Origin of the sequence: Lysinibacillus sp. NPDC056185 (assembly GCF_047737915.1) — a bacterium.
Lineage (GTDB): Bacteria > Bacillota > Bacilli > Bacillales_A > Planococcaceae > Lysinibacillus.
This window is the reverse complement of record NZ_JBLLLQ010000002.1, coordinates 1-57,671: the sequence shown is the minus strand read 5'-3', so window position 1 is coordinate 57,671 and position 57,671 is coordinate 1. Positions and strand designations below refer to the sequence as shown.

The window sequence follows — 57,671 nt, the reverse complement described above, 5'->3', positions numbered from 1 at the left end:
GAATCAGAAGAGAATCAGAAAGCTTTCGATTAGATTGAATTATATTGCATAAAAGCCACAACTCATTACGAGTGTGGCTTTATTACCTTAGTTCTTCGTAATATTTCTATTACGCTTAACTGCTTATCTAACTGTTTCTACATTTACTTCGTAATATTCAGCAGCCATTTGTAGAGTAACCTCTAAATTCTCACCAATCATTGAAACAGCTTTTACCTTCTCTAAAACTTCATCACGATAAACGTTTTCATTTCTCATGAATTCACTTTGTACAAAAACAATTCCATTTTCCATAATTAATCTTCTTCTTAGTTATGTATTTTCTATAATTGATTCCTTTTATTTAGCTCTTCTCTTACTTTTTCTAGTACTTTACCTAAAAGGTTTAATCCTTTCCACTTTGAAGGATTTGTAGCATTAGGATTATTACAATCCATTCCGATGCCCCAAATTTTATCGTAAGGACTAGCTTCAACCATAGTTTTATCTTTTGTATTAAGAATAATCGATTTGAGTTTTGGGCTAGAGAATTTATCTAACAACACTTCGTAATAAATCTTCTCCCGATTTTCCGACCAAATATTCTCATCAAACGGAATTTGACGACTTCTTCCTAACTTTTTACATTCGTCTGGAGTTTGTGCACGGATAATTTGTTGAGCAATCTTCTCTGCACCAAACAATTTAGCTTTACGATACATTACTGCTTGTTCGCTCCATTTGAATAACTGATTTTGGTGCTTGAATGGTGAATAATAAAAATTTGAAAATACATCTTGTTTACCCCAAAAGAATACGAATTCATTAGTTTCTTTCATAATAACACCTCCCATCTACCCACAATTGTAAGTTAATAGGAAGTGTTTGTCATTATAATAAAATTTAGTAAGTAATATTAAACTACATTTGGTTCAAACAACTGCCAATCAACATCCTCACGTTTACTTGGTAACCCACTTTTATCTGACATTGACCATAACTCTATTTCTTTCATGTAATCATGAATAGCATCTAATTGTTTCCCATATAGTTTCTTTGTAATAATTAATTTTATATATTCCACCATTTTATCCATATCTCTATCCTTCCACCTCAAATAATAGTTGCTTACGTTTCTCATCTAACTTAATCACTTCATACTCTTTTATAATCTTTTAAGTTTCTAACTTATCAAGAAGTTCATGCGTACAACTCATCATAAATCTGTTAGCTTGAGTTGAGTTGTCTTGTCTAAATGACTGAGTGATTCTAACCAATCCATAAATCCTTCTTTATTAATATCATCTACCGTCTCAATTTTTAAAAACTCTACAACTTTTTGCATCGTCTGGTTATAAGTCAACAAAGTCTTATGTCTTAGTCCTTGTAATTGCATTTGTCGGTTTACTATTTCAAGTGCTTGATCTATTGGGATTGAATCGGGCTTACGTTTGGTGGTATTACCTCCCGATTGCTTAGGTTGTAAGCTAGGCTTAAAAACAACATCATCCATTCTCAATTCTTTTACTTTTCTAGACATTTAGCATCTTCCTTTCAATAAAATATTAAAAGGTAATAAATTAGGGATAAATCAATTTCATTTACTTACTGTTCTTTCCCCTAGAAACGTTTAAAACCTTACTTTGTTGTCGATACGTATTTCCGAATCGCATTATCCCCCCTCCCCTATTCCACTCAAACACCTGACAACCCATAAACGTTAAACGTTGATTTAATAATGTTTATAGACTCTGGTACATATTTCATGATATACTAGTGCCATTGTGAAAAAAGGAGGAACTTGCATGATTCAAGTAAGTAATGTAGGTCTTCGCTATGGCGATCGTAAACTATTTGAAGACGTAAATATAAAATTCACACCGGGGAATTGCTACGGTTTAATCGGGGCAAATGGTGCTGGTAAATCAACATTTTTAAAAATTCTTTCTGGTGAAATTGAAGCACAGGAAGGTCACGTATCAATGGGTAAGGACGAACGTTTATCAGTCCTTAAACAAAACCACTTTGAATACGATGAATTCAATGTATTAGATACAGTTGTTATGGGGAACAAACGTCTTTGGGAAGTAAAAGCTGAAAAAGACGCTATCTACGCAAAAGAAGACTTTTCTGATGAGGATGGCATGCGCGCTGCTGAATTAGAGGGTGAATTCGCTGACCTAAATGGTTGGGAAGCGGACTCAGAAGCAGCAACATTATTAAACGGGTTAGGGATTGGCGACGAGCTTCACTATATGCTAATGGCTGACCTTGAAGGTTCTGACAAAGTCAAAGTATTATTAGCACAAGCTCTATTTGGTAAACCAGACGTTCTATTACTAGATGAGCCTACCAACCACCTTGACTTAAAAGCAATCCAATGGTTAGAAGAATTCTTAATTAACTTTGAAAATACGGTTATTGTCGTATCCCATGACCGTCACTTCTTAAACAAAGTATGTACACATATTGCTGACCTTGACTTCTCTAAAATCCAATTATATGTTGGTAACTATGACTTCTGGTATGAGTCTAGCCAATTAGCACAAAAAATGATGGCAGACCAAAACAAGAAGAAAGAAGAAAAGATTAAAGAACTACAAGCATTCGTTGCTCGTTTCTCTGCGAACGCTTCAAAATCAAGCCAAGCGACTTCTCGTAAAAAAATGCTGGATAAAATCGAGCTTGACGACATTAAACCTTCTAGCCGTAAATATCCATTCATCAACTTCCAAACTGGACGTGAAATCGGTAATGATGTGTTAACAGTGGATGGCCTTACAGCAAGCAATGAAGGCGAAACACTATTTAAAGATATTCGCTTTTCAATGAACAAAGAAGATAAAATCATTTTACTTGGTAATCCAATGGCAAAAACGGCTCTTCTTGATATCCTAATGGACGAAAGAAAAGCAGATGCTGGTACGTTCAAATGGGGCGTAACAACTTCTCAAAGCTACTTTGAAAATGATCACGATAAATACTTCGAAGGTTCAGAGAAATCATTAGTGGAATGGTTACGCCAATATTCTCCTGATGATGAAACTGAAAGCTTCTTACGCGGATTCCTAGGTCGTATGCTATTCTCTGGTGAAGAAGTGAAAAAATCTCCTTCAGTTTTATCAGGGGGCGAAAAAGTTCGTTGTATGCTGTCAAAAATGATGCTTGCAACAGCAAACGTTATTTTACTGGATGAGCCTACGAACCACCTTGACCTTGAGTCAATCCAAGCACTAAACGAAGGACTTATGCGCTTCAAAGGTGCGATGCTTTTCACATCTCATGACCATCAGTTCATCCAAACAATTGCAAACCGTGTGATCGAAATCCGTGAAGACGGCACAATTTTAGATAAACTATTAACTTATGATGAATTCCTAGAGTGGAAAGATAGCCAAGGCTTAAACTAATGAACAAAACAGGGTTCTCCTATTCAAAAAGGAGAACCCTGTTATTTTATTAATGAGTCTAGCTATTAGGCGCACTTGTAATGTTAACTATTACTTTGACGTAGTTGTCATTGCTACTTCCACTTGAGCATCTGACATGCGTTCATGTTCTTGTACCTTCTCGGCAGTTTCTTCATATTGTGAGATCATCCGTGTATCTGGTGAAAATACTGCAAGTAGCAGTGATAACAATAGCCCCGCCATCATTAATCCACCAAATAAATACGGTGATGCCCCGTATTCTGTTGCTAAAGATGTCCATAGCATTGGTCCAAATCCGACGATTGCCGCAGCGATTTGATAGCCAAAGGATAGCCCCGTATAGCGAACATTCGCTGGGAATAATTCAGAGAAAAACGTACCTTGAGTCGCGAAAATGGCTGCCCATACGACACCAAGTAAAATGACTTGCAACATAAAGAAATAAGTTGAATTGATTGGAATCAATACGAAATATGGAATCGCTAACAGTAACATTGTGATAAGGCCACCAATATAAATTTTCTTTCGACCTATAAAATCTGAAAAATATCCAACAATGGGCATTGTTACAATCATTGTTGCACAGCTTAATGTTAGTGCAAACAATGCGACATCCCTTGTGTAGCCAATATACGTAGTTGCATACACTAAAATAAATGACATTAAAAACACATTAAAGAATCCATCCCCTATTTTTAATCCTATAATGCGGAAAATATCTTTTTTGTTATATTTGAAGACTTGGACAATTGGTAATTTAGCTAATTCACCATTGTCTTTTTTACGTTTAAATTCAGGTGTTTCTTCGATTCCGCTTCGAATCCATATAGCCAGTACTATTAAAACTGCGCTAAATAGAAATGGTAAACGCCAACCCCATGCCATAAATTGAGCTTCTGTCGTTAATGAAGAAATAAGTGTAAAACTAAATGTTCCTAAAACTAAACCGATTGGTACACCAAGCTGTGGAATAGAACCAAAAAAGCCACGTACCCCTTTTGTAGCCGATTCAGTAGCTAGTAACACGGCACCTCCCCATTCACCACCAAGTGCAATCCCTTGAATAAGTCGCAAAATTACTAAAAGCGTTGGTGCGAGTAATCCAACTTGTGCATATGTAGGTAATAAACCTATCAAAAAAGAACTACCGCCCATTCCTATTAAAGTAAGCATAAGCGAGGCTTTCCTTCCGACACGATCACCCATATGTCCAAAAATTAAACTTCCAATTGGACGAGCTGCATATCCAGCTCCAAACGTAGCAAATGCAATTAAAATCGAGATTGCCGGATTAGTCGAAGGGAAAAAAAGCGTTGTAAAAACTAATCCCGTTGCAGTACCATACAAATAAAAATCGTACCATTCAATGACTGATCCTGCTAAACTTGCTAATAATATCTTCACATTTTTCATAGAATCCCTTCTCTCTACATTCAATTTTTTATGTCATTCACTTCAACTAAAAATGCGTTACGTAAAACGTGCTTTTGAATTTTTCCAACAGGAGTACGTGGAAAATCAGTCACAAATTCAATACTATCTGGCACTTTAAATTTCGCGAGGCGTTCCCGACAATGTGCAATCAATACCTCTTCACTTAGAGTAGCGCCAGCTTGTAAAATAACATACGCTTTAATAGCTTCATCACGCATGTCATCGGGTACACCAATGACGGCTGCTTCAAATACTAATGGATGCTCTGTTAATACACTCTCCACTTCATTCGCTGCCACATTTTCACCTGAGCGTTTAATCATATCCTTTATTCGATCAACGAAATAAAAATAACCATCTTCATCAATACGAGCGTTATCCCCTGTTAGTAACCAATTATCTTTAATAGTGTCGTTTGTCGCTTGCTTGTTTTTAAAGTAGCCTTTCATTAAGGTTCTTCCTGGTATCCCTTTAACGGCAATTTGACCAATCTCCCCTTGATTTACAGGAATTCCATGTTCATTTACAAGCTGAATCTCATAACCAATGCTTGGTCTACCAATGCTCATATTTTTCCGTATTCCAAATAGAGGATTTATCAGTGGAATCCCCACTGTTTCGGTCAAACCGTACAGTTGCAATAATTTCACATCAAATTGCTCCTCAAACTGGACTAATTGGTGTTCAGCAACTGTCTGTGCAAAAAGGACAAGTCGTAAAGGATTATCCTTCGCCTCTTTTTCGTAATCTTTTGCTAAAATCATACGAATAGGAGCAGCAAATAAAGAACCAACTGTTCCTCCTAATGCCTTTGCTTGTTTAAAATAACGTGAAGCACTAAATTTCTCAGTAACTGCAATGCTTGCCCCTACCACGATGGCTGACATCGTTGAATAGTATTGGGCATTCCCATGGAAAAGCGGTAAGACAATAAATGTTCGATCTTCAGGTGTTAAAGCTATTGAACGAGCCATTAACTCACCCGTGTAAATATAATTGGCATGTGTCACTTGAACGCCTTTAGGTCTTGATGTTGTTCCAGATGTATAAAGCAATGCCACAATATCTTCTGACGAAACTGTTGGGAAATGTACATTGTTATCACTTGCATTTTTAATGAGCTCTGAGAAATATAAGATACCTTCAGAGCTATTTTGTTGTCTCGTAATAATAATATTTTGTATAGTCGGTGTTTTAGACTTAATACTGACAAACTTTTCGACATAGTCCTCTTCAGTAATAATGAGGACAGCTTCAGAATGAGAAATAATATATTCCATTTCATCTGCTGGTGATAAAATGTTAGTTGGCACCATAATGCCCCCAATTTCTGCTAAAGCAAACCATGCTGTGAAAAATTCCATATTGTTTGGTAAATGTAACACAACATGATCCCCTTTTTTGATACCAAGCTTAAGAAGTGCATTACTTAAGCGAATAACCTCCTGATAAAAATCCCCATAATTTTTTTCAAAATAGTTTCCCTTACTATCCTCAAATCGAATAAAACTTTTTTCAGGTTGTTGCTCTATTCTCTCCCTTAAAACAGAGCGCAATGTTCTATTCCCAATTAAATCCATGTTATCCCCCCTCTTTAACTGTTTCATAGACTATAGTCTGTATATTAATCGGCAAAACAATTATTTGTCAATATTTTTTCAAACAATTCTGAAAATAATATAATTACATGAACGAGTATTATGCTAAAGTTAAATAGAATATCTCGTGGGAAATAGGTGATGCAGAAAATGAAAAAGACACGAAAACAGCAGGCTCAAGAAACGAAAAAACATATCTATTTAACAGCACTTAAATTGTTCGAAACGAAAGGCTTTGATCAAGTAACGGTTGATGAAATTGTGCAAAAAAGCAAAAGCTCGAAAGGTGCTTTTTATGGTCATTTCTCTTCTAAATACGATATTTTCTTAGAAAAATTTAAAGAAATTGATCACTTTTACGAGGAATTTACAGCAACACTGCCTGCCAATCTTTGCTTCAAGGAAAAGGTCATCTCATTAATTGATGCACAAATGAAATATTTAAAAGATGATTTAGGAATGGATTTAATGCGTTCTGTTTACAAAAGTGGCTTAATTGAAAACGAAGAAAATTTCTTTTCCAATTCTGAACGAGAATTGTATAAAATTTTAAACTCATTTATACAAAAGGCTATTAAAGATGGAGAATTATCTGCACAAATAAATATTCAACAAACCGTAATTTACATTAGTCGTTGTATGCGAGGTTCATTATATGACTGGTTAGTCTTTGGAAAAGATTTTGATTTATTACAAGAAAGCAAAGGCTTTATTGCAATATTTTTAGATGGTTTGTTAACTAAGGTGAAATCCAATTAAAAATAAGTAGCCTATAAAAAGCTACCTATTCTATTTCAAAGCAAAAATAGGCATTTCCTATTTAGATTGGCCTATTTTCTCTTTATATTTAATTGTTCTTCATTCTTACAACATATCTTTTTATAGAAAATTTTTCTGTCGCGAAAGTGCACCAGAGCGGAACGACAGCGACAATAATTTTTAAGGAGCTAGCTACAGTTTTAAGATATATCGAGAACTTTTGATTGTTTATTGACCAACTTTTTTAATTTATCACCCAACTTTCGAAAAATATCGATATCTACCTTCATGCGACACTATTTGCATCGCTTAAGACATAAGCATATTTTCAAGGCAAAATAAAAAAAAGCGCGAGAAAATTGATTTCTCGCGCTTAAGGTTTTGAACAGTTTTGTCCCAGCCTATTTACGTTTACTTTTGCATTTCCTTTGTTGGCCCCAATACGCCTGGTACTGGTAAACCGGCTTGACGTAGGAGCACCGTCATTTGTCCACGGTGATGTGTTTGATGATCGACCATTACACGTAATAATGCACCTCTAGCTATTGGTCCAGTGAATCCTTTTACTTCCTCCAGCAAGTCTTCATTTGATAGCTTTGCCGCTTCCTCTTTCACACTATTTGCTACATTTTCATAAGCAGCTACAATTTCAGCAGCTGTAGATGGAACTGGATCTTCTTGTCGAGTCATTGGCACTTTTAAACCTGCTAAATAACTGAAATAACCAGCAGCTCCAACTAAATGCCAACCTAACCAACCTAGTGAGCTATGACCTTCCACGATGCTTTGCTCTAGCTTGTCATCTGTTATAGCTTTTAATACTTGAAGAGTACCTTGTGCTGATGCTGACCACTCATTTAAAAAGTCATCTACATGACGATACATTTAAACGCCCCCATTTCATAAATTCATATCTATCATATTAAATTCTAAACTCTCTTACAAGTTTCTAGCATAAAGTTTACATAATATTATTATTTTCAGCTCTGTTATAACTATTCATTTCAGTTACTTTTTACATCTCTTTCGTCAAAACAAGTATACGACTCTTTAAATTGTAAAATCATGTATAATAGCTTTTAACTTAAATTGAAAGAGGTATTTTATGTTTTCCCCATTAAAAAGAGGCGATACCATTGGCATTTACTCGCCTTCCAAACCAGCTACAACTATTGCAAAGACTCGCTATGAACGAGGCAAGGAACGTCTGCAAGCACTCGGCTTTACTATACAAGAAGGCTCGTTAACTGGAAGAGAAGATTTTTATCGCTCCGGTACACCGAAAGAACGTGCAGCAGAGCTAAATGCCCTACTTCGTGATCCCCACATCAAAATGATCTTACCAACTATGGGTGGTACTAACGCCAATAGTCTGCTGCCCTATCTAGACTACGAAGCATTTAAGCAGAATCCAAAAATACTTATAGGATTGTCTGATGTGACCGCTATACTCCTTGCAATGTATGCAAAGACTGGAGTTCCTGTCTTTTATGGACCTTCTGTTGTTTCTACATTTGGTGAATTTCCACCTTTTGTCCATTATACGGAGCAATATTTTAAAGATTTGTTTTTACATTCATTATCAATTCCCTATACCATGCCAATCCCACCTATTTGGACAGATGACCGGCTAAACTGGTTAGAAAAAACAACTGAAAAAACTCAACATCATAATTCATGGATTACCGTACAACCTGGCATTGCTGAAGGTCGTTTAATAGGTGGAAATATAAATACGATGTACGGCTTCATTGGAACACCTTACTTCCCTCACGTTAATGAAGGAGATATCTTACTTCTTGAAGATACTTCTAAAACAATTGCGGTTGTTGAGAAAAACTTTGCTATGTTAAAACTACACGGCATTTTCGACAAAGCTTCTGCAATTATTTTAGGTAAACATGAACAATATGATGATTTAGGAACCGGAAGAAAGCCTTATGATGTGTTGCTAGAGCAGCTAGATGGACGTACTATACCTATTATCGCTGATGTTGATTGCTGTCACACTCATCCCCTGCATGCTATGCCCATCGGTTTACGTGTAAGTGTCAATGCAACTAGCAAAGAGATTACCTTTCTAGAAACCTGGTTTTCATAACATTCGTATAACCTATATACTTCGCGTATAATGAAGACAAATAGTTGAAGTAGTCTAAGTATGAACCATAATTAAACTACGACATCAATCACTACTGGAGTAACTGTCTATTATGATGTTATTCAGCTAACACACTCAGAGGATAATGGCGTCAACGCAATATTTTGTTAAAATATTGACCTTATCGTATAAATCATACAACGATGACAACTGATTAGGACCTTTCGTCATTTCCTCGACCCTAAAAAATTGAATAAGAATTACTTTACAGGTGTCCTACTTGGGCGCTTTTCATTTTGGGTAAGGAGGGTTTTTATGAATGATATACATAGATCAACAACAGATGAAGAATTGACAGAAGAAGAATTGATTGAGCTTGTCCTCGCTGAACAACAAAAGGCATTGGCACAAGAACAAGAGGAACAACTGCAAGGTAAAAAGCCTAAAAAACGAAAACCAATTGTCAAATGGATTGTCTGGAGTATGGCATTTGTGTTGTTTTTGAATACATTTGCACTTATCTTTCAAATATACTCCATTCCAGCTCTTGAATTTTTGAAGGTGTCTGCTCGGCTATCAGCGCAAGAAGATATAAAAACCTATAAAAAAGCTGTTGTAGAGATATCTACAGGTTCTAGTAAAGGCACTGGTTTTTCAATTTCTTCAGATGGACTTATCGTAACCAATGCACACGTAGTAGAAGATGCTCAATCATTATTCGTCATTTTCCCTGAGGAAGGTTTAATGGGTGCCAAGTTACTGCAAAGCTTCCCGGACGTAGATTTAGCATTATTACAAGTAACGGGTGATGAGTTACCTTCCCTCTCACTCGCTGAAAATCCTACCTATAGCAAAAATGAGCATGTCTATTTCATTGGTAATCCACTAGCGTTTACGGGCATCGCAAATGAAGGTACTTTACTGGAATCAACACACCTTGAGGATTGGCAGGAGCCTGTTATGATGATGAAAGCCCCTGTTTATCGGGGAAATAGTGGCAGTCCTGTCATTAATGCTGCTGGTGAAGTTATCGGAATCGTCTTTGCAACGGCGAAAAATGATCCATATGGTCGTGTCGGTTTGTTTATACCTGTTGAAGTGCTTCAACGCATATTAAGTAAATAATTCCCCTAAAAGATGCTTGTCCTCATGAATGAGACGAGCTCTTACTTTTGTTTACATAATAAAATTATTTTTTTATTTGTACAGAATTGAGAAACTTGATTTTTGATCTGCATGAATGGTAGGATCTACACTCTTTCATATACCAAGTCACTAATAATCATATGTTGTAACTCTCAAATGTTCGAAGCATAAAAAAAAGGCATCCTATATCAATAGGATGCCTTAATTTAACGAAAGTAATTTTAATTACTGAGAATTAAAGTTTAGTTACGTTAGCAGCTTGTGGTCCGCGGTTGCCATCTACAACTTCGAATTCCACTTTTTGACCTTCGTCAAGAGTTTTGAAACCTTCGCCACCGATAGCTGAGAAGTGTACGAATACGTCGTTTTCGCCTTCTACTTCGATGAATCCAAAACCTTTTTCTGAGTTAAACCATTTTACTGTACCTTGTTTCATTTAAGAAAACCTCCAAAAAATAAAAGTGAACAATATGTAATTTCTTCAGCGAATGAAAAAAATTCACATATTACAAAGAGTACCGAACTAACGCGATCACTTTTTGTAATATGTGAATTCATGTTACCGGTGAAGCAATTAAATTGTTAACCTAAGTATAACCGCCATTCATAATTTTGTCAAATAAAGAAAAAATATTTTTTTTTAAAATGTCAAAATTTTATTTCTATGACTCAGATCTCAAAGCGATAATACCGTGATAAATTTGTACATCATCATCACAGGCTTCGCAAAAAACACTTTCATCCTCTGACCAGAATGCCCAAAACCCCTCTTCTTTCGTTGCCTCATTGTCATATGTTAAACGGAAGTGCTTTAGTTTTCTTTGTAAGGCTTCCTCAAATTGCTCCTCCGATTCAAATGTTTCATTTGTTTGAATAAAAGCCTCCCAGCCTTCAAACTTCCACCAAGGCTCATAATCAGCTTTCATGTAAATGATTGTATACATATTTGCCACATTCCCTGCTGTAATAAGATATTTTCATTTTAGCAAACACATTTGAAATGTCTATTAAAACACTCTGTCTTATGGTACTATTACCTTATTATTCATAATTTTTGGAGGTATTTTTTTTATGTTTTCAAGTATTCGACCTAAGGCCGAACTCGATGAATTATTAAAGCGTGGTACAAATTTAAATGCTACAGGTCGTTTTAATAAAACACTTGCATTTAACCATTTCAATACTCAAGATGAAGAGAATTTAAAAACTCTCTACAATAAATTAAAAGATATCACGCCGTCGATGAATGCAATTTTTAATAACTATTTAAGAGAAATCTCTCTTTCCTCTCAGCTAACGATTAGTGAAGAAAATATTAATCGATACTTAACTCAATTTTTCCTAGCTACTCGTGATGATGAATATGTGGATGAAACCGTTAAATTTTTCAATTTGTTCAGAAAGAATCAATATGAGCCGGGTAAGTTAATCGTCGTCTTCAATCAATTTGCATTTTATATTACTACATACATTTTACATAATTTTGGTTTAAAACCTAATAAGGCATTTGAATATATGAAATCTTTCCAATCAGCTGTTAACGTTGACCAGGAATTACTCATCGAAGTATTAACAGAACGTACTATTGAAAATGTTGTCGCTGAAATTTCCTCTTTAATGGATGTCAACGCAAAAATCATGTATATGAAAGATTTAGTATTTAGCTTAGATAAACAAAACGAAGAAATCCAGTCTTCTACCGCAGCAACTGAAGAAATTGCCGCTTCTATTAACGAGGTTGCTCGAATGTCTTCTCGTATTTCTGAAAAAACAACTGAATCTGTTGATCATGCTGTACAAGGAAAAAATGCAATTGAGCATGCCCTTTCTGAAATCTTTAAAACAGAAGAAACATTTACATCAATTGTTGAATCCTTTTCAGAATTACAAAAGCGGGTAAATGATATTGAAAATGTTGTAACGTTAATAAACCAAATTGCCGATCAAACGAATTTACTTGCTTTGAACGCTTCTATTGAGGCTGCACGAGCAGGTGAACATGGTAAAGGCTTCGCCGTAGTTGCGCAGGAAGTTCGAAAGCTTGCTGAAGGAACGGTATCAGCGCTAAGTGAAGTAACTGCAAATGTACATCATTTAAAGAGCTATTCAAACGATGTGTCAAACTCAATAACAGAAACGACTGAAATTATTAAAGATGCAACTGTAGAGGCTAAAGAATCGTTACCATTATTAAATGCGATAGTTAGTGCCATTGAAGATATTAATCTGGATGTCACAAATACAGCTGCGATATCACAGGAACAGGCTGCAGCTATTGATGAAGTATCAGCAAGAATGATTGAGATTTCTAACCTTCAAGATGACATTCGCGAATATAGTCATAACACATCTAGTGATATTCATTCATTAGGGAAAGAAATTAATCGTTTCCGCAATGATATTATTGAGAATAATAATGTTCAGCTTTCGTCCATAGCACTTTTACAATTATCAAAGGCCGATCATATTTTATGGAAATGGCGAATTTATAATATGTTCCTCGGTCTTGAAAATGTCGAACCAAGTGATGTTTCTTCACATACAGACTGCCGTCTTGGTAAATGGTATACATCTGCTCGCACCGTAGAACGTTTCGGACACTTACAGGAGTACCGTGAATTAGACGCCTATCATTTACGTGTTCATGAATCGGCGAAGTTAGCAGCGGTGGCTTATAAGGCTGGGAATATTCAGCAGGCAGAAGTTCATTTAAAAGAAGTAGATCAAGCTTCTAAGCAAGTTCTCTATTTTATCAATAATCTAATTGCATATTTAGAAAAAGAACGTGTAATGCACTAAGCACCAAGGGGGTTCTCCCCTCTTAACTAGTAGGAGGTGTTAGCTTGAACAAGCGAGCGCTAATTAAATTTTTCGGTGATGTTTACGGGACTGGCTATCGTTTTTTCATTAAACAGAAAGCGATTGAGCTAGGATTAAAAGGATACTGTCAACTAAATAATCAAGATCAAATTGAGGTTGAAGTAGAAGGATCAAAAAAAGCGATAGATGAATTCTTAGTATTCGTTCAAAAGGGTGTTAGCCCTCAAGCAGATTCCAATTCATTTACTTTAGAGCTTTTTGATGATTTAAAAGGTTATACACGCATGGAGTCAGACATTGTTTAGTCTGGCTCCTCTTTTTTTGTATTGTTGTAATACTAAAGTTTATCAAGCTTTTCGTCTATTTTTAACATTGAATGAATACGGTTTATCTAAAATGACGTTGCTGGGGGCAAAATTATATTTTATTAATTTGGATTGGGAATACCCTTCCGTAGCAAATGCAAATAATTTTAATGTATCTTGAATTTCTAAAGTGGCTGCTCACACCATTCCACTGTTCTTATGCCAACTTTTATGAGTGATTTCATTATTTTTATCTATTAAATGAATGAGTCGTTGCCTATTGGACAACTATTCATTGAACTATTTGTGCAGATAAACTATCAACATTGTTATTACTTTCTAGCACTACTTTTTCTAAGTACGTGTTGTGTTTGTTGCAGCATGTTCTCATTCCTCTTTTCATCTATGTTTTATTTAGTTGCTACCGCATTTAAAAGTAATTGTTTGTTGTGATCAGACATTACACGCCATTCTTTAACCGTTACTTTCATTTGCCCTCACATCCTTTCAAATGTAGACTTCCAAACACTGTATGCAATCATTGGCGCATGTAGGACACTTCCGTATTGATTAATAACAGGTGGTATTTCATAATGCGCTATTTTTATTAAAAAAGGTGTTCACCCATCATGGCGAGCATGGATTGCTTTGACCGGTTAACCAGCCCTTAATATAGATGAGTTCAGTCAATCGAATCATGCGAGTACACTCTCCGTGCGAAGTTGCAATTATTCACACACTTAAATAGAAAAGTAATCGAAAACGTACATGCTTGGATGAGCAAAAATGTATATTGTTATTTTGACATTTACAGTAATAATTAATTTTGTCCGACTTCTTTCACATAGGTTTTCTTATACTCGGGAGAAATGAAAACAGATTCCATATTATAATTATTATTTCTATTTTAGTCACATTCGCCATTCTAGCAAATTATCTATTTTAGATCTACTAATTTAACCGTTATAAAACGACCAGTCGTTCCCTATGCTTTTGTTCCCTACTACTCATAATTCTACTCGCAAAATCCACTCAATATATCCTCCGTTGGACTTTGTCTGCACAATAAAAAGCCACACCTTGTTAGATGTGACTAAGGATGTTATTCGTTTGGATCCGCGGGTATTTGCTCTGCTTCCGCGAGTATTCGCCTTGCTTCCGCGAGTATTTCCCTTGCTTCGTGGGTATTCGCTCTGCTTCTGCGAGTATTACTTTGCTCCGCGAGTATTCGCTCTGCTTCCGCGAGTATTCACCTTGCTTCCGCGAGTATTCGCCTTGCTTTCGTGGGTTTTCGCTCTGCTTCCGCGAGTATTCGCCTTGCTTTCGCGGGTTTTCGCTCTGCTTCTGCGAGTATTCGCCTTGCTTCCGCGAGTTTTTACCTTACTTCCGCGAGTATTCGCCTTGCTTCCGCGGGTATTTGCTTTGCTTCCGCGAGTATTTGCTTTGCTCCGCGGATATTGCTTTGCTCCGCGGGATTTGCTTTGCTTCCGCGAGTATTCGCCTTGCTTCCGCGAGTATTTACCTTACTTCCGCGGGTATTCGCCTTGCTTCCGCGGGTATTTGCTTTGCTTCCGCGAGTATTCGCCTTGCTCCGCGGGTATTTGCTTTGCTTCCGCGAGTATTTACCTTACTTCCGCGAGTATTCGCTCTGCTTCCGGGGATATTTGCCTTGCTTCCGCGAGTATTCGCTCTGCTTCCGCGGGTATTTGCCTTGCTTCCGCGAGTATTTGCCTTGCTTCCGCGGGTATTTGCTTTGCTTCCGCGAGTTTTTACCTTACTTCCGCGAGTATTCGCTCTGCTTTCGCGGGTATTCGCTCTACTTCCGCGGGTATTGCTTTGCTCCGCGGATATTGCCTTGCTTCCGCGAGTATTTACCTTGCTTCCGCGAGTATTCACCTTGCTTTCGCGGGTTTTCGCTCTGCTTCCGCGAGTATTGCTTTGCTCCGCGAGTATTCGCTCTGCTTCCGCGAGTATTGCTTTGCTCCGCGAGTATTCGCTCTGCTTCCGCGAGTATTCGCCTTGCTTCCGCGAGTATTTACCTTACTTCCGCGAGTATTCGCCTTGCTTCCGCGAGTATTCGCCTTGCTTTCGCGGGTTTTCGCTCTGCTTCCGCGAGTATTGCTTTGCTCCGCGAGTATTCGCTCTGCTTCCGCGGATATTGCTTTGCTTCCGCGAGTATTCGCCTTGCTTCGCTCCGCGGGTATTTACCTTGCTTTCGCAGGTATTGCTTCGCTCCGCCAGTAATTTATAGTTACCTGCATAAAAAAAGCCACAACCATAATGAGTGTGACCTTGAAGTCCTGATTATAATTCTTCTAAATAGATTGTAACTGTAATACTTCTTGGACTGTAAGTAAAAGCTCTTTCACTTACTGCCCTGTAATTATCATCAATACTAACTACATCACCAACGTTCGGAATCAGAGCTGATAGAGAGTTGTTGATGTCATACGTCATAATTACATCTCCGTTTTGTTCACAAAAACTGATTGTAATCTGTTCTAAATTTCCTCTCATTTTTGGAACCACCTTCCACACTAATCATAGAATACATGGAACGAAATGTCATCACCAGAAATATAAAGCCAATAAAAAGCCACAACAAATTAAATGTGACTTGATATCAATATTCTATTTAGTCGTTAATGTCTCTATAGTTTTACTGTTATTACAGGTAAGACATTTAGCTTTAAATTTTATACTCGTTGAAAGTAACTGCAACTTACTTAAGTCGTTTGTCAACTTTTCTATTTCAACTAAACCTTCACTTTGCAAATTACTAATTTCCAACTCAAGTTGTTTTAATGATTTTTGAATTAATTCTATTTCTTCCTTGTATTTCTCTAACATTATTTTAGTATCAATGAGCTCAATCTTATTGTTTGTGTTTTTTTGCATATGGTAGACTCTCCCTTTTTACCTATGAAGTCATCTTTATGGCGCAATCTTTGTTACGTGAGAAATTGAAAAACACCTTAGGACATGAAAAAATTTTAACAATTGGATTTAATTAACACTATTATAAAGTTGTTTAACATATTTAACAATGTTATTTTTCATTCAAATGAAAATCAATTATACCTAGGCAAAATTGCCGCTGACGCTTCGCTTTCGCACAGAAAACATTTGCCACTGACCCTTAGCTTTCGCGCAGATAAACAATATTGTCCGGGATTGGCTTTATGCTTAGGCCAACACGATGCAGGTCAGTTTGCCGTTATCGCATGGATGTGATGATTTAGGCTAACATCCTTTATTAGCTCCTTTCCGATTGCCGTGATTTTCTTTCGCTACATAAAACACTGTTAAAAAGCCACACCTTGTTAGATGTGACTTCCTGAAATATTTTAATCTATATATATTGTAAATACTCTAAGACATTCCCGAAAGGATCTCTGAAGCTAATAACTTTTCCAGGAGGACAATCCACCGGCTCATCTGTAATGAACTCAACATTATGATATTTTAACTTATTGACTGTTTGATGAATGTCCTCTGTCTTTAAAGCTAAAACCACACCTAAAGTATCTTTTGGAATGGATTTAGAGTTTTTCGCTTCTTCTAAAACTAAAGGTAAATCTCCGTGAACAAGTGTCACGATTTTGGGTCCGTATTGTTTGTTTACCTCAAAACCTAAAACAGTCGTATAGAAATCAATTGCTTTTTCAATGTTAGGTACATAGATGCTGATCACACAAACTTGACTCATAATTCATCCCCCTATTATTCCGGTAATTACCTTTTGGGTATATAAAAAATAATAGAATATATGGTAATATTTTTAACTCTTAAGACAAATTCATCGGTTTCGACCATGTCCAAACCATCCAATTCATATGCACCATAAGTTAATTCTAATAACGTGCTTTTATTTTCCCATTACATTTCTTCCTTCATTGAATAAAAAAGCCTTCCACAATTAATGCAGAAGGCAATGGAAAAATTTTATTTACGAAAAGCTCGTCTCTCAGCATATTCAGCACATAAATAACACACCTTAATTTTTTTGTACTTCTCATTTCTGTAATTTCGTAAATCTGGTGCTTTGCGTTTACAAAAATAACATGCATTATTAGGGATTTTTGGTGAACTAGTTTTGAATTGTTCTTTAATTTTAATTAATATCGATTTCATAAAGCTATTCCCCTTTCACTTCTATTTTTCGACAAAAGGAAAGGATTTCCTCTTATTGTTGACATATGTTTTACTAATTGCATAACCTTAGCTCATTAAATTTTTTAACCGCCCCACTATAATTCACGTTACTATTTTGAAACGGTGTCTTTTTTATTTTGACTGATACGGGTATGGAACATTTTTTTATGAACAAACGACTAAATATATGAAGGGGTGTATAGCCATGAAAAAGCTAACCGTTTTATTTTTTATACTTTTAATTGCTGGTTGCGATCGTGTAAATAGCTCGACTGATATTGATATGAATGTTAATGATGAACCTTCACCTTACATTTCAACTCCAGAAGATATTGTAGACACGCATGGTGAAATAAAAAATCTAGAAAGATTTGAAGATTTTTTCCGTAATGTACAACTAGGGAAAGAAGATAGTATTAGAGTGGCTAAATATACTATAGAAGGTGACCCAATACTTCATGAACTTAAGTACGATGGGAAAATAATAAAATCAACGTATGACAGCCGCAGAGATCAATTTGGTCAAGGAAGTATCATTCATTCAGCATGCTCTTTAATTGATACCGCTGAAACGAATGAAAGTACAAATTATCTTCTTAGAGACTGTGAGCCTCCAATAGAAAATAGCTCTATTTTAGTAATTGAAAAATAGGTGTGTTTTTTAACGAATTTACCGAAAGAATTCTACTTCCTCAAGCAGGTGGATGGGACGACTCTTTCGACAGAACAATTAAAACATTTTCAATCTAATGAATGACTTAAAATTAACGTGTCTCACTACTCAGCGTATTTTGAGAATAAAATCTCGAATACGCTTTTTAATTTTATAAAATAATTTTAACGCTCATGTCGAGGAATCAACAACAGACGAAAAAACAATACTAATGTTTAACCTATTAAGAGAGAAAAAATTGACGAACAACGTGTGAAGCAATTCGCGAATTACTATAATTTTGAATACAATATATATAATGAAATCGATTAATCCAAATAAGCCTTTTATTACTTACCCGAGTAATAGATGAAACAGCAATGCCGGAAACTTAGTTCGATTTCTTATTCGTCTGTCCCCTTTTCTTTCTAATAAGCAAAGGATTTTCTTGTTCTTAAGTAATATCATTGAGAAACTTTACAAATAGCAGTAAAATTTATGTAAGGATTATTATTTCATTGAAACTTTATGTCGATTATTTCGTATAAGAATATAGACATATTTAAATGCTAGGAGGAAGAAACATGCTCAGTGTCGGACAGTTTTTCTCTAGACATACCGCTAGCTTCTTAATTTCTCTCACAACTGTTTCTATCACAGCAATTGCGGCAAGTCCAGGATACTTCCTTGGTGGTTTATTATTTGCTGGAACATACGCGTCGAGTACGGCGTTGTTGAAATATAGACAGAAAAAGAAGTTCATGCAAATAGCAGGTATAACAAAAGAAGAATACAAACATATTGATACACAACTTACAGCAGCCAATAAAAATATTCAAACATTAAGTCAAAACTACTTACGTGTACGTTCTGTTTCTGCATTTAAGCAATTACTTGAAATGACACGTATTTCAAAAAATATCGTGAAAGTAGTTAAAACAGATCCACGAAAATTTTATAATGTTGAACAATTTTTTTATGCACATCTCCCTTCCGCTGTCGAATTAACGGATAAATATACGATGTTATCGAGACAGCCTGTGAAGGACAAGGAAATCCAAATTACATTATCGAAAACAAGAGAAACACTTACAGATTTAAATGATACGATTCAAATTGATTTAAAGGATGCGCTTTCCAACGATATTGACCATCTTCAAATGGAGATCGAATTTGCGAATCGTTCCAATTTAAGACGAAAAGAACAATTGGAGTGGCGAGGCGATGATAAATGACAGCAAATGATCACGCATTTCAACTAAATACAATACAAGGTCTTTCCCCACTTGTGCAAACTTATTTCGAAACAACTCCAAATAATGAGGCGATGGCGACGTATGATACGCTATCGCCTCTTGCACAAAGTCGTGCACTTCTATACGCTAGTCAGCTTGATCTAACAAACTTCGAGTCAGTCCTGTCTTTAGGGCAGGATTCACAGCGATCGCTTTCTCAATTTGCTGATCGAATGCTTGCACAAGTAAAACAAAAAGACGTCACAAAAATTGGCCAAATGTTAGACTCATTAATGCAAACGTTAGACCGTGTGGACCCTAACGCATTAGAACCAAAAAAGCAGTCCTTTTTTAAAAAAATGTTTGGTAAAATTGAGCCAACTGTTAAGCAAACATTAACGGAGTTTGAACGTATTAGTATCCAAGTAGAACGCATTGGTGTTCAGCTCGAACGTGCACAGCTTCAAATGATAAAAGATGTGGAAATGCTGGATGGACTTTATTCACATAATAGAGGATTCTTTGAGGAGTTAGCGACTGCTATTGCAGCAGGACAAATGAAGAAGCAGCAAGCCATTGAAGTTGAGCTTCCTGAAAAAGTGACTAGTGTACAAGCAACGAAACAGCCACTAGCTATTCAACAGCTTAATGATTTTGCCGCTCAAATCGAACGTCTAGATCAACGTATTTATGACTTACAAGTATCGCAGCAAGTCGCCTTACAAACTGCACCACAAATACGGATGATTCAGCAGTCTAATCAATCGTTAGCGGAAAAAATTGAATTTTCAATTGTTACCCTTATTCCGCTTTGGAAAAATCAGTTGGCCATGATGTTATCTATGCATATGGATCATCACTACGCGCAGCTAGAAGAAAGATTATCTCGTACAAATGATCGATTTACGAGCCCTTCCTTTGAACAGCAAGTATCGAAATTCAAAGAAACACAACATGAGCTGAAGACAGCTATCAAAGACGTCTTCGCCCTTCATACAGCTACAGAACAGGAAAAACAGCAATTACAGGATGTAGCTGACTTGAAGACCTTTAAGAAGGAATGATTCCTTTTTCCCAACAAAGAAGGGTGGCTCAGAAAAATCTGAACCACCCTTTGATTTTTATTCGAAATAATCTTTATAGTAGCCACCGATATTACCAGTGTTATCGATAATAAAAATGAATTCTTCTGTTTCATTTTTCACATCATATTGTTTCCCTACTGTTAATACGTTTGAAACTAAATATTTTGATGCATTAGTATGCTTACAAGTAACTGTGCGTACTGTTGGAGCATCTTTCCATTTTAAATGTAACATAATCTCTCTACCTCTCTTTACTAGCACGAAGCTAATGTCTACTGCTTATTTTATAATATTTTTGAACTTTTGTGGAGAAAAAAACCATAGAAGATCATATTTTCTCCATAACTATCGTTTTTTTTTACCATATCCATAATAAAAATTTTTACTTCGAGGTGTTACTATGAGCTTTGGTAGTGTACCGCAATGGTTTTTTATCCTAGCCGTTGCATTTGCAATTTGCTTTATTTTATACGCAGAATGGAATTCTAGAAAATAAGTGAGCCCATTAATTTGGACTCACTTTTTTTGTTATTGTAATCGAACGTTATTTTAATGTTCGTTTTAAAAACTCTTTTGTCCGTTCATTCTGAGGATTTACTAATACCTGTGATGGTGGTCCTTCCTCTACAATTACACCTTTATCCATAAATACGACGCGATCCGCTACTTCTTTGGCAAATTCCATTTCATGTGTAACAATTAACATCGTATTCCCAGCATCCGCAAGCTGGCGCATTACCTTCAACACTTCACCGACCATCTCTGGATCCAGTGCTGACGTCGGTTCATCAAACAGCATTACATCTGGGCTCATTGACAATGCTCGTGCAATCGCTACACGCTGTTTTTGACCGCCAGATAGTTGTCGTGGCTTGGCATTGACGTATTGATCCATACCAACAATCTGCAAATATTTTAAAGCAACTTCGTCGGCTTCTGCCTTTGAACGCTTTAATACTTTCATTTGACCAACTGTACAGTTTTTTAGCACATTATGATTGTTGAATAAGTTAAATTGCTGGAATACCATACCTAAATGTGTACGGTATTCTTGGATATTATGCTTTTCATCTAAAATGTTTTCACCTTTGTAAATAATTTGACCACCACTTGGTGTTTCCAGTAAATTAATGCAGCGTAGTAATGTTGATTTACCTGATCCAGAAGAACCGATTAAGCAGACAACCTCACCTTTTTCTACTTGGAAATTTACATCCTTTAACACTTGGTTACGACCAAATGATTTACTTAAATGCTCTATTTTAATAATTGTCACTTGTTCGTCCCCCTATACTGCTTCTTTCTGTTCTTTTTGGTAGGCATCTGGTCCGTCCAGTCGTTTTTCAATATACAGTAAGATTCTCGATGCTGTGAATGTCATGATGAAATAAAGGACACAAGCTATAAAGAAGGATTCAAAATAGCGGAAGTTATTACCCGCGATCGATTTTGTTTGGAAGAACAATTCCGTAACCCCGATAACATTTAATACTGCTGTATCTTTAATATTCATAATTAATTGGTTACCTGTTGCAGGCAATATATTTCGCGCAACTTGTGGTAATACAACATGTAGCATAATTTGAAAATGGTTCATACCAATTGCCGATGCAGCCTCGTACTGCCCTTTATCAATGGATACAATACCACCGCGAACAATTTCAGTCATATAAGCACCTGTGTTTAATGAAACAACTAAAATACCTGCCGTAATAAAGTGCATATCAATGCCAAATGCAATATCTAATCCGAAAAATACAACCATTGCTTGTACAATCATTGGTGTACCACGGAAAAATTCGACATAGCATGTTAGTATAAAATTAATGAGCTTTAAGCTATAGAACTTTACACCTTTTTTACGAACCTTAATGGTATGCATAATTCCGATGAAAAATCCGATAAGTGCACCAATAATTGTACTACTAATAGAAATAAGTAATGTATAATACGCACCTCGTAAAAACATTTGCCAGTTGTTCTCAACAATAGAAATAATCCAATCAAAACTCATGATGTTCCTCCTAACAACGTCGTGTTGCTTGTTCGTTACAGTATCCTGTCTTGGATGGAGCCTTTGTTTCTTTTATTTTATGAAACTTTTAGCTCAGACATTATTATTATTTAGAAAGATTATAAATTGTAATGAGATGGCACGGACTAGCAGATAGCCCGTGCCATCATGTTATTGTGCTGCTGGTTGTTGGTGAATGGCTTCTTCCATAATTTTTTGGCGATCATCTTCAGAAATACCTTTTAAGATCTCATTGATTTTTTCAAGATTTGCATCGCCTTTACGTAAACCAACTGCAATGGATGTATTTGAAATATCTGTTTTGAAGCCTTTTTCAAACTTCACATACGCGAACTTATCATTTGCAGCAGCAGCGGAAATACCTTCTGGACGTTCAGCTACATAGCCGTCAATTTTTCCAGCTTCTAATGCAACGCGCATTGCTGGGAAGTTATCCATTGCAGTTTGTTTTTTTACATCTTTGATTTGATCGATGACATTGTAGTTAGATGTATTTAATTGTGATGTAATTTTAGCACCAGAGAAATCTTGGATAGAAGTTGCTTTTTCATATTTGCTGCCTTTTTTAATGACCATAACAAAATCAGATGTATAGTAGTTTTCAGTGAAGTCAACTGTTTGCTTACGCTCTTTAGTAGGTGACATACCAGCAATGATTGCATCGATTTTATTGGACTGTAGTGCTGGTACTAAGCCATCCCATTCCAATTTTACGATAACTAATTCTTTTCCTAAGCCTTCAGCGATTTTTTTCGCCATTTGCACATCATAACCACCCGCATATTCTGCATTATCCGCAATTTTTACTGCGCCATTTGCATCACCCTGCTGTGTCCAGTTAAACGGAGCATAACCTGCTTCCATCCCAATACGGAATTGGCCGCCGCCTTCTTCCGTACTCGTCTTGTTACCGTCATTACTAGATGACGTCGTAGCCTTTTTGTCACCAGCACCACAAGCTGCTAGCAAAATTGCAGTCATGACGGTCAACATTAATACCAACCATTTTCTTTTCATGTAAATCTCCCCTTTTCTGTAAAAAATAAGACAACTGTACCAAAAAAGACCTAAGTACTGAACTTAGGTCTTACTTTTTTAACAGTTGCCCAAATCCTCACTATAATTCCATCATTCCGAGATAGCACAACCTAATAAACCTGGAAAATAATTTACTAGGACAGTCCTGCACTTATTCACTGCAGACCCAGCATAAAAGTACGAGCTCCTTCTATACTTCGGCGATAGTTCCTTCTCCATTGCGTCTTCGTTTGCTTGTACTCAACAATGAACTAATAAATACCGCGCCTCTACCTCACAATAGGATAAATGTGAGGTTTGTATATTTAATTGATATTAAGATACTACTATAAAGCTAATGTGTTCGTCAAGATAATTTTATTACTTTTCTGACTAATTACAATATTAGGGTTTTTTATCCTTTTAATGCCTTATATACACTTTTGCAAAGTTGAAAATAATTAAGACTGCCGCTTTGCCGAAAGAATCCGTAAAGTCGCCTATGCTTCTTTATACGAACTTTACCCAATTTATATACTTGGATGCAGTTATAATAATGTAAATGAAAAGCCGATTCTTTGGAAAATCCGTATTGCTACGAATACTTTTTCCGTCACTTTAGCTCTTCTATCCGTCGATTCGTTCCCTTTCCATCGCTCTGGCTTTTCTTTCCGTCGATTCAGCTTTTCTATCCGTCGCTACGAGTACTTTATCCGTCACTTTTGCTCTTTTATCCGTCGCTTCGTTTTCTTTCCGTCGCTCTGGCTTTTCTTTCTGTCGATTCAGCTTTTCTATCCGTCGCTACGAGTACTTTATCCGTCACTTTAGCTCTTCTATCCATCGCTTCGTTTTCTTACCGTCGCTCTGGCTTTTCTTTCCGTCGATTCAGCTCTTCTATCCGTCGCTATGAATACTTTATCTGTCATTTTGGCTCTTCTTTCCGTCGCTTGGTTTTCTTTCCGTCGCTCTGGCTCTTCTTTCCGTCGATTCTGCACTTCTATCCGTCGCTACGAATGCTTTTTCCGTCACTTTAGCTCTTCTATCCATCGATTCGTTCTCTTACCGTCGCTTTGGCTATTCTTTCCGTCGATTCAGCTTTTCTTTCCGTCGATACGAGTACTTTTTCCGTCACTTTAGCTCTTCTATCCATCGCTTCGTTCTCTTTCCGTCGCTTTCTTAAGAGTTGCTCCATAAAAAGAAAAAACCCTGCAAAACAATGTTTGCAAGGTTTTAATAAACTCAGGAATTAAGAATTTAATAATAAATCTTCTGGGTTTTCAAGTAGTTCTTTAACAGTTTTAAGGAAGCCTACAGAATCTTTACCATCGATAATACGGTGGTCATAAGAAAGAGCTAAGTACATCATTGGGCGAATTTCTACTTCACCATTCACTTCAACTGGACGTTTTTTGATAGTATGCATACCAAGGATACCAGCTTGTGTACCATTCATGATAGGTGTAGACATTAATGAACCGAATACACCACCATTTGTAATTGTGAATGAGCCACCTTGAAGATCAGATAAACCTAATTTTTTGTCGCGTGCTTTTTTAGCTAGGTCTGCAATTGAATCTTCAATTTCAGCAAAGTTTTTGCGGTCAGCGTCACGTACAACCGGTACTACTAAACCTTCTTCTGTTGATACAGCTACACCGATATCAAAGAAGTTGTTTAAGTGAATTTCATCACCATTGATTTGTGCGTTCACATATGGGTATTTTTTAAGCGCTGCAACTACAGCTTTTGTGAAGAATGACATGAAACCAAGTTTAGAGCCAGTTGACTCGAAGAATTGGTCTTTTTTACGAGAGCGTAAAGCCATAACGTTTGTCATATCTACTTCGTTGAATGTAGTTAACATTGCTGTAGATTGTTTTACTTCAAGTAAGCGTTTTGCAATTGTTTGGCGACGACGGCTCATTTTTTCAATTGTTACACGTGAATCATCTACAGCTACAACTGCTTTAGGTGCTGCTGCTACTGGTGCTGCTACTGGTGCTGTACCATGAGCTGCTACGTCTTGTACACGTACACGGCCTTGTGGATCTACTGGAGATACAGCAGCAAGGTCAATACCTTTTTCACGAGCAAGTTTACGAGCTGCTGGAGATGCGATTACACGCTCACCAGTAGTTTCTTCTACAACTGGAGCTGCTGCAACTGGAGCAGGTGCCGCTTGTGGTGCTGCTGCTGGTGCTACTGCTGCTGCAACTGGTGCCGCTGGAGCAGGTGCTGCACCTTCGCCAGCTTCTACTACTGCGATTACTTGACCAACAAGTACAGTATCGCCTTCTTCAGCTAAAATTTGAGTTAAAACTCCCGCTTCTTCAGAAATGATTTCAGCGTTTACTTTGTCTGTTTCAAGTTCAACGATGAATTCACCTTTTTCAACGCGATCGCCCACTTTTTTTACCCATTGTGCGATACTACCTTCTGTAATCGATTCTGCTAATTCAGGGACTTTAATTTCAGCCACTTTCATTTCCTCCTTTAATTAACGTGCATTATGCACATAAAAGGGCTACTGCCTCAGCAAGTAGCCCGGCTCTCAAAAATTTAATATGTGATTATTTAACCTTTACAGGCTCAGCAACTGCTTCTTCTACAAGTGCGGCTTGAGCTGCTTTATGAGAATCTGCATCACCTTCAGAAGTCGAGCTCATTGCAGGACGGCCTACATAACGTAGCTTTTTACCTTCTGAAAGGTCGTGTAATGTTTCTAATGCATAATTCCAAGAACCTTGGTTTTTAGGTTCTTCTTGTACCCAAACGATTTCTTTAACATTAGGATACTTTGCAATAATACCAGCAACTTGCTCTTTTGGGAATGGGTAAAGTTGTTCTACACGAGCAATGTGTAGGTGATCGAAGCCTTCACCATCTTTAATACGGTCTGCAATGTCGATCATTACTTTACCTGAACCTAATACAATGCGTTCTACAGCTTCAGTTTTTGAACCTAGACCTGGTTGTTCAATTACTTCTTGGAATGAGCCATTTGCTAATTGATCAGCATTTGCTGCAGCTAATGGGTGACGAAGTAAGTACTTAGGTGATACAACTACAAGTGGGCGAACGCCTTCTGTACCTAATAATGCTGCTTGACGACGTAATAAGTGGTAGTAGTTACCTGCGTTTGAGCAGTTTGCTACGAACCAGTTATTTTCAGCTGACATTTGTAAGTAACGTTCCATACGGCTTGAAGAGTGTTCTGGACCTTGACCTTCATAACCATGTGGTAAAAGAATAACTAGACCAGATTTTTGACCCCATTTAGCACGTGCACCTGAAATAAAGTTATCAAACATAACTTGTGCCATGTTAGCAAAGTCACCAAATTGAGCTTCCCAAACTGATAATACATGGCCATTTTCTAAATTGTAACCATATTCAAAGCCCACTACCCCAGCTTCTGTAAGTGGAGAGTTGTGTACTGAAAATGATGCATTTGCACCTGAAATATGGTGAAGTGGCGTGAATAAATTACCATTGTTTTTGTCATGTAACACTAAGTGACGTTGAGAGAACGTACCACGTTGTGCATCTTGACCTGTAAAACGTACTGGTGTGCCATCTTGAATAATTGTTGCATAAGCTAAAGTTTCTGCATGACCCCAGTCGATTTTTGCAGAAGCAAATGCATCACGGCGTTTTTCTAAAATTTTGCCAAGTTTTTTCTGTGGTTCAAAGTTTTCTTCAAACACTAAAAGCTCTTCATTAATTTTTCCTAGACGTTCCGCACCAACTGCTGTATCAATTTGTGGGAATTCTACTTTTAATTCTTCTGGCATTTCTAAATGTTTGTGTTCATCTTTATCTGCCATTTCTTTTACATGATCATAAGCTGCTTGCATTTCTGCATAGATAGCTTTATCTAATGCTGCAACTTCATCAGCAGAAACTACACCCTCAGCTGCTAATTGAGCGCCGTATAAACCACGAACTGGCTCATGTATAGAAACTAATTTATATGTTTCAGGGTTTGTTACAGTTGGATCATCCGTTTCATTGTGACCATGACGACGGTAACCGATAAGGTCAACGATGATATCTTTACCGAATTTTTGACGGTAGCTAGCTGCGAAACGACCTACTAAAGTTACAGACTCAGGGCTATCTGCATTTACATGCACAACTGGTACTTCATAACCTTTTGCAGGGTCAGAAGAGTAAACAGATGAACGAGAGTCTTGTAGTTCAGTTGTAAATCCAATCATGTTATTAGCAATGATGTGAACTGTACCACCAGTAGTGAACCCTTCAGTTTTTGCAAAGTTTAATACTTCTGTTACGATCCCTTGACCTGGGAACGCAGCGTCACCATGCACAAGAATACCTAATCCTTTTGTACGGTTATGGACAGCTTGCCCTGGTTTAGAAGTGTCATCTTGTGCTGCACGTGCAGTACCTAAAACAACAGGATTTCCAACTTCTAAGTGAGATGGGTTGTAAGCAAGTTTAACATTCATACCAGATTCACGCATATATGAAGCACCCATGTGATACTTAACATCACCAGTCCAGCCTTTAGTAATTTCAAGGCGACCGTTTTCTGGGATAAATAATTCATTAGAAACATGTGCAAAGTCAGAGAACATCATATCGTATGGTTTATTTAAAATGTGTGTTAACACATTTAAGCGTCCACGGTGGGCCATACCAATACGTACATTTTCAACGCTATTTGTTTCAGCTGTTTTCAAAATTTCATCGAATAGGACGATTTGAGTATCTAAACCTTCACCAGAGAAACGCTTTTGACCTACAAAAGTTTTATGAATAAACTTCTCGAAGTTCTCAACACGAGTTAAACGATCTAATAAAGCTTTTTTCTCATTAGAAGATAATGATTGTTTAAATGAACCTGTTTCAATTTGTGCTTGAATCCAATCACGTTCTTCTGTTGCTACTACGTGATTATATTCAAATGCTACTTTATCTGTATAAACAGATTTTAAGTAATCGATTGCATCTTTACCATTTTTCACGTTTGCTGGCACATCTTTGAAGAAGACAGCTGCAGGAATTTCAGCTAAATCTGCAGCGCTTAAGTTGAACGCGCTTTCTTCAATTTGAGCTGTTTGTAGTTCACGGTTTTTCAAAGGATAAATATCTGCCGCTAAATGACCGTTTGTACGGATTGCATCTGCTAATTTCACAGCTGCTAACACTTTCTTGTAATCGCCAGCAGGAGCTGCTGCTGCATTACTAGCTACAGCTACTTCACCTTCTACTACTACTGGTGCACCAAATTGTTGGAATAATAATACTAACTCCGGTTCTACTTCTTCAGGAGACTGTAAGAATAAGTCGTATTGCTCCATCACATATCCTAGGTTAGGACCAGAGAAAGCTGACCATGGAGAACTTACAGTTGTAACGTTGTTCGACATGAAAAATGACCTCCAAATTTTGCCTTTCGGCAGTTCCATTAATTAAATTACAATTAATTATATAATATTTTTCCGTTCTTTTAAAGGATGTTTGACATCTTATCCATTATTTAAAGAACGTTTTTTCCATCTCAATCTTACTACTCTTCACAAAAAATACAACTCTTTTTAGCAAATTAAGCAATTTCTTTCCCAAAGGATGAAATAATTAAATAAAGCATGTATTTTTCTCAATATTTCAGCGGGAATTTCAGCAAGAAAACGGTTCCAATATTTTTATCACTCTTGACTTCCACAGAACTATTGTACTTTTCAAGTAACATTTTTGTAATACTAAGCCCTAAGCCTGTACCGCCTATTTGACGATTTCTTGCCTCATCAACTCGATAAAAGCGATCGAAAATGTATGGAATGTTTTCTTCCTCTATACCAATACCATTATCTTCTATTTTTACTGACACTTCCTGTTCTAAGACAGATAGTGAAATTTGAATCTCAGGAATTTTTTCACAATAACGAATTGCATTTTCTATTATATTACGAACAATTTGGCTAAGTGCATTTTCTGTTATATATAATCGCCCTATTTCTTCATCTTTCGACAGCGATATTCGAGCATCCGGATGAAGGAGTCTTGTGTCCTCTATAACCGTTTCTATAACAGATACTGCATCAGCCTCACTTTTGATGTCCTTTTCTTCACGACGTGCAAGTTCTAGTAATTCTTCGATCATTTTACGCATTCGTACAATTTCAGTTAATGAAGTTTCAATAGATTCCTCTAAAATTTCTGGATCATCCTTCCCCCATCTTTTCAAAAGGGATAGATGTCCTTCAATTGCCTGGATAGGCGTCCGCAACTCATGAGAAGCATCCGCAACAAACTGTTGCTGCTTTGTAAATGAAATTTGCAATTCATTCATCATCGCATTGTACATTTTCAATAGATCGCCAATCTCATCATGAGACGTGTAAGTTAATTGAATTGGTTCATTAAATCCTTTATCCATTACTGTTTTCATGGATGCACGTAATGCATGCAATGGCTTCATCAAATAATTGGCTAGATAATAGCCAATTGAAGCTGATAACACCAATCCTCCCACCCCCGCTATGAGCATGGCAGTTAATAAATAATGCATTAACGACTGAAACTTAGATAATGGATGAACAACTTGAATATACCCTTTGAAGAAACCGAGCTGAATCGGTTCATTAATAACAAAGGCATCCTTTTTATCAATTGTCATTTCTACCACTTCATTCAACGCAGTTAAGGGCGCAGCCTGCGAAGTATTATTAATGCTTAAAATCTCAATACCATCTACATTAAACATTCTGACGGTTTGATCTCGATCCACAATGGTTTTTAATAGACCCGTGTTTTCTTGAATTTGCTGCACAGTAAGATTGGGTCCTTGTGACTCTAAAAAGGAAATCAAATCAGCCCTAGTTAGTTTAATCTTACTTTGTTCATCATTTATTAGCCATGTATGCAATGAAATATAAACGACAATACAAATAATCGTATAGCTAAAAAATATAACAGCACTAGATGTGAGCATCCATTTTCTTTGTAACGATTGATTGACTAAATAATCTCTTAATTTTTTCATTCGCGCATCACATACCCCACACCACGAACGGTTTCAATATAGGCATTCATATCACCCGGTAGTTTATTTCGCAAATGCCGAATATATACATCTACGACATTTGTCTCTATATCCGTATCATACCCCCAAACAGAGGTTAAAATTAGCTCTCGTGTACAAACTTTATTTTTATGCTCTATCAATAATTTAAGTAAATCATATTCTGTTTTCGTTAAATCAAGCTTTTTCCCTTGAACAAATACTTCATAGGCCGCTATATCCATTTCGATATCACGAAAATGTAATGAACCCCCAATTTTTTCATCAGGTGTCACCCGACGTATTATTGTACGAATTCTAGCTAATAGTTCCTCAATAGCGAACGGTTTTACTATGTAGTCATCTGCGCCAGCATCTAAGCCAGCTACACGATCCATTACAGCATCTCGAGCCGTTAACAATATAATGGGTACCTTTGACTGCGTGCGTATTCGACGACAAATTTCAATTCCATTTATTCCTGGAAGCATAACATCTAATAGCAACACATCAAAATTTTCAGTTGAAGCTAGCTCAAGTCCTTCTCGTCCTTCAAAAGCGACGATTACATCGTAACCCTCATGCTTTAATTCTAGCTCCACAAAACGAGCAATATGCTTCTCATCTTCCACTAAAAGTATTTTTTTAAGCATTTCTTCACCTTCTATTCTAAAATAACTATGAGGGGTTTCCTCTTTAATACTGTTATAGCATAACATCAAACAAAAAGTCTGTACCACAAGTAACTACTTGTTTGTACAGACTTTTTTAACTTCTTTCAGCAGATGTTTTGGTAGCGAAAGCGAAGCGTCAGCGGCAATTATGCCGAGGCATAATTGCTTAGGAGTCAGTAATATAAAGATTATTTTTTCCTATTTCCTTCGCTTTATATAAAGCTTGATCTGCTAATTCTAGCAATTCATTTAATGTGCGACCGTGGTCCGGATAATAAGCGATGCCAATGGAAGCAGTTGGAGCAAAGTGATGACTTTCGATGGTCCAACCTTTTTTAAGTTCATTACGAATACGATTAATAATATCCATCATTTGTGTTTGTCTCGTCTGATCATTACGAGTTAAACCTGTTAGGACGACAATAAATTCATCGCCACCCATTCGTATAACTAAATCATGGTTACGTACAGCCGTAATTAAAACTTGGCCAAATTTTCGGATAAAGTCGTCTCCCGTGTCATGGCCATACTGATCATTAACATGCTTAAAGTCATCCCCATCGATATAGAACATAGCTAAACACTCATGACGTTCTTGCGCTTCTACCAATAGTTTCGGAAACTCCTTTTGTAAAAAACGACGATTTGGTAGTTGTGTTAACGTATCGTGATAAGCTAAATATAATAAATCATTCTCTCGTTCCTTACGATGAGTTATTTCTCGAGATACCATCATTATTTGTGAAACTTTTTCGCGCTCTGGATCATGAACAACTGTTACGTTTCCTTCAGTCCAAACAGGTGTACCGTCCTTTGCCCTTAGCAATAGCTCAAACTGCGTTTCAGTTTGGCCCGAATAATTATTTAGAAATGTTTGCCAAGACTTCTTACTATGTTCATCGACTATGTTACTGTAAAACTGACCTTGTAAATCTACATTTTCGTAGCCTAAGAAAATCTCATAGGAAGGTGAGGCATAAATAATGATGCCATCTTCGTTTGTAATGACAATCAAATCATTTGTATTTTCTGTAATAAGACGGAATGTGCGTTCAATATTTTTTAATTCCGTTAACATTCTTTTCTTGTCCGTAATATCATAGTTAATGGATAAATATTGTTCTGTCTCCCCGAATTCATTTTTTAATGGAACTATAGATGCTTCTACCCAAAAATCAGCATGGAATTTTGTACGGTAGCATAGCTCGCCTCGCCAATTATCCCCCGCTTTAAGTGTTTTACTAATTAATTGAAATAAGTCCTCTGTATTGTTATGAGGCTCTAATAATTTAGAAGGTTGACCTATTAGCTCTTCAGCATTGAAACCAGTCGCATTTAAAAACAAATCATTAACTTCTAGAATTTTTGCATTACTATCCAAAACAGCAATGGCAGCTGCTGAATTTAGAGCAGCTTTAAAAACCTCTAAACCATGAGATTTTGAGCGTAACTCTGCTTTTTGTTCAGTGAATTGTGTGCAATCCTGCATGAGAAGAAAAATAGCAAAAGAATTATCCCGTTGCATAACCGGAGATAGTGAAACTAAATACATGCGCTCTTTTTTATCCAGTGTATGAAGCTTAATGAGTTTTTCGCCAATATTTTCGCCCATAGTTGCTCTTTGTAAATAGCTCTGGATGTTCCCTACTTCATCTTTAGGAACAATTGGTAAATCGACGAATAATTGTTGTTTGACTGTTTCAGTATCTAATTTAAAGTCTTCCGTGAAGCTTGAGTTCACCTCATAAATAGCTCCTTCAGCTGATAAGATGACCGTAGAAAAAAAAGCATGATCAAACATTGAGCGCAGAAATAAAAACTTATCTTCGATAATACGATCATAGAGAATTTCTTTTGTTATGGCTAAAATATAGTCTTCATTATTATGTTTAAACGGTCGAACAGATGTCTCATATTTACGAACTTCAGATTTATAATAGGCATAATCCACATAATCAACTTGACTATGCTTCGTAATTGCTTGATTGTAGTTTTCTTGAATTATAGAAAAATTTTTTCGACTTGAGGTAACGGTAGAAAGCATTTTCCCAATCGCCTCATGTGATAACAAAGTTCGAGCTGATTTATTTAAGCGAATATATTGATAATCGTCTCCCATTTTTTTCATTAAAAAGACAAAATCTTTGCCAATAAACAAATCATTAAATAAATCTTCGCTTAAAAGATATTCCATGCTGTCCCCCCATAAGTCGTTAATATTAATATAGAATTTTTATATAGCTTTTGTATATACAAAAAAAATCAATACTACTATTATAACATAATTTAAAAGAGTCACCCTTCTCGAATTGGAAAAATTTTATCCTTTTAAGGCTATTTTTTGATATTTTACCTCTTTAGATGAAATAACGTAATCCAAAAGAAACACTTTTTAAATATACCTACTCATAAAATTAATATTTTAGACTTAATGCTTCCCAAAATTTTTAAATAAACAATTTTTACCTATCTATACAAATATTTATTTTTCAGAATTTACTGACCGAAAAACTTATTTTATGTTCCAGCGAGGAAAATGATTGCATAAAGCAGTATGATTGTTATATTATATTAAAAAAACTAGCCTTTTTTCGGTATGGTCGAAAAATCAGTAAGACAGCGGGAGATTATGGTTATCATAGTTTTAACGTCTAGTTCTTTGGGTTTTAATTCCAGTACGAATTTTAGTTTTCTTCTTTATGTTTTAAAGGAATTGTTTTAACTACCCTAGTAAAGGAGGCGTTTCGTATGCTTAAACATCGAGACCTACATGAATGTACAGAGCTTTATGAGCTATTATCACACCCTTCTGTTTTCCCTTTTGTCCGTCAAAAAGCCACATCAGCTGATGAGTATTGGTTTATGACAAAACAACTGATTGAAGAAGAATCAATGGGACTCGCTATTTCAAGGACAATTACTGATGATTGGGGTCAACCAATCGGCACCATTAGCATTCATGATGTGGAGGATGGTGCAGGCTTTTTAGGAACGTGGATTGGACTCCCTTATCAAGGGCAAGGTTATAACCAAAAAGCGAAAATGCTTTTTTTGAATGAACTTTTTTTTGACTATAACTTCCATACGGTATTTCTCCGTATTCGTGTTGAAAATATAAAATCACAGCGTGCAGCTTTAAAGCTACCCTATGTTATGAGTGCGAATGAAAGTCACCCAACATTATTAACACAGGTTAACAGCGGCGAGGCGCAATTTAATTTATATAAAATTCCAAAAGACTTGTTCTATCTTACAACAGCCAATCAAATGGCAGAAGGCGAAGAACAAGCGATGTAATCTACTTTGAATTTTCATAAAAAAAGCTATGTGTTCTGTCTTAATGACAGGCACATAGCTTTTTTTATGTTTTTGCTCCATATAATTGCAGTATTGCAATAGGCACTGACTACTAAACCTACTTTTTATATTGTAAAATCAATTTCGCCATTTCTTCTGGCGTCTTCGGTCTTTGTGTTTTCTCCATAATTGCAACCATTTCTGCTTTTCGCTCTGTTAACACATGAACCGATTTTTTAAAGGATTCCTTTGTTAACTCTTCCTCTTGTAATACTTCCGCGTAACCCTGTCTTTTAAATAGGTTGGCATTTAATATTTGGTCACCACGACTTTTTTGTGCAGATAATGGTACTAATAACATCGGCTTGTGAAGTGCTAAAAATTCAAAAATCGAATTAGAACCAGCACGTGAGACGATAAAGTTTGCCGCATGTAATAAATCCGGTAATTCTGTTGTTACATATTCAAACTGCTTGTAACCTGGCGTAGATTCTAATGATTCGTCGTAATTTCCTTTACCACATAAATGAATGATCTGAAACTGTTTTACAAGATCCGGTAAATTTTGACGAAGCGCGTCGTTCAAGACAACTGAGCCTAGACTTCCTCCCATCACAAGAAGAACAGGTTTTAATGTTGTAAAGCCACATAATGATAACCCTTTTGCTCGATCTCCCATGAATAACTCTTGGCGAATAATGGAGCCTGTGCATGTTGCCTTTTCTTTCGGTAAGTGCTGTAATGTTTCTTCAAAAATCGTAAAGATGTGTGATGCAAATGGTAGCGCAATTTTATTGGCCAAGCCAGGTGTAACATCTGATTCATGAATGACTACAGGAACACCAGCAAGTTTGGCAGCCATGACAACGGGTACAGAAACAAAGCCACCCTTTGAAAAAATTACTTGGGGCTTCACTTTTTTGATAATACGAAAAGCCTGCATAATTCCAGCAAGCACTTTAAAAGGATCTGTAAAATTTTTCATTGAAAAATAACGACGCAATTTTCCACTTGAAATACCGTAAAACGGAACACTTGGAAACGCCTCGCCTATTAATTCTTTTTCAATGCCCTCGTCTGAGCCAATATAGTGGACATCATAACCTAGCTCTTGTAAAGATGGGAGTATCGCTTGATTGAGCGATACATGACCAGCTGTCCCTCCACCGGTTAAAATGATTGTTTGTTGTTTCACATTAATTCTCCTATTCCATCAATTCGGCCTCGGCATAATTGCGTCCGGGATCGGCTTTGTACTTAGGCAGTTAGCCGTTGTCGCATGGATGCGATGATTTTTTTAGGCTAACATCCTTATTAACTACTTTCCGATTCTGTGACATCCGCTTGTAGCCATACTACTTTTTGTATACAGTCTTTTATTTTACTATATGCGAACGAAAAGATATAGATGAAGCTTTTAATTTCTTTCATCAAATGTCTTATGACCGAAAGCGTAGCGACAGGCACAAATTTCTTATGTAACGAAAGCGAAGCGGCAGGTAGAGGTATCCAAGCATCTGTTGAAAGAAATAAAATTTTCAGCCTTCTCCTATTTTTTTATGCTATACTCATTAATTAAATATATTAATGAAGGAAGATATACACTATGAATCAAACAACTACGTTAAAAGAAAAATATGCGCTAATATTAAAAATTATCGTACCCATTTTAGTCACACAAGTAGCTATTTATCTTATTTCTTTCTTCGATATTTTAATGTCGAGTCGGTATGGTACCACTGACTTAGCTGGAGTGTCAATTGGCTCCTCTATTTGGATGCCTATTTACACAGGTTTATCTGGCATTCTCCTTGCGATTACACCTATTGTCTCACAGCTTGTTGGAGCTAAAAAAGAACTTGCCGCAAAGAAGGCTGTTCAGCAAGGAATCTATATAGCCATCGTACTATCGGTACTTATTTTCATTGGATTATTAGTCGGCATTGATTGGATTCTCGGCAATATGAATTTAGAAGCCTCTGTACATACTATTGCTAAATCTTATATTCATGCGATGTGCGCAGGTCTTATACCACTCTTTTTATTTTTTGTCATGCGTTGCTTTATCGATGCGCTTGGACAAACTCGCGTCACAATGATTATTACATTACTTGCAACGCCGATTAATATTGCGTTGAATTATATTTTTATTTTTGGCAAGTTTGGAGCTCCCGAACTTGGCGGAATCGGTGCAGGCGTTGCAACGGCGATTACATACTGGCTAATTTTCTTAATCACAGTTTGGATTATTGCAAAACGCGTGCCCTTTGAACGCTTCCGCCTATTCCATGACTGGCCAAAATTAGAATGGCTTCGTTGGAAGGAAATTTTAATCATTGGTGTCCCGATTGGAATATCTTTATTTGCAGAAACGAGTATTTTTTCTGCTGTCACGATGATGATGAGTAGCTTTAGTACAGCAATTATCGCAGCTCATCAAATAGCTTTAAATTTCACTTCCCTACTCTATATGGTGCCACTTAGTATTTCGATGGGCGTTACGATATTAGTAGGGTTCGAAATAGGCGCTAACCGAATGCATGATGCTAAACTCTACAGCTATTTATGTGTTGGCACCGCGATTTTATTTAGCTTTATTTCAGCTTGTATCCTTTTTATCCTTCGTGAGCCAGTTGCCAATATGTATACAACTGATGGAAAAGTGCTAGAATACGCCGGTCATTTTTTAATTTATGCGGCCATTTTCCAGCTATCTGATGCTATCCAAGCGCCCGTACAAGGAGCTTTGAGAGGTTACAAGGATGTTACAATGACCTTTATCATGGCGATCATTTCGTATTGGATTATCGGCTTGCCTGTTGGATATGTACTGGCCACTCACACAGACTTCGGACCGTTTGGCTACTGGATTGGGCTAGTTGCAGGTTTGACTACAGGAGCAATTACTTTATTAATACGTTTAATACTTGTTCAAAAAAGATTTAAAAGTACGGCCAAAGCAACAATAGCAAACTAGACATGTTCTAGTTTGCTTTTTTTCATTGAAAGAAGTAGCTATCCTCCTAAAGAACGCGGAAGAAATATTAAAAATAGCGGCTAATCAGACGCCCCCAAAAAAGCGCCCAGTTGGAACGAAAATCAACCTCTCGTTTTGCCGAAGATATAAAAGAAAAAAACTCTATTTCCACCAAAGTCTAATTTCGAGCTTCTACTATGAAAATAAAAAAAGATGTTCACTAAGCCGTTTTTGACTTAGTGGACATCCTATTATTCAATAAAGCTATTATTATTTTTGGATAAACTGTTGTGTCCAGTAGTTACCTGACTTCACATAACCAACACCAATATGTGTGAATTTCTCATTTAAAATATTCGCACGGTGACCCGGTGAATCCATCCAAGCTTGTACTACTTCTTGAGGTGTACGTTGACCTTGTGCAATATTTTCACCTGCACTCTTATACGTAATACCTAAAGCTTTCATACGATCAAATGGAGAACCGAATGTTGGGCTTGTATGTGAAAAATAGTTTTTAGATTGCATATCTTGTGATTTTTCACGAGCAGCTGCCATCAGTTGATCATCCGTTTTAAATGGTGCTAAACCAGCTTTTGTACGTTCAGCATTCGTTAATTTTACTACTTCTTGTTCAAATGCATTCACATCTGAAGTAGTTGTTGATGGTGTAGACTGAGCTGGTGTAGTAGCTGTATTTTCTTTTTGAGCTGTTTGTGTATTGTTAGTTGTTGCTTGTGTATTGTTAGTTGGTGTTTGATTTTTTTCTGGTGCTTGTGTTTCTTTTGATGGTGCTTGTGTTTCTTTTGATGGTGCTTGTGTTTGTGGTACATTTACATACCACTTATGATTTGACCATTGATTATTTGACCATTTATGATAAGAAACTTTATTACAGTCTGATGTTGTGTTCCCCTCTGTAGTATTTGCTGCAGCGGATGCCATTTGAATTGGAGCTGCTAATAAAAATGTTGCACAAATTGCAGTTAGTGTTTTTTTCATTTTTGCAATTCCTCCTTCTCTGCAAACAATCGTAAAGTACGAATTTAATAAATTTCTTGCCAGCATCTGCTAACAACACCATCAGAGACATAAATTCGCATCAAACAGAGGGTTTTTGGCAATAATTTTTAGCAAGTTCCACCAGTCTATGAAATACTTACGTTTCAAATAGGGTTGACACCTCTAAAAAACTATTAATTATTTTCAATATTCAAATAGAGCGGCAGCAAAATAGAGTCTTAAAATAGCGATACACACTTCCTTCATTTTACTAATCCACAAAAAAATCTGCCATGATTACTACTTACATAAGACAACATGAACAGAGCTTTCATGTCTTATTAGTAGTAATTAGCAGATTTTATATGTCTATATATTAATACCTATAACGTTTAAACTACTTACATCTTCACCAATAATAACGAGTTTTGCGGGCATTTTTACGTATTCTGGAAGCCATTGGACCATGCCATACGCATATTGAAACAGCATAGGATTTTTTACACCTTCAATTGGCACATAGCCCTTCATTCGATATACGGTTTCAGGCAATGTACGTACCCAATCCTCAAATTGCTCCTGTGTAAAGTCAACATCCTTAAATTCAACTAATCGTGAACCAAGATGCATTGATGCTATTGGGGCTTTCACAACATCTTGCTTATCCACCTGAGCTGTTGCCTTTAAATCTTCTAATAAACGTAACGGTACTCGACCATTTGTAGTTTGCAAAATAAAGGCATGAGGATTAAAGCCTTGTAGCTCATAAACAACCTGTGCCTGCTCTGCCTCTGTTAATAAATCTGTTTTGTTGGCCAGCAATAAATGTGCGTGACGGATTTGTTCCATAAATAAGGAGCGTACTTGCGGAGTTAATGTTTCCCGATTTAGCCACAGCTTCGAATCAGCAACCGTGACAATTCCTTTGACATTTAACTGTTCCGCAAATAACGGTGAATAAACAGCGTCTAACGCTTCAACAGGATGTGCAGCACCTGTTGTTTCTATAATTAAGACATCAAAGTCACTATCTAATAGAAGAGATTGAATTTGTGCCTCTGTTTTTTCAGCGCCAGAGCAGCAAATACAGCCCTCTAGCATTTCCTTTAGTGGAATATCCTTTTCCACAGCCTGTGAGTCAAATGGTAGCTTTCCAAGCTCATTCATAATGACAGCAGGCTTTAAACCTTTTTCCTTTAGTTGTCGAATAACATCTGTAAGCATAGATGTTTTTCCGCTACCTAAAAAGCCACTAAATAAGTATACATCCTTCACAATTATTACCTCCCATTAAAAAAGCTGTCGCAAAAGGCCACTAGAGACGCCTGCTGCGACAGCTACTTTGTTAGTTTGTAGTTTACTCAGTTTTTGCTGGTGTACCAGTAAGCAGTTCTTTTGCTTTTAACAATTGAGGATCATCTGCTTTTATTTTAGCACGCAATGCATCCATTAAAGCAAATGTTGTATCGCCAGTTAAAACGCCTGTTTGTTCAAGACCACTTGCAGCTTGGAGTTTTTTCACTGCACGTTCTGTATATTGATCAAAAATACCGTTTGCTTTACCAGGCTCATATCCTAAAACTTCTAGCATCTCTTGTGCCGCTTTTACAGAGTTAGACTGCACATCCTTTTTCATTTCCACAGATGGATCTAAGAATGGTAATGATGCATAAGATGGGTATGACACTTTGACATCTGGAGCAATACCTTTTTCGTGAATCCAGTTACCATTTGGCGTTAGCCATTTAGCTGTTGTGAATTTAAGGTTAGAGCCATCTTTTAATGGTGTGACATTTTGTACTGTGCCTTTACCAAACGATGTTTCTCCAACAATTTTAGCACCGACAGACTCTTTTAATGCTCCAGCTAATATTTCAGAAGCAGAAGCACTGCCGCTATCAACAAGGACTGTCACTGGAACATTATATTTTTTACCAGCAATAGCATTTGTAATTTTCGGCTCTTCATCTTTTTGTTGTACTTGTACAATCGGTTTACCTTCCGGAACAAATAAATTCGAAATTTCAATTGCATCATCTAGGTAACCACCTGGATTTTGACGTACATCTAAGACGATACCTTTCAAGCCTTTACCTTCGTAATCTGCAAGAATCTTCTCAAATTCTTTTGCTGTATTTTCACTAAATGACGTGATATGAATATGGGCAATATCCCCTTCAAGCATTTCACCGTAAACCGTTTCCACTGGAATTTCATCACGGACAATTGTCATATTAATTGGATCAGCGTTTCCTTCTCTTTTCACGGTTAATTTTACTGGTGTTCCTTTTTCACCCCGAATACGAGCTACCGCTTCAGATGCACTTAACCCATGAATGCTTTTTCCATCAACAGTTAAGATAATATCTTTCGGTAATAGCCCTGCCTTTTCAGCAGGTGAATTTTTAATAGGTGACACAACTGTAATAGAGCCGTTACGCTCTTGAATTTCGGCACCAATTCCTTGGAAACTAGAAGACAAACCAGACTTAAATTGATCTGCTTCTTCCTTCACCATAAAATCAGAATACGGATCACCTAAAGCGTCAAACATGCCACTAATAGCGCCATCGACCACTTTCGCATTGTCGATATCTTTGTAATAGTTGTTTTTAAGCAAATCATAGGCTTCGTACAATTTCGAAAATTCCGTACGTCCATTCGGTACTTTCACTTCAACTGCTTTCTTATCTCCGAATGTTAACGCAAATATCGTTAAGCCTGCAGTAATTAGGATTGTAAAGAACATCAGCATAATAAATTTAAACGGTTTCATTTGTATAAATTGTCCTGCAAGTTTTACTTCAGTAGGAGGTGTTTGTTCTGGCTGCTGTTCTATACTATCTTTTTTCTGTTCATCCATCTTGATTGTCACCACTCTCATATACACTAACTTGTTGTCACACTATTACCATCTTAACAGGTTATAGAGAAGACGAAAAGAAAAAGACTGTCAAAATTTCTCGACAAATCTTGTCCTCCAACTATCTTCAGAAAATCCAGCATTTATTAATCACTATATTGTTAAACACATTATTCTATGTAGATGTTATTGCTTTAGATTTTGTAAAAGTAAAGGTGCCCTTGAAGCGCTTTCTAAAGGCACCTCTATTATCTGCTAAGTTGAAGGTATATAATGGTACTGCTTTTCTATTTTACCCGTTTCCTCGAAGCAGTCAACTAAAATCCTCATGAATATTAGAAATTACATATCCTCTTATGCATCTTTAATATACGTAACTTGCGCCAATTTAGCATTTTTTATTTTCATCTCTGCATTTTTCGCTGCATTGATCCCTGTAAAAGTTCCTGTTTTAATACGATAATTTGCACCGTCCTGCTCAATGTAAACAAGCCAGCCGAATGTTGTTTTCATCACCTGTGTTGCGCTTTCTGCTGCTTTAAGAGTACTATACGTTCCCGTGAAAATACGATATTTTTGCGTTTCTACTGGAGGCACTAGAATATCTCCAGCGTTTTTTACCATGTCGATAAATTGTGACCAAGGAACTTTTCCGGCACGAATATTACGAGGGCAATTTTTCCCACTAAAATAATTGTGTTGAACAATATTTTGAATTGTTATATTTTCATCTTTTATAATTTTTGCGATAAGACTCACCGCATTTTCCACAGCTTTTAAATAATCTCCATCACTATTTACGCAGATTTCCACTTGAATCCCTTGGCTATTACCAACATACGTTCCTGTTCCCCAGCACTCCCAAAAATGCTCAAACGATTGTACAGCTTCTTTATCGTCTACTTGCCAATGCCAGCTAGCTTCCCTACTGTTCCCATTTATCTGTAGACGAGCATGGGCGTCAGCATCAGCCCCAACGTTCGTATTGTCGGTTTCATGAACGACAAGATACTTTTTTGCATTATTTTTACCATTTGTTATATTGATTGCTTGTGCAGTTGATACTAGTTTTTGGCGAATTGTTACCATAGGTTTCCCCCCCTTCTTTTTTTCCTAATGTAAAAAGCGGGATGATTGAACTTTAATCATACTATCTTAACTTTTGTAGTTTAAAGATAGATAATAAGTTCACTCTATATTATGAACCTTTTGTAACTTCTACTATGTTTTTATAAGCATTAATAACCACATATTTACACCCAAAATTCACTAATGCTTATTTTGGTTTGCGCTGAGCTGTTTTTAACTCAGTTCTCTTAATTTTTTTACAACAGAATGTACGGTTAGCCTATGAAAAGTAAGAAGCTGTCCCTTATAAATGACAGAAAAAATACCGTACGGAGTTGGTGACAGTTCCATCAACTCTTCTCTATCTTTAAGATCTATAAGCTCAACCGGTATATTCAATTTATTTGCACCAGCTATAATATTTTCCGTTGCAATTTCGACATATGGACATTGGAACGAGCGTAAAATCGTTAAGTTGTTATATTTTTTTAATCTGTCCTCCCAATCATTCGGAAAATACGGATGTTCTGCTTCGTCGCTCAATTTGTAGACAAGTAATTCAAAATCATATGGGGCAGTGTCAATAAGTAAAAATCCGTTTTTCAAAAAAATCTCTTTACTTGGCGCCCAGGACGTTTTTGAATTAGAAATAACAACGACACCTTTTTTGGCTTGCTTTTTGGCATCTTCTATACATTTATTGATTAATCGAGTTCCGTAACCTTTTCCAATTTCACTTACCCATAAACAATGAATCACTAAATAACCATCAGCATGAACCACTCTTGAGGAATTTTCTGCTTCTGTATATTCAATAAACCCTACTTGTTTTTTATTGTCGATTACTTGTACGTATTTCAAGCCTTCTTCAAATCTATTGTTCAGCCATTTGTTCTTATTTAAATATCCGCTTGATTTCTTCTTACTTCTAAGACAATAACTCCCAATTCCCTCTAAAAGTTCATTATTACATTCAACTAATTCAACCTTACACAATGCCAATCCCCCCCTATTCATTAGTGTAATTATATCTTTTTTGTTTAAACGTTTGTTTAAGCATACTCTGTAAAATTAAATAAATTGAATGTAACAGATTATTATGTAAGTTAAACGGAAAAGTCATTTATAGAAATAAAAAAATCAGACTAAATCATTTTAGTCTGATCTTCTAAATGGAAAATAATACATTAATTTTTGCACACTCAAAACAGGGCTAAATTAGTATTAACTAAAAAGTATTTTGCTCATTATCAAGAGATGACATTTGATAGACTGTGTATAAGTTGATTGGAGTGGAGGCTGGGCGACTCCTCGGGGATCAGCGTCACAGATGAGACCCTGGAGCGAGCACATAGGGAACGAAGGCTAAAACCATCACGTCCTGTGATAACGCCTTCGTGACCAACATCGGTGCTGTTGCTGTCGCTACGTTAGCACTACGCTTTCGCGCAAAAAACATCTGTTGGCCCAAGCGGCTCATCGGACGCCCCCAGGAAGCTCTGCTCTGTGCGAAAGCGAAGCGTCAGCAACAAATGTTTTCTGTAGCGAAAGCAAAGCGTCAGCTACAATTGTTTTCTGTGCGAAAGCGAAGCGTCAGCAACAAAGCGCCCAGCCGGAACGGAAATCAACCTCACGTTATGGAACAACAAATTTAATGAGTGACACATTTACATTACGGAAACTTATTTGTTTTTGTTTTTTTTACTCTGCACTTCGAGTAATTCAGAAACTGTGACAAATTTATATCCTTGCCTTTCAAGTTCCGGTATTATTTTTTCCATCGCTTGCACAGTTTGATGACGATTTCCGCCTCCATCATGAAAAAGAACGATATTTCCTTCTTTGACACCGTTTAACACAGTGTTAACAATTCTATTAGTACCTGGACTTTTCCAATCTAAAGTATCTAAGTGCCATGACCACATAACAACTTTATATCCTTCTTTAGCAATTGCTTGAATCATTGCATCTGAATACTGTCCTTCTACAGGGCGGAATAAAGTAGGCTTAAATCCTGTGATGTTTTGAATGACGTCATTCGTTTGATTTATTTCCTTTAGTAAATTTTCAACATTCGTTCTTAGAGGATGCGTAAATGTATGGTTGGCTAGTTCATGACCTTCCTTATACATTCTTGATATTACCTCGGGATTTTTTTGCGCATTTTGACCAACAATAAAAAAAGTAGCTTTCGCATGATATTTGGCTAATAAATCTAAAATCTGAGATGTGTACTTCCGATGTGGTCCATCATCGAAAGTAATGGCAACAATTTTTTCATCCGTATTGATCTCCCAGACAATTTGTCCTGCTTCTTCATAATACTTTCTTCCTTTATTTTCATATCGCTCTGCGCCGACATTCGCATAAAAAAAGGAGACAGTTAAAAGGCAAATAGGCAATAAAAACAGGAATTTTTTCAAATCTTCACTTCCTCAAATAAAATATTTAGTACCTTATTATTTGAGGAATGTTAAAAAAAATGCTCTTTTTTGATTTTTTGTTGCAGTGTATACTTCAGAGTCAGCTGCTAGAGGTTGTCCTTACAGTGATTTCGGGATTAAAACGTAGGATACTTTTTATCATTGATTAATTTGCTATTCATGTTACTATCTATTCAAAATCTGCTCATTTATTTTAAAAATCTGTTTCAAATGATGTTCCATATGTTCAAGGTAGTCTTGGATAAGCCACTGTAGCGTTATTAGTTGATTATTTTCAAAGCCACATTGAAGAGCAAGCTTTTCATCGGGAATATTTTTAATAACATAGATAATTTTTTTATTTAAGCTCACCCATAGATTCATTACTTCATCAAAAGGTAACTCTTGATACCCTTGAATTTTCACCCAATGAACTTGGTCATACGGAGTTAATACTAAAGGTTCCTTTTCGTATTGTATTTTAATGAACCTTTCCAGATTATTAATGGCGGAGTCGCATAAATGGCCTAATATCTCTTTTTTTGACCACTTTTGAGGCGCTGGTCGTTGTGAAATCTCTATTTCAGACATTTGACGAAATTCCCCAGGCACCTTATCTATCCAAAAATGTAATTGATCTATAATACTTTGCACATTTTTCACACCCCTATTTAGCTATTTATAAAAACTTAAATAATAGTCAATTAATTTAATGACTTCGTATATTTTTTTATATTCTTTTTCTATTTTAAAGGAAATAAACAATACAGCTACATTAAAACTTAATACTGCAAGGGCAACTAATTGAACAAGTGAGATCCCAATCATCAGCTTAGTATTGATGGCAGAGGCAATTATTGTAATCAATGATAATATAACACCACATAATGTAATATAAATTGGCTTAGATCTAATAATTTCATTTGCTTGTAATTTTAATACATCTAATAAATATCGAATTTCTGTCAATTTATATTGTTGATCAAAAATCACGAAATATGACATATAAACATCGTTTGCTATATTTTCATTGAGTATATTTTTATGAATTTTTTTCACTAATCGATCACAGAAATCTTTATCTAATGCTTCTTCAGGTATGAATAGTTCCTCTTTATTTTCAAATACATTCGTGCCGGGATGCTTCAAACCCCTCATCCTCTCATACTGGTTTACCTGATTTAATGACCTTATTAAGAATAGAAAACTCATTTATAGTCAAAACATAGTCACCTAAATTTTTCAGATATTTAAATTATATGAAGGGATGGAAAGATAGTATGTTATTTTTGGATAAAATTTTATTGTAAGTTTAGGAACTGCGGGAAACATACATAAAGTTCCTTAGTCAAGTTGTTGATATACAGCTAATGCATCCGTAATATTGAACTGCTCTGTTCGTGAGTCACCTTTAGCACCTACTGTTACTAGAATATACTCCTCGCCTTTAATTGTCGCTAGACTTGCTAAGCATAAGCCTGCTTGCTCTGTGTAGCCCGTTTTGCCGCCAATTATTTCACCTCTCGTTTTTTCATTTGCATTCAAATTTTTAAACATTCGGCTCGTCACCGTCATGCCCTCTGGGTGAAGATTCGTTGACTTAATTGAAAATCTTTCCGCCGTATAGATATCTCTAAAGGTGTTATTGGTTAAAGCATATTGTAAAAGTATCGAAATATCTTTCACACTCGTATAATGATCAGGATGATGGAGTCCTGTTGCATTCATAAAATGTGTGTTTTTCATCCCTAGCTGTTTAGCTTTTTCGTTCATTAACTTTACAAATTTACTCTCCGACCCAGTTATGTAATCGGCTAAACCAATAGAAGCATCCGCACCTGAAGGTAGCATTGAACCATAAAGTAAATCCTCTGCTGTTACCTCCTCATTAGGAAGAAAGCCTGCCATAGAAGCATTTTCTTCATATAAATTCTTAAATATACTTTTAGGAAGCACAATCTTTTCCTGTAAATTCGGGATATTTTCAATTGCAACTAAAACCGTCATGATCTTCGTCAATGAAGCAGGATAAATGATTTCGTCACTATCTTTGTCCAATAAAATCTTATTTGTGTCTAAGTTCACTAATATAGCATTTGAGCTATGTAAATTCACATCAAGATTTATTTCACTTTTCTTTGGCATTTCCAGCTGAGGGGTATCAACTATTTCTAGCTTTGAATCTTGATATTCATTTACAATCATGACCACCAGAAAAATAAAAATCAGTAATATTAAGCTATAAAATCCTTTTCTTTTAAACATAAAAACAACTCCTTCTCTCTATGCCTCTATTGAAACATAAAAGAAGGAGTTCTTTTTTAATAATCTATTATTAAATTCTTAAGGTTTCTTAAGAAAGTGTTGGAATCATAACAGTGAACACTGTTTTTTCATCATCACTTGAAGCTGATATCGTTCCTCCATGAGCATGGACTATTTCATTGGCAATTGCAAGACCAAGCCCCGCCCCACCTGATTGAGTCGATCTGGCAGAATCTAAACGATAGAATTTTTCAAAAATCATCTTTAATTTTTGTGGTGGAATTGCTTTTCCCTTATTTGTAAATGAAATAAATGTCTGGTCATTTTGATGGTGTGCGCTAATATGAATAATACTGTTATCATCGCTATATGCTATGGCATTTTTTAAAATATTATTAAATACCCTCGCTAATTTATTGGCGTCCGCAAAAACTTTCATTTCTCCCTCGATATTAACAATTGCTTGTTGTCCTTTAGGGGCTAATAAGGGATAAAATTCATCTGCCAATTGCATTAACATGTAATTTAAATTGATGGATTCTTTATCTAATATAATGGACTGTAAGTTAAATCTAGTGATTTCAAAAAATTCATTAATCAACTGTTCTAGCCTATATGATTTTTCTAGTGAAATCATCACATACTTTTCTTTTTGCTCTACAGGCATGTCCTTAGCCTCATCCAACAGACTTAAGTAACCAATCATAGATGTCAGCGGTGTTTTAATATCATGGGCTAAGTAAACAACGAGATCATTTTTGCGCTGCTCAGCCTCCTGTGCATCCTTTGCCCGTTTTTCTAATTTATTTTTTGCATCATTTAATTTTTTCTCCATAAAATCTAGCTCAGAAGGAAGATTTATTTCCTGATTTGATTCCTCTGAAAGCATATTAACACCTATGGCAATTTGGTTAAAATACTTCGTAAACCGAGAAAGTGCAAAATAAAAAATTACTAATAGCAAAATAATTAAGCCTATCGCTAACCAAAGTGACTTATTTTGTTGAAATAATATTCCATAGGCTCTCTGTGCCGAATAATAATCAAGCTGTAGCACATTTTCACAAAATCGAATAAACCAATCAGCGAATGGGGCTTGTAAGACACCATCAATAAACACATATCTTATGAAATAGCCGACCAACAATGCTATTACTAAAATCAGCAAAATTTGAAGCATTATTGTTCTTTTTAGTTTTCCAAAATCATTTTTCAATGGTATACCCCACTCCCCAGACAGTTTTTATGAATTTTGGGTTCTCTGCGGAATCATTCATCTTTTCTCGTAAATGCCTAATGTGAACCATTACCGTATTGTTACTGCTATAATATTTCTCACCCCATACTTCTTGAAATAATTCTTCTGATGAAACGACACGCCCTCGATTTACACATAAAAACCACAAAATGGAAAACTCTGTAGGTGTAAGAGACAGTTGTTTTTCATTTAACATACATTTTCGAGTTTTTTGCTCTAAAATTAAGCCTGAAAAATCAATAATCGGATCATTTTGTAATATCCCCTGATGATTGTACTTTGTAGATCTGCGAATTTGAGCCTTAACCCTTGCAATAACCTCCAATGGGCGAAATGGCTTTGTTATGTAATCATCAGCCCCTAATGTAAGTCCCGTTATTTTATCTATTTCCTCTTCTTTCGCTGTTAACATAATCACCGGAAAATGATATTGTTCCCGAATTCTTCGGCAAATTTCAAAGCCATCGATTTCAGGCATCATTACATCAAGAATAGCAAGATCCAATTTGATCGAGTGTATACACGCTAACGCTTCCTGAGCATCATAAAATTTATAAACATTAAAATTTTCATTTTTTAAATAAAGCTCAATTAAATCCGCAATCTCCTTTTCGTCATCAACTACAAGAATATTTATACCCATGCTCATAACCACCTTTATTCAAAAGCTTCATCTTTGTTCAAAACCTTGATTTAACAATATTCCCAGAGGTTCTACTAATCATCCAACATCATATCACTCCGTTAAACTTACTGTCATGCAAAGTCTTATTATTTAAGAAAATCTAAAGAATTACACATAAAAAAACCACTCGTTTGACAACGAAGTGGTCTAAACAATTATTATACTGAAATATAAGCCATTAAGGTGGTTTTATTATCTTGCTTGATCATCATAATAGGCTTCATTAGCAGCCTTTTCATTATTGCCCTTTATATAAGCTAAAATCATATCAGGTCGTTTCAGTAACAACCAGTCTCCATAATGGTCAAATCGTCTGCACGAAGTAATCATTCCATTTTTAATCGTTCCGTATTTTTTACCGTTCTTCTTGCCCCATTGTTTTAAACGCTTAGCAAAATCAGCATCTTCAGCCATTAGCATATTCTCGTTAAAGCCTCTTATTGCCTGGAAGTCTTTTTTATAGCACCAAAAGATCCCTACAGAAATAAAACCATACTTGATTAGTAAAGGAAAGATTAGCAGCATGGTAGATACTACTATACCTAAAGACATTCTTTCAAAACTTCCGTTCACGCCGCCTCCAATGAACTGATTGGAAGCTAAGTGCTTTTCAACCTCAGATAGCATGTGTTCTGTCATTCGAGTATCAGCATCAATTGTAATGAGAATCTCGCCTTTTGCTAACGCAGCTCCAGCATTTCTAATTTTGGATAAATTTTTATCGTTATTTTCCAATGTCACGCAATTGTAGGATTGTGCAATTTCTTTCGTTTTATCGGTACAACGATTTAACACAACAATAACTTCTACTTGATTCTTATAGGGTTGTGCAGCCTTTGCAATTGACTCTAGACACCCACCAATATAATTTTCTTCGTTATGAGCAGGTATTAGAATAGAAAATTTCACATTTCCATCAGAAACATCTTTTATAAATGGTGTGCTTTCCGACATATAAAATCTCCCCTTAATAAGTAGTTCTCGTTATTTTAATTTAAGTATACATGTAAACGCTTCCCTCAATATTTTTATTTTTGGGTTTTTATGTCTATTCTGTAACAACATTTACACTGTAGTAAAATGAATTAAGTCCCACTTTAGAAATCACGTTCACATTTAAATTTTTGGGCAAAAAAATAGAGCTGATTTTGTGATTATCAACTCTTCGTCTTATTTTATTTAGGATGTTTATTCATTAGAACTTCTTTTATTTAACCGTTTATAAATGAGTTGCCTCGTTTTACCCCTTCAGATATTATTGATTTAAAGGGATGTTTTTTATTTCCAAAAGAAAAGTGCATCTGAATGTAGAATTAAAGAAAGTTGCCCCGTTTTGCCCCTTTGGATATGGTTATCTAAAGGGTGTTTTTAAATGGCAAAGAAAAGAACATTTGAATAAAAAGATCGATTAATTGTTGAATGACAATTAGTTGTTAAAGTGCCTTTTAATAGAACAAGTCTTATTGACTAACCCTAAAGCAAGGTAGGAGGAAATGAAAATGGAAAAGATTAAAAAAATTGTAGCAGAACGAAGAACCTACACACCTAACCAAAACACTCATTCCCATAATTATGCTCAATTAATTTTGCCTCTCCAAGGAGAGCTTTATATTAATACAGGGGCACAGGATCTTCAACTAGACCACCAAACATTATTTTTTATTCCACCCGAGTGTAATCATACTTTTCATTCAATTGTACGTAACGAGTTTTTGGTTTTAGATATTCCTCATTTTATGTTAACTAAGAAAAAGTTATATAATAAAGGAATTTCATTTAAATTAGATAATCAATGGAAAGGGATTCGATATCTTATCCTGAATGAAATCGATAAACAATCTTTAAATGGCTCTGCTCTTAAAGACCTATACCCCTATATTTCACATTATTTACTCCAAGAACAACAACCTAAATCTATTAGGTATATCAATGAACATTACAATGAGAATATTACGGTTAATAAACTGGCTTCACTTGAACATTACAATCGTTCATATTATTCGGATTGGTTTCTAAAAGAAACTGGGAAATCACCTTCAGCATATATACAGGAACTTCGTTTGAATAAAGCAAAAGAATTGCTTCTGAATACTGATTTACCCATTTTACACATCGCGATTCAAGTAGGTTTTGAACATCAATCTTCCTTAACACGTTTATTCCAAAAATATGGGGAAATAACACCAAGCCAATTTCGAATAAAAAATAGAACTTTTGAAAATTAACCCTTATAAATTAGTATAAACTAATCAAATAACGAAATTCGGATAAAAAAATTCTGAATTTTAGTAAAAAAACTGTTATCCGTTGTTTGTAAAATTTTAATATGGACTTGGTTAAGGGCCGAGTTACTTCTTGATATTGTGGTTCTTTCTGTAATCACGTTTTTTTGAGAAGTCACTTAACTTAAAAGGAGCAAAACGATGGAAACAGTTTTAGGTTTATTTTTTACACTCTTATGGTCATCTGCAGCGATAGCTACAAAGTTTGGCTTAAACTCTACCACCCCGTTGGTATTGGCTACCACTCGCTTTCTGATCGCTGGAAGTTTGCTATTTCTTTATGTTTATTTGTTAAATAAAAAATATCCTTGGCCACGGTCACAGGAATGGGGCTCATTAATTGTTTTAGGGTTATTGAATACAACAATTTATCTGGGTGCAACCTTTTGGGCATTGAATTATGTATCGGCAGGCTTATTTAATTTATTTGTTACAACAAATCCTTTTGTGGTTGCTTTACTGTCCTCTATATGGTTAAAACGAAAAGTTTATTTACAAGAATGGATAGGAATGGTCATAGCAGCATTTGGACTATTAATTGCCTTATGGCCATCTATCACAACCAGTGAGGCTAGTGTAAATGGATTGATTATTTTGGGGATAGGAATGGTATCAATGGCAATTGGAAGCGTTTATTTTAAAAAAGTCAATTTAAATCTACCGAGTATTGTCATTAATACTTGGCAAGTGTCTATTGGTGGAGTTGCTTTAATCCCTATAGCTTATATTCTCGAAAAAGAAAATTATTTTTTGAAATTGGATTATTATTTCCTTGGTTCGTTATTTTGGCTGGTGTTTATTATTTCAATCGGCACAATGTTGCTTTGGTTTTACCTGTTGAAACAGGATACGGTAAGGGCTAACAATTGGTTATTTATGACTCCTATTTTTGGATACATATTAGCTACTATTTTTTTAAATGAATCTATTACTATGTTTGATATTACAGCAACAGTATTTGTAGTAATGGGATTATTACTTTCTGGGAATATTGCCGTCCTCCCTATCAAAAAACTCCAAAACAGAATCCGAAAAGTTAATTATGATTCAAGAAGTAAAAATATAAAATAAGTTCTGACTAGTGCTTTATTCAATTAAAGGGCACTTTAATTGAATAAGGTTCACAGAAATGATTAAACTTTTTTAGAAATAAATGATTCAATTGAAATTATTAAAAGCGTGTTTTGATCAATCTTTTTTCAAATCACGCTTTTTTTTGTTTATTTATCAGGTTTATTAATATTAATTTGATTAAACTTTATTTTAAAGCAACATCCGGAGTCGGCTTTGTGCTTAGGCCTGCAAATGTTTTTTGTGGTAAAGCGCAGTGCTAACGTAGCGGCAGTCGCAGATTTTTATTGCGCGAAAGCGAAGCGGCAGCGAGAAGATTTTGGTCACTCAGTCGTGTGTTGTTGTTGTTGCTGTCGCTTTCGTTACAAAAAACATTTGCTTAAAGAAGTTAAATCAGATGGACTTAACTTCCAAATGCGAAAATAAGCTCTGTCTCACAAGCTATTTCTCCGTCAACTGTTGCTATTCCACGTCCTTTACCAATGGCACCCTTTAAGCGTGTAATTTCCACTTCAAGACGCAATTGATCTCCTGGTTTAACTTGTTTTTTAAAGCGACATTTATCAATACCTGCCAGTAATCCTAGTCGCCCTTGATTCCCTTCTTTTGTGAGCATAATAATAGCACTTACTTGAGCTAATGCTTCGACAATTAACACACCTGGCATCACTGGATAATTAGGAAAATGTCCATTAAAAAATTCTTCATTGATTGTTACATTTTTAATGGCTACCGCTCTCTTCCCCTCTTCTAATTCCAATACTCTATCAACTAATAGAAAAGGATAACGATGTCTAATAACTTCTTGTATTTGTTGAATATCTAGCATCAAAAAAACCTCCAAAAATATTATCACCTAATTCTATCATTAATTATTAGTAGTTGGTACTATTTTTATGTTTGAATTACGAAATAAAAGCCACATTCCCATGGATGTGACTAATATATTTTGTATTAGTAGTCTTGCTTATTAAGTGGCCAAATAGAAGTAGGTACATTTTTATATGGGAAGTTTCTCAAATAATTCGAGGCTGCTCCTGGTGCATCAACATAAATAATATCTCCCACTATTGGTTCGAATGCTGCTCTAAAATGATTTTTCGCTTTCAGTACAAGTAATTTTTTATCTGATGGCTCTATTCCGATATGGCGGAACATCTCAGGATCATTAGCAGACATTGGTGTGCCTATTAATAAGATTTCAACATCTTCACATTTTATATGCACGGCATTCTTTAAGTCCATACGATAGTTTTTCTGATAAGGTCCCGAATTATAAAATACACCATCTGAAATAGCAATAACATCTGCTATTACGTCAATAGGAAGTCCGTATTGAGGATTAACCTTACCCCCTAATTGTAACTGGACTTTAGATCCAATTCCCGCTTCCTTACATTTTTCAATACTTTCAACATCGTAAATTCCACCTATTAAACAATCCTTAATGTTTAGCGCTAAAACTTCTCTCATGAGTTCAGTTGTATCAGCGCTACCACAGCTTAGTGGGTTATCTGAGATATCAACTAGCGCCACTGGCTGATCTCCAAAAAGTTGAAAGGTCTGTGAAACCGCTTCTTTAATTGTTGGTAGAGTTACTAAGAACTCTTCTTTAATGTCCATATATAAGTTTGTCAAATTTTCAAGTGCTTGCTTGACCTCTATCACGATTAATTTGTCTACAAAGCTCTAGGGCAGATTCATTCGCCTCAGACCCCACACATACTGTACTACGATTGGTGTTGTTTAGATTGACACAAAGAAAAATATTTGTTATAAATTTGACCATAAAACTAACAGAAAATCTCGTTTTAAAACTCGAAACGAAATCGTAACACAAAATCCTTTAACTATAATCCAATAATATACAATATTATACGAATATCACAGAATTATTTTCTGATTTTTATAAATAGTTAATTTCAATTCTTTACAGCATTTCATTATCGACAGGCATATAGAAGATAGCATATAATATTTTTTGCATTCATTAAGTTAATTTTATTATCCTCTTAACTTAATGTTTATTTTATTAGAATAGGATGGGTAAATATGTTATCTTTTATTGCAATAGTTCTTCTTTTATTTTTAATTCCTGGTCCCGCTGTTATCATTACCATTACGCAAACGCTAAAAGGTGGTAAAAAGAACGGTATTTTCACTGCTCTAGGAATTGGGCTTGGTGACTTAGTCCATACGTCAGCAGCTGTATTAGGGTTATCAGCAATTTTAATGAAATCAGCTACTGCGTTTGAAGTAGTGAAATATATCGGTGTTGCATACCTTGTTTATTTAGGTATTCAAATGCTACTAACGAAGCCACAAAAATTAGAAAAACCAACTGTTGAACAAAGTCCAGCAAGTACTTCTTTCCGCCAAGGTTTTTTAGCGGAAATTTTAAATCCAAAAACTGCTTTATTTTTCTTAGCGTTTTTACCACAGTTTGTTCAGCATAATGGCCAATCTATCACTGTACAATTATTGATATTAGGCATTACTTTTGTTGTAATGAGTGTTTTATATACTATTTTGTTAGCTATTATAACAAGCTTTATTGGCGAAAAAATCTTTACGAAGACATCAAACAATGGTTCACGTTGGATTGAAAAAGCTGTTGGTTTCGTTTATATAGGTCTAGGGGTTAAATTAGCACTTCAAACTCAAAGTAAATAATATATAGTTTCTTAGGGAGAACACGATAAAAACGTGCTCTCCTTTTATGTTTCAATAACAAGTCCCATTTCAACTCTTACTTCCTTTTTTTCAATATCTTCATTGGAATAACTTAATAGGTCACATCCAATAAGTTGAAATCCATGCTTTCTGTAAAATTGAATGGCAGGATAATTAGAAGTTTGCGTTTCTAGAACGATCGCTCTCACCCCTATTTCTGTTGCTCGCTTTTTCACCAAAGCCATGAATTTACTCCCAATTCCTTTATGTTGATGAAATGGATCAATATGAATATCATTAATTCTTAACACATTATGCCACTTCTCTTGGCTGATGCTAACAATTCCTACTTCTTCTTCATTTAATTCAGCAATATAGCATTCAATATCTTCTATATGATCTTCAAAAATTTCTCCTTCCAAATACTTGTGAAACGGGGTTTCAAAATGTTTTAACGTAAAATCAATTGCCCAGCCATTTTCTCGTTCTTTATAGACAACATCATAATAGTTGTTGGAGACGTATTGATAGATAATTTTTTTACCATTAGGAAAGTGTTCTTTATATATCCTTTTTATCTGAAACAACTTTAATCACCCTTTTCATAGTTCTTTAGATAATCTTAATGAACATGGGTATAACTGTAAACAAGTTAGAAGATTTACAACTTGAATTAGCTGATTACATTGATAACCACATTCGGATTCATGGATCCCTTGAATACATGAGTCCCGTTCTGTATAAAAATGTACACTATAAAAATTGTTTAGTTTTGTGTAGACAATCCACTTGTTATAAAATACTCTTATTACTCATTAATTAAAGAAGGTGTAAATAGATGTATGATATTACAATTATCGGTTCAGGTGTAAGTAGTGTTTTTTTAGCATATACCTTATCTCAAAGTAATCAAAAGATATTAATTCTTGAAAAAGGAAAATCTATAGAGGAGAGAAATTGCCCTTTAGATCGAGGCGAAACGTGCAATTGTAATTTATGTGAGAAATATTTTGGTTTTGCTGGTTTGGGTAAATCAGAAGGAAAGTTTAATTATTCAACTGAATTTGGCGGCGAATTGGAGCAAAAAGTAGGTAGAGAGAATCTACAACACTTAATGGATGAAGTTGACGAAATTTTATGCCGTTTCGGTGGAGACTCTGTTTTTAAATATTCCACAGCTAATACAGAACTCTCAAAAAGAGCCCAATTATGTAACCTACAGATGTTAACTACTGAGGTGAGACACCTAGGTACGTCACTTTCAACGGAAATTTTCCAACAAATTTATAATGTTTTATCAAACAAGATAGATATTCAATTTGAGGTGGATGTGCAAGATATAAAAAAAGATAATAATTCTTTTTCTTTAATCACAAATAAAGGTAATATCCAATCTCAGCAAATAGTGTTTGCAACAGGTCGATCCGGGACAGATTGGTTAAAAAAACAATGTTCTAGTCTTGGAGTTAAGCAAGGTAAGACTCGTTTAGATTTAGGTATTAGAGTTGAAATGGCAGAACAACAGCTACGTTCAATTTTGGAAGATACCTTTGAAACAAAACTTGCTTATGCACATGAAAATATCATTTCAAGTACTTATTGCATGAATCCTAAAGGAAGAATTATTCGTAAATATCAAGAAGGTTTAGTCATGCCAGATGGTCAAAATTTTCGAGAGCAAAAGAATGGAACTTCTAACTTGAATTTTACTTTGTTCACTCCAACATATTTCCCTACTCTTGAAGATGCAAATACATATGCACATAAGGTGATCGGCGAAATAAATAAAGGGACAGATCGTATTGTAGTACAACGTTATGGAGATTTAAGGAAGGGACACTCTACAACAAAAGAAAATATGAATTATAATCGAATTCAGCCTTCGTTAAAAGCTGAATTTGGGGACTTAACTAAAGAAATTCCTTTACTATTTATTCAAATCATGCAGGGATTTTTAAACCATTTGGAAAAATTTATTGGTGAAGCCATTGATGAGGATACATTGCTTTATGGTATGGACGGAAAATTTTATTCACCAACAATAGAAACTGACGGAAATTTCCAAACAAATATTCAAGGATTATATGTAATTGGAGATTGTTCAGGAGTTACACATTCATTATCACAGGCAGCAGCTAGTGGTATTTTCGTAGGTAAACATTTAGCTATTGAGACTCCCACCCCTAAAGGGACAAGCTGACTAATGTCAGTGGGATTCCTGAGTAACTAAGCGTTCGCAGTCCATTTCTGTTTTGAACAGCTCTCAAGATTGGGGTATCCCATTACCCCTCCCTATCCAGTGCATATAGCAGATAGGGCTACGCTACTTTTACCATAGCGTATAGTTGCTG

55 protein-coding genes and 1 riboswitch are annotated in these 57,671 nt (G+C 35.8%); of the genes, 17 read left to right on the top strand and 38 right to left on the bottom strand.

The genetic code is table 11. The annotated features are described in order from the left end of the window. Nucleotides 1–123: 123 nt before the first annotated feature. From ACMZ42_RS02745 to ACMZ42_RS02730, 4 genes are all read right to left on the bottom strand, one after another. A complete protein-coding gene (locus tag ACMZ42_RS02745) occupies nt 124–294 on the bottom strand; it encodes a hypothetical protein (RefSeq protein WP_370081463.1) in 171 nt (56 codons plus the stop codon). A gap of 29 nt (nt 295–323) precedes the next feature. Further along, on the bottom strand, nt 324–818 hold the full coding sequence (locus ACMZ42_RS02740) for an NADAR family protein (protein WP_370081465.1): 495 nt from the start codon (nt 816–818) through the stop codon (nt 324–326). Nucleotides 819–895: 77 nt separating this feature from the next. Next, complete coding sequence (locus ACMZ42_RS02735) at nt 896–1,120, bottom strand: hypothetical protein (RefSeq protein WP_415730466.1); 225 nt, start codon at nt 1,118–1,120, stop codon at nt 896–898. A gap of 75 nt (nt 1,121–1,195) precedes the next feature. After that, nucleotides 1,196–1,519: a hypothetical protein gene (locus ACMZ42_RS02730; RefSeq protein ID WP_415730465.1), complete on the bottom strand. Its 324-nt coding sequence runs from the start codon at nt 1,517–1,519 to the stop codon at nt 1,196–1,198. A 265-nt stretch (nt 1,520–1,784) separates the two neighbouring features. Here ACMZ42_RS02730 and ACMZ42_RS02725 point away from each other — a divergent pair, with 265 nt between their 5' ends. Beyond that, nucleotides 1,785–3,389 (top strand): ABC-F family ATP-binding cassette domain-containing protein, encoded by a 1,605-nt coding sequence (locus ACMZ42_RS02725; protein WP_370081471.1) that lies wholly within the window; start codon nt 1,785–1,787, stop codon nt 3,387–3,389. Between the two features lie 90 nt (nt 3,390–3,479). Here ACMZ42_RS02725 and ACMZ42_RS02720 read toward each other — a convergent pair whose 3' ends face one another. After that, nucleotides 3,480–4,823, bottom strand: a complete 1,344-nt coding sequence (locus ACMZ42_RS02720; RefSeq protein ID WP_402871511.1) for an MFS transporter — start codon at nt 4,821–4,823, stop codon at nt 3,480–3,482. 20 nt (nt 4,824–4,843) lie between these two features. Continuing rightward, nucleotides 4,844–6,424, bottom strand: coding sequence for an AMP-binding protein (locus ACMZ42_RS02715; protein WP_415730464.1), 1,581 nt, complete (start codon nt 6,422–6,424; stop codon nt 4,844–4,846). Between the two features lie 168 nt (nt 6,425–6,592). On the opposite strand from ACMZ42_RS02715, the gene ACMZ42_RS02710 reads away from it, so the two are divergent. Beyond that, a complete protein-coding gene (locus tag ACMZ42_RS02710; protein ID WP_370081477.1) occupies nt 6,593–7,201 on the top strand; it encodes a TetR/AcrR family transcriptional regulator in 609 nt (202 codons plus the stop codon). 411 nt (nt 7,202–7,612) lie between these two features. On the opposite strand, the gene ACMZ42_RS02705 is transcribed toward ACMZ42_RS02710, so the two are convergent. Continuing rightward, nucleotides 7,613–8,086 carry a DinB family protein gene (locus ACMZ42_RS02705; RefSeq protein ID WP_402871505.1) on the bottom strand — a complete coding sequence of 158 codons (474 nt, stop codon included), beginning with the start codon at nt 8,084–8,086 and terminating at the stop codon, nt 7,613–7,615. A 220-nt stretch (nt 8,087–8,306) separates the two neighbouring features. Here ACMZ42_RS02705 and ACMZ42_RS02700 point away from each other — a divergent pair, with 220 nt between their 5' ends. Both ACMZ42_RS02700 and ACMZ42_RS02695 read left to right on the top strand, forming a co-directional pair. Further along, a complete protein-coding gene (locus ACMZ42_RS02700; protein ID WP_415730463.1) occupies nt 8,307–9,302 on the top strand; it encodes a S66 family peptidase in 996 nt (331 codons plus the stop codon). A 315-nt stretch (nt 9,303–9,617) separates the two neighbouring features. Beyond that, entirely contained in the window at nt 9,618–10,427 is an 810-nt protein-coding gene (locus ACMZ42_RS02695) for a S1C family serine protease (RefSeq protein WP_415730462.1), read from the top strand. A gap of 256 nt (nt 10,428–10,683) precedes the next feature. Here the strand turns inward: ACMZ42_RS02695 and ACMZ42_RS02690 are convergent, their stop codons facing one another. Together ACMZ42_RS02690 and ACMZ42_RS02685 are read right to left on the bottom strand one after the other, a co-directional pair. After that, nucleotides 10,684–10,884: a cold-shock protein gene (locus ACMZ42_RS02690; RefSeq protein WP_049665398.1), complete on the bottom strand. Its 201-nt coding sequence runs from the start codon at nt 10,882–10,884 to the stop codon at nt 10,684–10,686. 226 nt (nt 10,885–11,110) lie between these two features. Next, nucleotides 11,111–11,392: a DUF1033 family protein gene (locus ACMZ42_RS02685; RefSeq protein WP_402871496.1), complete on the bottom strand. Its 282-nt coding sequence runs from the start codon at nt 11,390–11,392 to the stop codon at nt 11,111–11,113. 127 nt (nt 11,393–11,519) lie between these two features. On the opposite strand from ACMZ42_RS02685, the gene ACMZ42_RS02680 reads away from it, so the two are divergent. Both ACMZ42_RS02680 and ACMZ42_RS02675 read left to right on the top strand, forming a co-directional pair. Next, a complete protein-coding gene (locus ACMZ42_RS02680) occupies nt 11,520–13,247 on the top strand; it encodes a methyl-accepting chemotaxis protein (protein WP_415730461.1) in 1,728 nt (575 codons plus the stop codon). A 44-nt stretch (nt 13,248–13,291) separates the two neighbouring features. Then, nucleotides 13,292–13,573, top strand: coding sequence for an acylphosphatase (locus tag ACMZ42_RS02675; protein WP_370081489.1), 282 nt, complete (start codon nt 13,292–13,294; stop codon nt 13,571–13,573). A 2,304-nt stretch (nt 13,574–15,877) separates the two neighbouring features. Here ACMZ42_RS02675 and ACMZ42_RS02670 read toward each other — a convergent pair. The 4 genes from ACMZ42_RS02670 to ACMZ42_RS02655 form a co-directional block, all read right to left on the bottom strand. Next, nucleotides 15,878–16,030, bottom strand: a complete 153-nt coding sequence (locus ACMZ42_RS02670) for a hypothetical protein (RefSeq protein ID WP_415730459.1) — start codon at nt 16,028–16,030, stop codon at nt 15,878–15,880. A 174-nt stretch (nt 16,031–16,204) separates the two neighbouring features. Then, nucleotides 16,205–16,471, bottom strand: coding sequence for a hypothetical protein (locus ACMZ42_RS02665; protein ID WP_370081493.1), 267 nt, complete (start codon nt 16,469–16,471; stop codon nt 16,205–16,207). A 454-nt stretch (nt 16,472–16,925) separates the two neighbouring features. Beyond that, nucleotides 16,926–17,282, bottom strand: a complete 357-nt coding sequence (locus ACMZ42_RS02660; RefSeq protein ID WP_415730458.1) for a VOC family protein — start codon at nt 17,280–17,282, stop codon at nt 16,926–16,928. A 236-nt stretch (nt 17,283–17,518) separates the two neighbouring features. Beyond that, entirely contained in the window at nt 17,519–17,707 is a 189-nt protein-coding gene (locus ACMZ42_RS02655; protein ID WP_415730457.1) for a hypothetical protein, read from the bottom strand. Nucleotides 17,708–17,933: 226 nt separating this feature from the next. Here ACMZ42_RS02655 and ACMZ42_RS02650 point away from each other — a divergent pair, with 226 nt between their 5' ends. The 3 genes from ACMZ42_RS02650 to ACMZ42_RS02640 all read left to right on the top strand — a co-directional run bounded on the left by ACMZ42_RS02650 (nt 17,934) and on the right by ACMZ42_RS02640 (nt 20,679). Then, entirely contained in the window at nt 17,934–18,380 is a 447-nt protein-coding gene (locus ACMZ42_RS02650; RefSeq protein WP_415730456.1) for a DUF4362 domain-containing protein, read from the top strand. 584 nt (nt 18,381–18,964) lie between these two features. Beyond that, on the top strand, nt 18,965–19,615 hold the full coding sequence (locus ACMZ42_RS02645; protein ID WP_370081499.1) for a 5-bromo-4-chloroindolyl phosphate hydrolysis family protein: 651 nt from the start codon (nt 18,965–18,967) through the stop codon (nt 19,613–19,615). Beyond that, a complete protein-coding gene (locus ACMZ42_RS02640; protein ID WP_415730455.1) occupies nt 19,612–20,679 on the top strand; it encodes a toxic anion resistance protein in 1,068 nt (355 codons plus the stop codon). Before ACMZ42_RS02645 ends, ACMZ42_RS02640 begins: the two co-directional genes overlap by 4 nt. A 57-nt stretch (nt 20,680–20,736) precedes the next feature. On the opposite strand, the gene ACMZ42_RS02635 is transcribed toward ACMZ42_RS02640, so the two are convergent. From ACMZ42_RS02635 to ACMZ42_RS02620, 4 genes are all read right to left on the bottom strand, one after another. Beyond that, complete coding sequence (locus tag ACMZ42_RS02635) at nt 20,737–20,934, bottom strand: DUF6501 family protein (RefSeq protein ID WP_053485867.1); 198 nt, start codon at nt 20,932–20,934, stop codon at nt 20,737–20,739. Nucleotides 20,935–21,244: 310 nt separating this feature from the next. Next, a complete protein-coding gene (locus tag ACMZ42_RS02630; protein WP_415730454.1) occupies nt 21,245–21,976 on the bottom strand; it encodes an amino acid ABC transporter ATP-binding protein in 732 nt (243 codons plus the stop codon). A gap of 12 nt (nt 21,977–21,988) precedes the next feature. Further along, complete coding sequence (locus tag ACMZ42_RS02625) at nt 21,989–22,714, bottom strand: amino acid ABC transporter permease (RefSeq protein ID WP_402871482.1); 726 nt, start codon at nt 22,712–22,714, stop codon at nt 21,989–21,991. A 171-nt stretch (nt 22,715–22,885) separates the two neighbouring features. After that, entirely contained in the window at nt 22,886–23,752 is an 867-nt protein-coding gene (locus ACMZ42_RS02620) for a transporter substrate-binding domain-containing protein (RefSeq protein WP_402871479.1), read from the bottom strand. A 114-nt stretch (nt 23,753–23,866) separates the two neighbouring features. After that, nucleotides 23,867–24,053, bottom strand: a riboswitch (Lysine riboswitch). Between the two features lie 277 nt (nt 24,054–24,330). On the opposite strand from ACMZ42_RS02620, the gene ACMZ42_RS02615 reads away from it, so the two are divergent. After that, nucleotides 24,331–24,786 carry a hypothetical protein gene (locus tag ACMZ42_RS02615; protein WP_415730453.1) on the top strand — a complete coding sequence of 152 codons (456 nt, stop codon included), beginning with the start codon at nt 24,331–24,333 and terminating at the stop codon, nt 24,784–24,786. A gap of 212 nt (nt 24,787–24,998) precedes the next feature. On the opposite strand, the gene odhB is transcribed toward ACMZ42_RS02615, so the two are convergent. The 5 genes from odhB to ACMZ42_RS02590 all read right to left on the bottom strand — a co-directional run bounded on the left by odhB (nt 24,999) and on the right by ACMZ42_RS02590 (nt 33,650). After that, nucleotides 24,999–26,231, bottom strand: a complete 1,233-nt coding sequence (gene odhB, locus ACMZ42_RS02610; RefSeq protein WP_370082043.1) for a 2-oxoglutarate dehydrogenase complex dihydrolipoyllysine-residue succinyltransferase — start codon at nt 26,229–26,231, stop codon at nt 24,999–25,001. Nucleotides 26,232–26,322: 91 nt separating this feature from the next. Further along, a complete protein-coding gene (locus ACMZ42_RS02605) occupies nt 26,323–29,148 on the bottom strand; it encodes a 2-oxoglutarate dehydrogenase E1 component (protein ID WP_415730452.1) in 2,826 nt (941 codons plus the stop codon). A gap of 230 nt (nt 29,149–29,378) precedes the next feature. Then, on the bottom strand, nt 29,379–30,764 hold the full coding sequence (locus ACMZ42_RS02600; RefSeq protein WP_415730451.1) for a sensor histidine kinase: 1,386 nt from the start codon (nt 30,762–30,764) through the stop codon (nt 29,379–29,381). Then, the gene (locus tag ACMZ42_RS02595) at nt 30,761–31,435 is read right to left on the bottom strand and encodes a response regulator transcription factor (RefSeq protein ID WP_370082049.1); all 675 of its coding nucleotides are present in this window, start codon (nt 31,433–31,435) and stop codon (nt 30,761–30,763) included. The genes ACMZ42_RS02600 and ACMZ42_RS02595 overlap by 4 nt, the downstream gene beginning before the upstream one ends. A gap of 187 nt (nt 31,436–31,622) precedes the next feature. Beyond that, nucleotides 31,623–33,650 carry a diguanylate cyclase domain-containing protein gene (locus ACMZ42_RS02590; protein ID WP_415730450.1) on the bottom strand — a complete coding sequence of 676 codons (2,028 nt, stop codon included), beginning with the start codon at nt 33,648–33,650 and terminating at the stop codon, nt 31,623–31,625. Nucleotides 33,651–34,204: 554 nt separating this feature from the next. On the opposite strand from ACMZ42_RS02590, the gene ACMZ42_RS02585 reads away from it, so the two are divergent. Next, a complete protein-coding gene (locus ACMZ42_RS02585; protein WP_415730449.1) occupies nt 34,205–34,753 on the top strand; it encodes a GNAT family N-acetyltransferase in 549 nt (182 codons plus the stop codon). A gap of 118 nt (nt 34,754–34,871) precedes the next feature. Here ACMZ42_RS02585 and ACMZ42_RS02580 read toward each other — a convergent pair whose 3' ends face one another. After that, complete coding sequence (locus ACMZ42_RS02580) at nt 34,872–35,948, bottom strand: undecaprenyldiphospho-muramoylpentapeptide beta-N-acetylglucosaminyltransferase (RefSeq protein ID WP_370082057.1); 1,077 nt, start codon at nt 35,946–35,948, stop codon at nt 34,872–34,874. Between the two features lie 411 nt (nt 35,949–36,359). Here ACMZ42_RS02580 and ACMZ42_RS02575 point away from each other — a divergent pair, with 411 nt between their 5' ends. After that, nucleotides 36,360–37,730, top strand: coding sequence for an MATE family efflux transporter (locus tag ACMZ42_RS02575; protein ID WP_415730448.1), 1,371 nt, complete (start codon nt 36,360–36,362; stop codon nt 37,728–37,730). A 270-nt stretch (nt 37,731–38,000) separates the two neighbouring features. On the opposite strand, the gene ACMZ42_RS02570 is transcribed toward ACMZ42_RS02575, so the two are convergent. From ACMZ42_RS02570 to ACMZ42_RS02515, 12 genes are all read right to left on the bottom strand, one after another. Then, the gene (locus tag ACMZ42_RS02570; protein ID WP_415730447.1) at nt 38,001–38,732 is read right to left on the bottom strand and encodes a CAP domain-containing protein; all 732 of its coding nucleotides are present in this window, start codon (nt 38,730–38,732) and stop codon (nt 38,001–38,003) included. 369 nt (nt 38,733–39,101) lie between these two features. Beyond that, nucleotides 39,102–40,007, bottom strand: a complete 906-nt coding sequence (locus ACMZ42_RS02565; RefSeq protein ID WP_415730446.1) for a CobW family GTP-binding protein — start codon at nt 40,005–40,007, stop codon at nt 39,102–39,104. Between the two features lie 82 nt (nt 40,008–40,089). Continuing rightward, the gene (locus tag ACMZ42_RS02560; RefSeq protein WP_415730445.1) at nt 40,090–41,595 is read right to left on the bottom strand and encodes a S41 family peptidase; all 1,506 of its coding nucleotides are present in this window, start codon (nt 41,593–41,595) and stop codon (nt 40,090–40,092) included. Between the two features lie 354 nt (nt 41,596–41,949). Beyond that, nucleotides 41,950–42,684, bottom strand: a complete 735-nt coding sequence (locus ACMZ42_RS02555; protein ID WP_415730444.1) for an N-acetylmuramoyl-L-alanine amidase family protein — start codon at nt 42,682–42,684, stop codon at nt 41,950–41,952. 213 nt (nt 42,685–42,897) lie between these two features. Further along, nucleotides 42,898–43,659: a GNAT family N-acetyltransferase gene (locus ACMZ42_RS02550; RefSeq protein ID WP_415730443.1), complete on the bottom strand. Its 762-nt coding sequence runs from the start codon at nt 43,657–43,659 to the stop codon at nt 42,898–42,900. Nucleotides 43,660–44,345: 686 nt separating this feature from the next. Then, entirely contained in the window at nt 44,346–45,086 is a 741-nt protein-coding gene (locus ACMZ42_RS02545; protein ID WP_370082068.1) for a polysaccharide deacetylase family protein, read from the bottom strand. Between the two features lie 186 nt (nt 45,087–45,272). Continuing rightward, nucleotides 45,273–45,740: a DinB family protein gene (locus ACMZ42_RS02540; protein ID WP_415730442.1), complete on the bottom strand. Its 468-nt coding sequence runs from the start codon at nt 45,738–45,740 to the stop codon at nt 45,273–45,275. 21 nt (nt 45,741–45,761) lie between these two features. Further along, on the bottom strand, nt 45,762–46,235 hold the full coding sequence (locus ACMZ42_RS02535) for a hydroxymyristoyl-ACP dehydratase (protein ID WP_370082071.1): 474 nt from the start codon (nt 46,233–46,235) through the stop codon (nt 45,762–45,764). Between the two features lie 195 nt (nt 46,236–46,430). Continuing rightward, on the bottom strand, nt 46,431–47,351 hold the full coding sequence (locus ACMZ42_RS02530) for a D-alanyl-D-alanine carboxypeptidase family protein (protein WP_415730441.1): 921 nt from the start codon (nt 47,349–47,351) through the stop codon (nt 46,431–46,433). An 88-nt stretch (nt 47,352–47,439) separates the two neighbouring features. Beyond that, nucleotides 47,440–48,531: a vancomycin resistance histidine kinase VanS gene (gene vanS, locus ACMZ42_RS02525; RefSeq protein ID WP_415730663.1), complete on the bottom strand. Its 1,092-nt coding sequence runs from the start codon at nt 48,529–48,531 to the stop codon at nt 47,440–47,442. Between the two features lie 25 nt (nt 48,532–48,556). Then, complete coding sequence (vanR, locus tag ACMZ42_RS02520) at nt 48,557–49,252, bottom strand: VanR-ABDEGLN family response regulator transcription factor (protein WP_415730440.1); 696 nt, start codon at nt 49,250–49,252, stop codon at nt 48,557–48,559. 234 nt (nt 49,253–49,486) lie between these two features. Beyond that, complete coding sequence (locus ACMZ42_RS02515) at nt 49,487–50,248, bottom strand: glycosyltransferase (protein WP_415730439.1); 762 nt, start codon at nt 50,246–50,248, stop codon at nt 49,487–49,489. Nucleotides 50,249–50,793: 545 nt separating this feature from the next. On the opposite strand from ACMZ42_RS02515, the gene ACMZ42_RS02510 reads away from it, so the two are divergent. Both ACMZ42_RS02510 and ACMZ42_RS02505 read left to right on the top strand, forming a co-directional pair. After that, a complete protein-coding gene (locus ACMZ42_RS02510; protein ID WP_415730438.1) occupies nt 50,794–51,519 on the top strand; it encodes an AraC family transcriptional regulator in 726 nt (241 codons plus the stop codon). A 198-nt stretch (nt 51,520–51,717) separates the two neighbouring features. After that, entirely contained in the window at nt 51,718–52,647 is a 930-nt protein-coding gene (locus ACMZ42_RS02505; RefSeq protein ID WP_415730437.1) for a DMT family transporter, read from the top strand. Nucleotides 52,648–53,050: 403 nt separating this feature from the next. Here the strand turns inward: ACMZ42_RS02505 and fabZ are convergent, their stop codons facing one another. Both fabZ and ACMZ42_RS02495 read right to left on the bottom strand, forming a co-directional pair. Then, nucleotides 53,051–53,476 carry a 3-hydroxyacyl-ACP dehydratase FabZ gene (gene fabZ, locus ACMZ42_RS02500; RefSeq protein WP_370082083.1) on the bottom strand — a complete coding sequence of 142 codons (426 nt, stop codon included), beginning with the start codon at nt 53,474–53,476 and terminating at the stop codon, nt 53,051–53,053. A gap of 125 nt (nt 53,477–53,601) precedes the next feature. Beyond that, nucleotides 53,602–54,315, bottom strand: a complete 714-nt coding sequence (locus ACMZ42_RS02495; RefSeq protein ID WP_415730436.1) for an MlrC C-terminal domain-containing protein — start codon at nt 54,313–54,315, stop codon at nt 53,602–53,604. Nucleotides 54,316–54,699: 384 nt separating this feature from the next. On the opposite strand from ACMZ42_RS02495, the gene ACMZ42_RS02490 reads away from it, so the two are divergent. Then, a complete protein-coding gene (locus ACMZ42_RS02490) occupies nt 54,700–55,320 on the top strand; it encodes a LysE family translocator (protein ID WP_370082085.1) in 621 nt (206 codons plus the stop codon). A 44-nt stretch (nt 55,321–55,364) separates the two neighbouring features. Here ACMZ42_RS02490 and ACMZ42_RS02485 read toward each other — a convergent pair whose 3' ends face one another. Continuing rightward, nucleotides 55,365–55,907: a GNAT family N-acetyltransferase gene (locus ACMZ42_RS02485; RefSeq protein WP_415730435.1), complete on the bottom strand. Its 543-nt coding sequence runs from the start codon at nt 55,905–55,907 to the stop codon at nt 55,365–55,367. Nucleotides 55,908–55,936: 29 nt separating this feature from the next. On the opposite strand from ACMZ42_RS02485, the gene ACMZ42_RS02480 reads away from it, so the two are divergent. Then, nucleotides 55,937–56,143: an IS3 family transposase gene (locus ACMZ42_RS02480; RefSeq protein WP_415730662.1), complete on the top strand. Its 207-nt coding sequence runs from the start codon at nt 55,937–55,939 to the stop codon at nt 56,141–56,143. 15 nt (nt 56,144–56,158) lie between these two features. Next, nucleotides 56,159–57,520, top strand: a complete 1,362-nt coding sequence (locus ACMZ42_RS02475; protein WP_415730434.1) for an NAD(P)/FAD-dependent oxidoreductase — start codon at nt 56,159–56,161, stop codon at nt 57,518–57,520. Nucleotides 57,521–57,671 lie beyond the last annotated feature (151 nt).

What these genes read in the sequence shown, in the direction of transcription:
- ACMZ42_RS02745 (WP_370081463.1), bottom strand. Translation starts at nt 294, where the DNA reads ATGGAAAATGGAATTGTTTTTGTACAAAGTGAATTCATGAGAAATGAA.
- ACMZ42_RS02740 (WP_370081465.1), bottom strand. Translation starts at nt 818, where the DNA reads ATGAAAGAAACTAATGAATTCGTATTCTTTTGGGGTAAACAAGATGTA.
- ACMZ42_RS02735 (WP_415730466.1), bottom strand. Translation starts at nt 1,120, where the DNA reads ATGAGAAACGTAAGCAACTATTATTTGAGGTGGAAGGATAGAGATATG.
- ACMZ42_RS02730 (WP_415730465.1), bottom strand. Translation starts at nt 1,519, where the DNA reads ATGTCTAGAAAAGTAAAAGAATTGAGAATGGATGATGTTGTTTTTAAG.
- ACMZ42_RS02725 (WP_370081471.1), top strand. Translation starts at nt 1,785, where the DNA reads ATGATTCAAGTAAGTAATGTAGGTCTTCGCTATGGCGATCGTAAACTA.
- ACMZ42_RS02720 (WP_402871511.1), bottom strand. Translation starts at nt 4,823, where the DNA reads ATGAAAAATGTGAAGATATTATTAGCAAGTTTAGCAGGATCAGTCATT.
- ACMZ42_RS02715 (WP_415730464.1), bottom strand. Translation starts at nt 6,424, where the DNA reads ATGGATTTAATTGGGAATAGAACATTGCGCTCTGTTTTAAGGGAGAGA.
- ACMZ42_RS02710 (WP_370081477.1), top strand. Translation starts at nt 6,593, where the DNA reads ATGAAAAAGACACGAAAACAGCAGGCTCAAGAAACGAAAAAACATATC.
- ACMZ42_RS02705 (WP_402871505.1), bottom strand. Translation starts at nt 8,086, where the DNA reads ATGTATCGTCATGTAGATGACTTTTTAAATGAGTGGTCAGCATCAGCA.
- ACMZ42_RS02700 (WP_415730463.1), top strand. Translation starts at nt 8,307, where the DNA reads ATGTTTTCCCCATTAAAAAGAGGCGATACCATTGGCATTTACTCGCCT.
- ACMZ42_RS02695 (WP_415730462.1), top strand. Translation starts at nt 9,618, where the DNA reads ATGAATGATATACATAGATCAACAACAGATGAAGAATTGACAGAAGAA.
- ACMZ42_RS02690 (WP_049665398.1), bottom strand. Translation starts at nt 10,884, where the DNA reads ATGAAACAAGGTACAGTAAAATGGTTTAACTCAGAAAAAGGTTTTGGA.
- ACMZ42_RS02685 (WP_402871496.1), bottom strand. Translation starts at nt 11,392, where the DNA reads ATGTATACAATCATTTACATGAAAGCTGATTATGAGCCTTGGTGGAAG.
- ACMZ42_RS02680 (WP_415730461.1), top strand. Translation starts at nt 11,520, where the DNA reads ATGTTTTCAAGTATTCGACCTAAGGCCGAACTCGATGAATTATTAAAG.
- ACMZ42_RS02670 (WP_415730459.1), bottom strand. Translation starts at nt 16,030, where the DNA reads ATGACGTATGACATCAACAACTCTCTATCAGCTCTGATTCCGAACGTT.
- ACMZ42_RS02665 (WP_370081493.1), bottom strand. Translation starts at nt 16,471, where the DNA reads ATGCAAAAAAACACAAACAATAAGATTGAGCTCATTGATACTAAAATA.
- ACMZ42_RS02660 (WP_415730458.1), bottom strand. Translation starts at nt 17,282, where the DNA reads ATGAGTCAAGTTTGTGTGATCAGCATCTATGTACCTAACATTGAAAAA.
- ACMZ42_RS02655 (WP_415730457.1), bottom strand. Translation starts at nt 17,707, where the DNA reads ATGAAATCGATATTAATTAAAATTAAAGAACAATTCAAAACTAGTTCA.
- ACMZ42_RS02650 (WP_415730456.1), top strand. Translation starts at nt 17,934, where the DNA reads ATGAAAAAGCTAACCGTTTTATTTTTTATACTTTTAATTGCTGGTTGC.
- ACMZ42_RS02645 (WP_370081499.1), top strand. Translation starts at nt 18,965, where the DNA reads ATGCTCAGTGTCGGACAGTTTTTCTCTAGACATACCGCTAGCTTCTTA.
- ACMZ42_RS02640 (WP_415730455.1), top strand. Translation starts at nt 19,612, where the DNA reads ATGACAGCAAATGATCACGCATTTCAACTAAATACAATACAAGGTCTT.
- ACMZ42_RS02635 (WP_053485867.1), bottom strand. Translation starts at nt 20,934, where the DNA reads ATGTTACATTTAAAATGGAAAGATGCTCCAACAGTACGCACAGTTACT.
- ACMZ42_RS02625 (WP_402871482.1), bottom strand. Translation starts at nt 22,714, where the DNA reads ATGAGTTTTGATTGGATTATTTCTATTGTTGAGAACAACTGGCAAATG.
- ACMZ42_RS02620 (WP_402871479.1), bottom strand. Translation starts at nt 23,752, where the DNA reads ATGAAAAGAAAATGGTTGGTATTAATGTTGACCGTCATGACTGCAATT.
- ACMZ42_RS02605 (WP_415730452.1), bottom strand. Translation starts at nt 29,148, where the DNA reads ATGTCGAACAACGTTACAACTGTAAGTTCTCCATGGTCAGCTTTCTCT.
- ACMZ42_RS02600 (WP_415730451.1), bottom strand. Translation starts at nt 30,764, where the DNA reads ATGAAAAAATTAAGAGATTATTTAGTCAATCAATCGTTACAAAGAAAA.
- ACMZ42_RS02595 (WP_370082049.1), bottom strand. Translation starts at nt 31,435, where the DNA reads ATGCTTAAAAAAATACTTTTAGTGGAAGATGAGAAGCATATTGCTCGT.
- ACMZ42_RS02590 (WP_415730450.1), bottom strand. Translation starts at nt 33,650, where the DNA reads ATGGAATATCTTTTAAGCGAAGATTTATTTAATGATTTGTTTATTGGC.
- ACMZ42_RS02585 (WP_415730449.1), top strand. Translation starts at nt 34,205, where the DNA reads ATGCTTAAACATCGAGACCTACATGAATGTACAGAGCTTTATGAGCTA.
- ACMZ42_RS02575 (WP_415730448.1), top strand. Translation starts at nt 36,360, where the DNA reads ATGAATCAAACAACTACGTTAAAAGAAAAATATGCGCTAATATTAAAA.
- ACMZ42_RS02570 (WP_415730447.1), bottom strand. Translation starts at nt 38,732, where the DNA reads ATGAAAAAAACACTAACTGCAATTTGTGCAACATTTTTATTAGCAGCT.
- ACMZ42_RS02560 (WP_415730445.1), bottom strand. Translation starts at nt 41,595, where the DNA reads ATGGATGAACAGAAAAAAGATAGTATAGAACAGCAGCCAGAACAAACA.
- ACMZ42_RS02555 (WP_415730444.1), bottom strand. Translation starts at nt 42,684, where the DNA reads ATGGTAACAATTCGCCAAAAACTAGTATCAACTGCACAAGCAATCAAT.
- ACMZ42_RS02530 (WP_415730441.1), bottom strand. Translation starts at nt 47,351, where the DNA reads ATGTTTAAAAGAAAAGGATTTTATAGCTTAATATTACTGATTTTTATT.
- vanS (WP_415730663.1), bottom strand. Translation starts at nt 48,531, where the DNA reads ATGCTTCAAATTTTGCTGATTTTAGTAATAGCATTGTTGGTCGGCTAT.
- vanR (WP_415730440.1), bottom strand. Translation starts at nt 49,252, where the DNA reads ATGGGTATAAATATTCTTGTAGTTGATGACGAAAAGGAGATTGCGGAT.
- ACMZ42_RS02515 (WP_415730439.1), bottom strand. Translation starts at nt 50,248, where the DNA reads ATGTCGGAAAGCACACCATTTATAAAAGATGTTTCTGATGGAAATGTG.
- ACMZ42_RS02510 (WP_415730438.1), top strand. Translation starts at nt 50,794, where the DNA reads ATGGAAAAGATTAAAAAAATTGTAGCAGAACGAAGAACCTACACACCT.
- ACMZ42_RS02505 (WP_415730437.1), top strand. Translation starts at nt 51,718, where the DNA reads ATGGAAACAGTTTTAGGTTTATTTTTTACACTCTTATGGTCATCTGCA.
- fabZ (WP_370082083.1), bottom strand. Translation starts at nt 53,476, where the DNA reads ATGCTAGATATTCAACAAATACAAGAAGTTATTAGACATCGTTATCCT.
- ACMZ42_RS02490 (WP_370082085.1), top strand. Translation starts at nt 54,700, where the DNA reads ATGTTATCTTTTATTGCAATAGTTCTTCTTTTATTTTTAATTCCTGGT.
- ACMZ42_RS02475 (WP_415730434.1), top strand. Translation starts at nt 56,159, where the DNA reads ATGTATGATATTACAATTATCGGTTCAGGTGTAAGTAGTGTTTTTTTA.